The organism is Methanobrevibacter ruminantium, assembly GCF_016294135.1.
Lineage (GTDB): Archaea > Methanobacteriota > Methanobacteria > Methanobacteriales > Methanobacteriaceae > Methanobrevibacter > Methanobrevibacter ruminantium_A.
Genome location: NZ_JAEDCO010000013.1, coordinates 1 through 43,293, shown reverse-complemented (window position 1 = coordinate 43,293; position 43,293 = coordinate 1). Strand labels below are relative to the sequence as shown.

39 protein-coding genes and 6 tRNA genes are annotated in these 43,293 nt (G+C 32.3%); 7 read left to right on the top strand and 38 right to left on the bottom strand.

The window, feature by feature from the left end; genetic code table 11:
• The 5 genes from VW161_RS04660 to VW161_RS04640 form a co-directional block, all read right to left on the bottom strand.
• A partial coding sequence (locus VW161_RS04660; protein WP_325192750.1) for an ATP-binding protein occupies positions 1–961 on the bottom strand: 961 nt, incomplete at its 3' end.
• Between the two features lie 107 nt (positions 962–1,068).
• Positions 1,069–2,148: a glutamine-hydrolyzing carbamoyl-phosphate synthase small subunit gene (gene carA / locus VW161_RS04655; protein ID WP_304086206.1), complete on the bottom strand. Its 1,080-nt coding sequence runs from the start codon at positions 2,146–2,148 to the stop codon at positions 1,069–1,071.
• A gap of 473 nt (positions 2,149–2,621) precedes the next feature.
• Entirely contained in the window at positions 2,622–3,227 is a 606-nt protein-coding gene (locus tag VW161_RS04650; RefSeq protein WP_304086209.1) for a hypothetical protein, read from the bottom strand.
• A 34-nt stretch (positions 3,228–3,261) separates the two neighbouring features.
• Positions 3,262–3,666: a hypothetical protein gene (locus VW161_RS04645; RefSeq protein WP_304086211.1), complete on the bottom strand. Its 405-nt coding sequence runs from the start codon at positions 3,664–3,666 to the stop codon at positions 3,262–3,264.
• A 37-nt stretch (positions 3,667–3,703) separates the two neighbouring features.
• The gene (locus VW161_RS04640; RefSeq protein ID WP_304086213.1) at positions 3,704–3,937 is read right to left on the bottom strand and encodes a hypothetical protein; all 234 of its coding nucleotides are present in this window, start codon (positions 3,935–3,937) and stop codon (positions 3,704–3,706) included.
• A gap of 174 nt (positions 3,938–4,111) precedes the next feature.
• On the opposite strand from VW161_RS04640, the gene VW161_RS04635 reads away from it, so the two are divergent.
• From VW161_RS04635 to VW161_RS04620, 4 genes are all read left to right on the top strand, one after another.
• Positions 4,112–4,342, top strand: coding sequence for a zinc-ribbon domain-containing protein (locus tag VW161_RS04635; RefSeq protein ID WP_304086215.1), 231 nt, complete (start codon positions 4,112–4,114; stop codon positions 4,340–4,342).
• Between the two features lie 132 nt (positions 4,343–4,474).
• On the top strand, positions 4,475–4,822 hold the full coding sequence (locus VW161_RS04630) for a hypothetical protein (protein ID WP_304086218.1): 348 nt from the start codon (positions 4,475–4,477) through the stop codon (positions 4,820–4,822).
• 46 nt (positions 4,823–4,868) lie between these two features.
• On the top strand, positions 4,869–6,176 hold the full coding sequence (locus tag VW161_RS04625; protein ID WP_304086219.1) for an adhesin: 1,308 nt from the start codon (positions 4,869–4,871) through the stop codon (positions 6,174–6,176).
• Positions 6,177–6,249: 73 nt separating this feature from the next.
• Positions 6,250–7,185: a hypothetical protein gene (locus VW161_RS04620; RefSeq protein WP_304086222.1), complete on the top strand. Its 936-nt coding sequence runs from the start codon at positions 6,250–6,252 to the stop codon at positions 7,183–7,185.
• Between the two features lie 97 nt (positions 7,186–7,282).
• On the opposite strand, the gene rimI is transcribed toward VW161_RS04620, so the two are convergent.
• Positions 7,283–7,729 carry a ribosomal protein S18-alanine N-acetyltransferase gene (gene rimI, locus VW161_RS04615; RefSeq protein ID WP_304086225.1) on the bottom strand — a complete coding sequence of 149 codons (447 nt, stop codon included), beginning with the start codon at positions 7,727–7,729 and terminating at the stop codon, positions 7,283–7,285.
• Positions 7,730–7,944: 215 nt separating this feature from the next.
• Here rimI and VW161_RS04610 point away from each other — a divergent pair, with 215 nt between their 5' ends.
• Together VW161_RS04610 and VW161_RS04605 are read left to right on the top strand one after the other, a co-directional pair.
• Positions 7,945–8,355 (top strand): UPF0146 family protein, encoded by a 411-nt coding sequence (locus VW161_RS04610; RefSeq protein ID WP_304086227.1) that lies wholly within the window; start codon positions 7,945–7,947, stop codon positions 8,353–8,355.
• A 170-nt stretch (positions 8,356–8,525) separates the two neighbouring features.
• On the top strand, positions 8,526–11,204 hold the full coding sequence (locus VW161_RS04605; RefSeq protein ID WP_304086261.1) for a cation-translocating P-type ATPase: 2,679 nt from the start codon (positions 8,526–8,528) through the stop codon (positions 11,202–11,204).
• Between the two features lie 132 nt (positions 11,205–11,336).
• Here the strand turns inward: VW161_RS04605 and VW161_RS04600 are convergent, their stop codons facing one another.
• The 23 genes from VW161_RS04600 to tpiA form a co-directional block, all read right to left on the bottom strand.
• On the bottom strand, positions 11,337–11,462 hold the full coding sequence (locus tag VW161_RS04600; RefSeq protein ID WP_304093281.1) for a hypothetical protein: 126 nt from the start codon (positions 11,460–11,462) through the stop codon (positions 11,337–11,339).
• Between the two features lie 566 nt (positions 11,463–12,028).
• A tRNA-Ser gene (locus tag VW161_RS04595) sits at positions 12,029–12,112 on the bottom strand.
• Positions 12,113–12,232: 120 nt separating this feature from the next.
• The gene (gene rpsJ / locus VW161_RS04590) at positions 12,233–12,538 is read right to left on the bottom strand and encodes a 30S ribosomal protein S10 (protein ID WP_292776411.1); all 306 of its coding nucleotides are present in this window, start codon (positions 12,536–12,538) and stop codon (positions 12,233–12,235) included.
• Between the two features lie 224 nt (positions 12,539–12,762).
• Positions 12,763–14,004, bottom strand: a complete 1,242-nt coding sequence (gene tuf, locus VW161_RS04585) for a translation elongation factor EF-1 subunit alpha (RefSeq protein ID WP_304086233.1) — start codon at positions 14,002–14,004, stop codon at positions 12,763–12,765.
• Between the two features lie 456 nt (positions 14,005–14,460).
• Positions 14,461–16,656 carry an elongation factor EF-2 gene (locus VW161_RS04580; RefSeq protein ID WP_304086235.1) on the bottom strand — a complete coding sequence of 732 codons (2,196 nt, stop codon included), beginning with the start codon at positions 16,654–16,656 and terminating at the stop codon, positions 14,461–14,463.
• 224 nt (positions 16,657–16,880) lie between these two features.
• A complete protein-coding gene (locus VW161_RS04575; protein ID WP_295605545.1) occupies positions 16,881–17,441 on the bottom strand; it encodes a 30S ribosomal protein S7 in 561 nt (186 codons plus the stop codon).
• Positions 17,442–17,455: 14 nt separating this feature from the next.
• Positions 17,456–17,881, bottom strand: coding sequence for a 30S ribosomal protein S12 (locus VW161_RS04570; RefSeq protein WP_067147408.1), 426 nt, complete (start codon positions 17,879–17,881; stop codon positions 17,456–17,458).
• Between the two features lie 727 nt (positions 17,882–18,608).
• A complete protein-coding gene (locus VW161_RS04565) occupies positions 18,609–19,040 on the bottom strand; it encodes a NusA-like transcription termination signal-binding factor (protein ID WP_304093283.1) in 432 nt (143 codons plus the stop codon).
• A gap of 5 nt (positions 19,041–19,045) precedes the next feature.
• The gene (locus VW161_RS04560; protein ID WP_296856561.1) at positions 19,046–19,345 is read right to left on the bottom strand and encodes a 50S ribosomal protein L30e; all 300 of its coding nucleotides are present in this window, start codon (positions 19,343–19,345) and stop codon (positions 19,046–19,048) included.
• A gap of 426 nt (positions 19,346–19,771) precedes the next feature.
• On the bottom strand, positions 19,772–21,085 hold the full coding sequence (rpoA2, locus tag VW161_RS04555; RefSeq protein WP_304093285.1) for a DNA-directed RNA polymerase subunit A'': 1,314 nt from the start codon (positions 21,083–21,085) through the stop codon (positions 19,772–19,774).
• Between the two features lie 373 nt (positions 21,086–21,458).
• Positions 21,459–24,218, bottom strand: a complete 2,760-nt coding sequence (locus VW161_RS04550; protein WP_304086247.1) for a DNA-directed RNA polymerase subunit A' — start codon at positions 24,216–24,218, stop codon at positions 21,459–21,461.
• 47 nt (positions 24,219–24,265) lie between these two features.
• On the bottom strand, positions 24,266–26,077 hold the full coding sequence (gene rpoB, locus VW161_RS04545) for a DNA-directed RNA polymerase subunit B (RefSeq protein WP_304086249.1): 1,812 nt from the start codon (positions 26,075–26,077) through the stop codon (positions 24,266–24,268).
• Between the two features lie 13 nt (positions 26,078–26,090).
• On the bottom strand, positions 26,091–27,659 hold the full coding sequence (locus tag VW161_RS04540) for a DNA-directed RNA polymerase subunit B'' (protein ID WP_304086252.1): 1,569 nt from the start codon (positions 27,657–27,659) through the stop codon (positions 26,091–26,093).
• A 49-nt stretch (positions 27,660–27,708) separates the two neighbouring features.
• Entirely contained in the window at positions 27,709–27,957 is a 249-nt protein-coding gene (locus VW161_RS04535) for a DNA-directed RNA polymerase subunit H (protein ID WP_292776391.1), read from the bottom strand.
• 470 nt (positions 27,958–28,427) lie between these two features.
• Positions 28,428–28,501: transfer RNA gene (locus VW161_RS04530), tRNA-Lys, on the bottom strand.
• A gap of 52 nt (positions 28,502–28,553) precedes the next feature.
• Positions 28,554–28,625, bottom strand: a tRNA-Asp gene (locus tag VW161_RS04525).
• Positions 28,626–28,776: 151 nt separating this feature from the next.
• Positions 28,777–28,850, bottom strand: a tRNA-Tyr gene (locus VW161_RS04520).
• 4 nt (positions 28,851–28,854) lie between these two features.
• Positions 28,855–28,929: transfer RNA gene (locus VW161_RS04515), tRNA-Pro, on the bottom strand.
• Positions 28,930–29,047: 118 nt separating this feature from the next.
• Positions 29,048–29,121: transfer RNA gene (locus tag VW161_RS04510), tRNA-Thr, on the bottom strand.
• A 193-nt stretch (positions 29,122–29,314) separates the two neighbouring features.
• Positions 29,315–29,944 carry a thiamine phosphate synthase gene (thiE, locus tag VW161_RS04505; protein WP_304088558.1) on the bottom strand — a complete coding sequence of 210 codons (630 nt, stop codon included), beginning with the start codon at positions 29,942–29,944 and terminating at the stop codon, positions 29,315–29,317.
• Positions 29,945–29,987: 43 nt separating this feature from the next.
• Complete coding sequence (thiM, locus tag VW161_RS04500) at positions 29,988–30,887, bottom strand: hydroxyethylthiazole kinase (protein WP_304088560.1); 900 nt, start codon at positions 30,885–30,887, stop codon at positions 29,988–29,990.
• 293 nt (positions 30,888–31,180) lie between these two features.
• Positions 31,181–32,416 carry a phosphoglycerate kinase gene (locus tag VW161_RS04495; protein ID WP_304088592.1) on the bottom strand — a complete coding sequence of 412 codons (1,236 nt, stop codon included), beginning with the start codon at positions 32,414–32,416 and terminating at the stop codon, positions 31,181–31,183.
• A gap of 38 nt (positions 32,417–32,454) precedes the next feature.
• A complete protein-coding gene (gene tpiA / locus VW161_RS04490; protein ID WP_304092756.1) occupies positions 32,455–33,129 on the bottom strand; it encodes a triose-phosphate isomerase in 675 nt (224 codons plus the stop codon).
• 182 nt (positions 33,130–33,311) lie between these two features.
• Here tpiA and twy1 point away from each other — a divergent pair, with 182 nt between their 5' ends.
• Entirely contained in the window at positions 33,312–34,226 is a 915-nt protein-coding gene (gene twy1, locus VW161_RS04485; protein ID WP_304088565.1) for a 4-demethylwyosine synthase TYW1, read from the top strand.
• 68 nt (positions 34,227–34,294) lie between these two features.
• Here twy1 and sucC read toward each other — a convergent pair whose 3' ends face one another.
• From sucC to VW161_RS04440, 9 genes are all read right to left on the bottom strand, one after another.
• Positions 34,295–35,416, bottom strand: coding sequence for an ADP-forming succinate--CoA ligase subunit beta (gene sucC, locus VW161_RS04480; protein WP_304088568.1), 1,122 nt, complete (start codon positions 35,414–35,416; stop codon positions 34,295–34,297).
• Positions 35,417–35,683: 267 nt separating this feature from the next.
• Positions 35,684–36,229: a 2-oxoacid:ferredoxin oxidoreductase subunit gamma gene (locus VW161_RS04475; RefSeq protein ID WP_295607839.1), complete on the bottom strand. Its 546-nt coding sequence runs from the start codon at positions 36,227–36,229 to the stop codon at positions 35,684–35,686.
• Between the two features lies 1 nt (position 36,230).
• Positions 36,231–37,091, bottom strand: a complete 861-nt coding sequence (locus tag VW161_RS04470) for a 2-oxoacid:ferredoxin oxidoreductase subunit beta (protein WP_304092754.1) — start codon at positions 37,089–37,091, stop codon at positions 36,231–36,233.
• A gap of 8 nt (positions 37,092–37,099) precedes the next feature.
• Positions 37,100–38,230, bottom strand: coding sequence for a 2-oxoacid:acceptor oxidoreductase subunit alpha (locus VW161_RS04465; protein ID WP_325192749.1), 1,131 nt, complete (start codon positions 38,228–38,230; stop codon positions 37,100–37,102).
• A complete protein-coding gene (locus VW161_RS04460) occupies positions 38,231–38,437 on the bottom strand; it encodes a 4Fe-4S dicluster domain-containing protein (protein WP_304088579.1) in 207 nt (68 codons plus the stop codon).
• A 311-nt stretch (positions 38,438–38,748) separates the two neighbouring features.
• Positions 38,749–39,120, bottom strand: coding sequence for a dihydroneopterin aldolase family protein (locus VW161_RS04455; protein WP_304088582.1), 372 nt, complete (start codon positions 39,118–39,120; stop codon positions 38,749–38,751).
• 96 nt (positions 39,121–39,216) lie between these two features.
• On the bottom strand, positions 39,217–39,978 hold the full coding sequence (locus VW161_RS04450; RefSeq protein WP_304088586.1) for a class E sortase: 762 nt from the start codon (positions 39,976–39,978) through the stop codon (positions 39,217–39,219).
• Between the two features lie 191 nt (positions 39,979–40,169).
• Entirely contained in the window at positions 40,170–41,675 is a 1,506-nt protein-coding gene (locus VW161_RS04445) for a DUF515 domain-containing protein (RefSeq protein ID WP_304088589.1), read from the bottom strand.
• A gap of 309 nt (positions 41,676–41,984) precedes the next feature.
• Positions 41,985–42,929 carry an archaetidylserine synthase gene (locus VW161_RS04440; RefSeq protein ID WP_304092750.1) on the bottom strand — a complete coding sequence of 315 codons (945 nt, stop codon included), beginning with the start codon at positions 42,927–42,929 and terminating at the stop codon, positions 41,985–41,987.
• Between the last annotated feature and the right edge of the window lie 364 nt (positions 42,930–43,293).

Here is a 43,293-nt window from a genome sequence, read left to right as displayed (position 1 = left end):
AAGAGATTTTTGCAATAGGATAACCTGTTGCCTTAGATGCAAGTGCACTACTTCTACTTACACGAGGGTTTACTTCAATGATCTTATATTCATTGGTTTCAGGATTTAAAGCAAATTGGATGTTACATCCACCGTTAATTCCCAAGTTTCTAATGATCTTGATGGAAGCATCCCTTAAATTTTGACATACTTCATCATTAAGGTTTTGAATAGGAGCAACTACAATACTGTCTCCTGTATGGATACCCATTGGGTCCACATTTTCCATGTTACATACAATGATACAGGTATCGTTCTTATCTCTCATTACCTCAAATTCGATTTCTTTCCATCCGAGAACAGATTCATCGATTAAAACTTGGTTAATGTAACTCATGTCAAGACCATGAGTGGTAACTTCAATAAGCTCTTCCTTATTATGAGCCACTCCACCACCAGTACCACCTAAGGTGAATGCGGGACGTACAATTACAGGATAACCAATTTCCTCAACAGCCTCTAAAGCCTCTTCAACAGATTCAACAGCATGACATTTAGGAATAGGTTCATCCAACCTATCCATAAAGTTAGCGAACAAGTCTCTGTCTTCCACATCTGCAATTGTTTGAACATCAGAACCAATAACCTTAATGCCTTCCAAAAGACCTAATTCTCCAAGTTCAGTTGCAATGTTTAAACCGGTTTGCCCTCCCATAGTAGGCAAAATAGCATCAATATTCTCTTTTTCAATAATCTGAGCAACAAGTTCTGGAGTCAACGGTTCGGTATAAACGGTATCTGCCATATCCATATCGGTTTGGATGGTAGCAGGATTACTGTTTACAAGAACAGTTTCCAATCCCTCTTCTCTAAGTGATTTACAAGCTTGAGAACCAGAGTAGTCAAACTCCGCAGCCTGACCAATCTGAATAGGTCCAGAACCAATTATAAGCACTTTTTTAATATCCTCATCAACAGGCATATTATCCTCTCTCAATCCACATTAAAGTAATAATTTTATAATTTTTAAAATTTTAATAATTCAATAATCAATTAATATAATCAATTAAATACAATGAAATTCTAATCCTAATACTCCTTAATCATATTTCCAAATTCTTCAAACAAGACTTTTGTATCATTTGGACCTGGGCCAGATTCTGGGTGGTATTGGATAGTCCTTAAAGGCAATTCCTTATGCGAGAATCCTTCTGGAGTACCATCATTTAAGTTGATTTGGGTTAATTCCAAATCAGTTCCCTTCAATGAATCTGGAGTTATAGCGAATCCATGATTTTGAGAAGTAATGAAAACTTTTCCAGTTTGCAAGTCTTTTACTGGTTGATTTGCTCCCCTGTGACCAAATTTCATTTTATAGGTAGTAGCGCCAAATGTCTTTGCAATTACATGCTGACCCATACAAATACCAAATACAGGGAACTTGTTAATTAATTTTTCCACATTTGCAATTGTGTCAGTTAATCTTTCTGGGTTTCCAGGACCTGGAGATACCATAAGTCCATTTACACCATAATCCAAAATGGTTTGATAATCAGTATCGTAAGGGAATAAAGCAACACCAATATCATTTTCCAAGAAACAGTTAATAATGTTCTTTTTAACACCACAATCAAGAATAGCTACAGTTTTATCAAAGTCACCAAAAGTCTTTATTTCAGGAGTTGACACTAAAGGAACCAAGTCTAAATCAATGATGCTTTTATGCTCTTGAGCACGAGCTACAAGCTCATCATCATCAATCTCTTCAGTAGCGAGTGCTGCTTTAAGAGAACCTTTTTCACGAATCTTCAAAGTTAAGTCTCTTGTGTCGATATCTTCAATTCCAGGTACCTTGAACTCTTTCAAGAAGTCATCTAAAGTCTTCTTAGTACCAAAATTGGATAATTTCTTACAAGCTTCTCTCACTACAAAACCTTCAACCTGTACCTTATCGGATTGATACCATTCTTCACTGACTCCGTAGTTACCTTCCAAAGGATAAGTTGACATCAATATCTGTCCTTTGAATGACGGATCAGTAAGCGCTTCGGTATAACCAGACATACCGGTTGAGAAAGCAAGCTCACCTACAGTTACTGTTTCATAACCAAAGGCTTCACCTTTTAGAACAGTTCCATCTTCTAAAGCTAATTTTGCTTCATTTCCCATATTTTCACCATTTTATTCATTGTATTTAATCTAAAATAATCATCAAATTAAATAGCAATCTAAAGTATTTTCCATAAAAAATGATACTTTTTGCTAAATTAATTTACCTTAATTATTTATGTAATTTATTTAATTTAAACTATTCTATAAATCAGATTTTTATAAAAAAATATTATGAAAAATCCATAGAATTTTATTAAATTTTTACTAAACATTACATTATAATATAATATCTATTATACAAAATATTTTAAGTTATCTATTGAAAAAATAAATTTTAGAAAAATAGGTTAAAAACAGTTAAATTGTTAATAAAAAATAAGTGATTATTAATAAAAATTGAACAAGAATTAATGAAAAAATAAAAAATAAAAAACAAAAATTTGAGTTAAGCCTTGAGTAAATTCTAAATTAAGTTTTGATAAATTTTGAGTTAAACTTTGAATAAATTTTGAATTAAACTTTATTAGAAATCAGCGTTCCTCACTAGAACATCTATCAAATTTCACTTGCTTTGAAATCTCTCTTTTTCTTTTTTCTGAAATCTCAGCATTCATTTGATTCATGAAATCATCAAATTTCTGTGAATCATTGGAATCATTACCTTTTCCATCCAAATAATCCTCTTCATTGGATTTGAGAAAATCTGATTTGTTTAGATTGGACTTGATCATGGAATACCTTACAACCAATTCATCATAAAACCATCTGACTGCAAATCCATCAGAACTGCTTAATGAGACTAAATGTTTAGTATAGCCATTTTTAGAATAAACGATAACTATGGAGGAATATAATGAAGACAAGTCAGACTTATTAAGTTTCAAATCAATGATTTCACTATAAAAAATCTTTAGAGATCCCATGGATTTTCGTTGGAGCAATGATTTCTTTTTCAGTAAAATATAATTTTCCTCCAGTGCAGTCTCAGAGATGATGTTTGAACTCATGCAAGATCTTGAAAAAGCTTGAAAGTCCAAATCATTACCATCATCTTTAGAGCTTAATCTCTTTTGTGAAAAAGAAAAATTAAGAAGATATCTAAAATCTGGGGAGTAATTAGAATTGTTTTGTTCCATAATATCACTAAGAATTAAAATTACAAATTTGTCATTAAATTGAAGTATTAATTTTTCCCTCTAAAAAGTACAATAAAATTAAGTAAATCACCATTGATCCGAAATAGCAGATAACATCAATAAAGTCAAATATTGCTCCTGCTTTGATAAACAGTGCCACATATTCCCATACGAATGAAGCTAAGACAGTCACGATGATTATTAGCCAGACATTAGTCAATTTATAAGGATAAACAAGATTTAAAAAGCTTAATAACACAACAATAGCTAGAAAATCATTGAAATAAAACATGAAAAACCAATTGATATCATGCAAAAAATGATTGTTCAATAAGTAAAGGGACAAACCTGCAATCAGGATAATGAGATTATATATTCTAAATCTTTTATTATTCTTCTCAAATGAGAATCTTTTAAGTAAAATCTCTAAATCAAACATTCAAATCAATTAGTTAGGAAAGCAAATAGTTTTTTAATTAATCGAAAGTCATGATAAAAATAGCTACCAATAAAACAATAACCATTATAATAATCAATAAAGAAGTGTTACTAAATGAGATGGACTTATAAAACCCATTGACGCTTCCTTGATTATCATATCCATCATATTCCCTTTGATTATAATCCCTTTTATAATCCTCATTATCTGTTTCTATTATCTGCTTATCCTTTACTTCATAATCATCAATTTCAATAATGTCATCAGCCATACTATCACATGCCTTGTTTCTGATTAAAAATTTATAAATACTTTTATAAATAATTGTTTAAATAATTGTCTTAATAAATTATAGATATCTATAAAAATAATTAAAATAATAATTAAAAAATAATAATTAAATTATGATTTAATTTATATGTTTTAAAAATCTGAAGGTGAAAATATGAACCAATTCTGTCCGAAATGCGGAACAAAACTTTTTGACCCTAATGCTAAATTCTGTAGCCAATGTGGAGCTAATTTAACTGAAAAAAAGGAAATAGATCCTAAGAACCTGCCAGAAGAAAGAATCGATTTAAGGGAAGGCATGACAAATAGAAACACTGGAATGTGGAAATCAACCAAATGGGGAAGACGAAAGAAAAAACCAGTTAATTGGGACATGGAAAAATAATGAATTCATACATTAAATAAATAATGAATTTATACATTGGATAAAATTAAAAAAGATAATTAAAAAAGATAATTAAAAAAGATAATTAAAAAAGATAATTATAATATTGGTAATAATATTGGAGATTACAAAATGAAAACAAAAGATGAAATTGGAGAAAAGATTGAATTATTGAATGATAAGATTGCAGGGTTAAGAGCAGAGAAAGATGAACTCTCAAATGAGCTTAAAGTAATCCTTGCAGGATCAGAATTGCAATCCATTATGTTAACAAGCACTTTAGTCAATTCTGAAGCTCAAAATCGTGACCTTCTTGAAAGGTTCGAGAGAAGGGCTGAAGAATTAAACAAAAAGTATGAAGAAGCATCCGTTGAAGAAAATATAGAAATGAAAAATCAAGTCCATGCTATGATTTGGACAAATGACATTAGATTGGATACCATCAAATGGGTTCTTGAAGAAGACGATGACACAATTTAATTAAAAAATTTTTATTATAAGTTCATATTTCTTAAGAGATAATACTATGAAAAAGATTATTCCCTTATTGCTTTTATCATTAATCATTTTATGCCCGATAATTGCTGAAAGTGCAGATGCAACCAGTGTATTTCTAACTTCAGACAATTTGCATGAGCATGATGCCGATTTTGCAAGATTAAATGATATCAAAGAAAGAATTGAATCAAAAACCAATGGAGACATCGTTGTTGTGGTTGATGATTCAGCTTCAAATCCTGGAGAAGGGACAAGGGTAATGGCAGCCAGATGTGATGTGGCAGTTTCAATAGCTGGCGCTTGTGCAGGAAATTTAGTTGACCTTGCAGACTATTCCACTAAAGTCAGCAAAAAGATCATTTATGTAAATGCAGGTACACTTGACTTGAATACCATAAATTTCCTTAGAAGGTCTTATGATGACAATTGGTCACATTATACATTCGCATCAGTGCAAAGCCCTGGAAAGTTCTTGAATGATGCAGGAATAACCTTGATTCAACCTGCACAAGAATATCCTGATGATTGCTACAAAGGAATAATCGCATATGACAGCGATAATGTTAACGAATATATCGCAAATGAAATCATTAATTCAATTTATGCTGGAACAAACGAAAACAAGCAATTGGATACAGATTTAATAGTTTATCACAAGTTAGACCCTAAATACTTAGCAGAAGATTCCAAAAAAATTGTTGATGGCCATGGAAATGATATGCAGGAATCATACGGTTCCTACACCACTCAGCAATTACTGTATATGAGCGCTTCATACATTGGAGGATATGCTTTAGAAGTTCCTGGAGAATTTAGAGCACCTGACAACCCACAAAAATATTCAAGCTTTACAAAAGGGGAATATTCATTTAACGATTACTATAATATGGCAGATATTGTTGTAGACTATATGAATGAGCATGGAAAAGCACCAGATTCAATTAATTATGAAGGTGCAACCATCGGTTATTATGACTTGGTTTACAATTTTGCACTTCTTACAGAAGATGACACAAGTGCAAGCACTATGAATTTCCCATCTGAAATGGCATTCTACAAATATTACAGAGATTTACTATTTGAACTCTTGCCAATAGGAATGATAATCGTTGCAATAATTCTAATCCTATTGATAGTGAGGAGCATAATAAGAAGAATAAAAAGAAGGATAAGAAGAAGAAAGGAAAGAAAGTACAGGAAAAGAATGCAAAGAGAAAGATATGGCAGAAATCCTAGACAATTCCATAGGAATATAGATTCAAGATATTATTCAGATTACGATTATCCTTCCAATCAGCCAAAAAGATTGCATAGGCAAGAAAGAAGACGCAGATAAATTAAAATAGATAGAATTGGAAAAATTTAAAAAAAATTTAAAGATTAAAATTAATTATACAAGGAGTTTGAAAATGACAGAAGCTCAAAATGATGCAAAAAACGAGGAATATATTGATAGTTTAAAAGATGAAATAAGCTATTTAAGAGAGATTCTAGCCAGCAAACTCTTTGAAGAAGATAATTTGATAAATTTCACATGCAGAGAAATTGAAACAGATTATTCCTTAAAATTTGGAGTTTATAAATACAAGATTAAAGATTACAAGCTTAAAATCAAGAAAACAAAAAGAACTATAGAATTGATTAAGAAAATGGTTAATCAACAATCCACTAATCAATTCAACAAGGAATTAAGTGATTTAGAGGAAAATCAAATCAAGATCAATAAGACCAAAATCAATAAGCCAAAAATCAATATGAGTGAAATTGAAAGCCATATTGAAAATGAGTTTAAAGAGGAAGATTTGGAATTGCAGACAGAAACTGCAAAAGTGAATATCCTTATTGAAGAGCATAAAAACAATTTAAGCAAAAAACAGGATTTTAAGGAATTGCACACAATTTATAAGGATTGCATAAGAAAAATCCATCCTGATCTATTGCTTGAACCAACAGATTATGAGGAAAACTTGTTTTATAGTTCCAAAGAGGCCTATGAAGATAGGGATTTGGAAGAATTGAAGTCCACACAAAATCTAATAATCAGGCATGAAATTGAAAATGAACTAAAAACCCTAGAAGACTATGAAAAGCTTAGAAACAAGCTGGAAATCAATATCGAACTTGAAGATAAGGAAATTTCAGAAATAGTCAACTCCAAGCCATATACCCAACAGAAGTTCCTATTGGATACCAAAAAAGTGAATAACTATAGGGAAGGATTGGTTACTTCTTTATTGGAAGTTGAAAAGGAGTATATAAAAATCAATAAAGACTTAAGTGAACTTAAAAAAGAGAACAATCTTAGCTATAAATTAGATTTGACTAAAAATAATCCAAATAATTAATTTTTTTTAATTTATTAAATTAATTAATTGATTAATTTTATTAATTATTTTTTTTAAATTTTTTTAAATTTTTTTATTAATTTATTTAAATTTTTAATTAATTGCTTATTTTATTGGTGCTGAATAACATAACATAAGCATCAGATCCATCCTCATAGTAATTAGGCACTTTCCTATCAATTTCAAAACCGAATTTTTGATAGAAACTGACAGCAGCTTCATTATGGGACTTCACTTCCAAAGTTACCCTATGGATATCAATATTCCTGAATATGCTTATTGCCATCATAAGCAATCGAGTTGCTATATGCTGTCTGCGGAATTTGCTATCAACTGCAAGAGCAATTATATGACCTAAACCTTCTTCTTTTACCCAAAAAATGATATACCCTACAATCTCACCATCTTCAACAGCAACAAGAAATCCTGCGCCGATTTCATATAATTGCTGAAGAATAGCCAATTCATAAGGTGTGGAAAAGGACTCTACTTCAATTTGATACACTCTGGCCAAATCAGAAGGGACAAATTCACGAATAAACATAAAAAACACTTTAAAAATCAAATAAATATTATTTTCTAATCATTTTTCTAATTGAAAATTTATATTAATATTATTTAATTTACTCCATTAAAAATATTTCTAAAAATTAAATTAAAAGCATGAAAGTGAGATAAAATAAAACAGAAATAGAACATATTAAATTATTAAAAGACAAATACATTATTAAGAAATAAAAAACTTAAAAAGGAATAAAAATGTGGAACGATTTAGAGGAATTCATTCTTAAATTAGCTATTGAAAATAGTGAAAAAACCGGCAAAAAAACAAAAATAGTTGAAATTGGAGCGGGAAAATTCCAAACAATATCTAAAAATTTAAGTGAAAATGAAAATATTGACATTATAATGACAGATATTGATCCTGCAAATGAAAACATTATAAAAGATGATGTTTTCAATCCAAACATGAGTATCTATAAGGATGCAGACATATTGTTTTCAATAAGACCCCCTGCAGAATTGCAGGAAGAGATTATGAAAATAAGGGATAATGTTGACGCTACATTAATCATAAAACCATTGTTCAATGAAGATTTGAACATGAAAACCAAAAAAATGAAGTTAAAAAATTATAATCGTGCTTCATTTTACATATATGAAAGATAAATAAGGGATTTTGAAAGTTAAAACCTTAAAGATTTAAATAACATAAATTAAAGATATAAATTTACACATTATATATCATATATAAATATAGTATAAAAAATCATGAAAATCTCAAAATGGAGATTTCAAAAAACTATTTTTAGCAAATTATGAACTTGGGGATTATATTGATAGAAGAAATATTAAAGCAGTACTCCACTCAAAAAGAAGGATTGAACAGCGCTGAAGCTAATGCTCGATTAGAAAAATACGGCTTAAACAAGCTTCAGGAAAAGAAAAAAGATAGTCCTTTGAAATTATTTTTATCCCAATTCTTGGATGTTTTAATATTCATGCTTATAATTGCAGCCATTGCAAGCTATATGATTGGAAATCATTTGGATGCAATTGTTATACTTATAGTTGTAATAATTAACTCAATAATCGGTTTTACCCAAGAATATCGTGCGGAAAATGCTATGGAAAAGCTTAAAAGTTTAGTCCATACAGATGCACACGTTAAAAGAGATGGGCACATCAAAAGAATCCCTAGTGAAAATCTTGTTTTAGGGGATATTGTAATTCTTGAAGAGGGAGATAAAGTTCCTGCAGATTTGATTTTAATTGAATCTTATGATTTGAGAGTGGATGAATCCTCCTTAACTGGAGAGTCTGATTTTGTTAAAAAAGATACCAATTATGAAAGAGTATCCGATTTCTCAAATAAGATTAAAGATATTAAAAAATATTCAAAAGAGGAAGATATCCAATCTAAACTTGTATCCATGAATTCAAATGTAATCTTTGGAAAAGGAACAGGTGTTGTAATAGCTACTGGAATGGAAACAACCATCGGAAGAATAGCTACCATGATTCAAGAAGATGCAGAGGAAACACCTTTAACAATTCAAGTGGGCAGATTAGGTAAAAAAATTGGAATACTCTCCATAATCGTTTGTATACTCGTATTCATCATAGACTTTTATCAAGCCATGGACATTCTTGAAAGCTTTATGACCGCAGTTTCTCTTGCTGTTGCAGCTATTCCTGAAGGTCTTCCTGCAGTCTTGACTTTGACTTTGGCATTAGGAATGCAAAAGATGGCAAAATCCAATGCAATCGTTAAAAAATTGTCATCTGTAGAAACATTAGGATCATGCACTTACATCTGTACAGATAAAACTGGAACTTTAACAGAAAACAAAATGACTGTTAGAACCCCTTTCTTAACCAGTCAAGAGAATGGTGTATTAATTGCAGGATTATGTAACGGAGTTAGATACGAAGATGATGAATTGATTGGAAACCCCACTGATTTGGCATCATACCACTTCGCACTTGACAATGATTTTGAAAAGCTCAAAGCGAATAGGAATTTTGAAAAAGAATTGGAAATACCTTTTGACAGCAATAGAAAAAGAATGACCTTCATTTACAGTGAAGCTGATGAGGATGACAATAAAGATTATTACGTTTTAACAAAAGGAGCTCCTGAACTGATTTTAGACTTATCTGATAAGATCGATTTCAATGGCCATATAAACAATTTTGACAGTTCAACCAAAAAGGAAATAATGCGTGAAATTGACAGAATGACAAAAAGGTCATTAAGGGTCATAGCTCTTGCTTACAAAAAGCTTGACAATGAGGGATATGAAAAGATTTCAGATTTGGACAATGAGGAAATAGAAAAAGGAGATTCCAAAATACATAAAACATATTCCGAGAATAAGCATCATGGAGAAACTTTTGAAAAAGATTTGATATTTGCTGGTCTTTTAGGAATTATGGACCCTCCAAGACCAGAAGCTATTGACGCTATAGCAGATTGTCAAAAGGCAGGAATCAACGTAGTGATGATTACCGGAGACCATAAGGACACTGCAACTGCAATAGCTATGGAATTAGGCATTCTCCCTAGAGACTATTATATTCATGAAAAAAATTATAATAATGTAATTCTTACTGGACAGGAATTGGAAGATTTAAGTGATGAGGAATACAATGAAATTGCAAAGGACATCAAAGTTTATGCAAGAGTGTATCCTGAACAGAAAAGAAGAATCATTGAAGTTCTCCAAAACCATGGTGAAATCGTATCAATGACTGGTGATGGCGTAAATGATGCACCAGCACTTAAAAAGGCTTCCATTGGAGTAGCTATGGGTAGCGGTACAGATGTCACAAAAGAATCTGCAGATATGATCATACAGGATGATAACTTTGCTACAATAGTCTCTTCAATTAGGGAAGGAAGAACAATCTTTGATAACATCAAAAGATTCTTAAAATTCCAATTATCCACAAATGTTGGAGCGATATTGACAATCACTATTGGGTCATTATTGCCAATACCAACGCCATTTACTCCAATTCAACTTTTATGGATCAATATAATAATGGATGGCCCTCCAGCGCAATCATTAGGTTTGGAAGGTTCCGAAAAAGACATAATGAGAAGACCTCCTGAAAAAGGAGAATTGATCAACAGAAAAACAATGATCAAGATCACAATTTCTGGAATGGTTATGGCAATCGGAACATTAGGACTATTCATTTATGAATTAAATAATGGAGTAGGGGATGTGAAGACCAAGGCAATTACAATTGCATTTACAGTATTCGTATTGTATCAATTGTTTAATGCATTGAATTACAGGTCCAGTTCAAAAACAAGAAATACCGTACTTTGGTTATCTCTTATTGGATCATTCATATTGCAAGTCCTTGTTATATATGTTCCATTCCTTCAAACAATTTTCAAGACCTGTGCAATTGGATTATTTGAGTGGGTCTTAATCATCATTGTTTCAGCAATAATCTTAGTGACAGATAAAATTGCCAATAGAATTGTAGATGGAAACATTTAAACCGGTACATTAACTATGGTGCATGAATCATTGTACATGAATTAGGATACATGAACTGGATGTGAAAAATTTAAAAAAATTATAAATAGTATATTAACAAAAATATTATTAAATAAAATTATAATTATTAAATTAATTATTGATTTTTTTTAGGAGGAATATTATGAATTTAATAGCAGACATTATTAACGGACTTTCATCAATGTCCATTGTTATGATCATAGGTTTCATTTTTGTTGTTGCATTAATGACAGTCATAGCAAAAAAAGCTTAAGATAGATTTTTTATTAATTTTTAAAATTAATTTTAAATCATCCAAATATTTACCACCATAAATACTTTTTTTAACCATCACAAAAAATTTTATTATCAAAAAAAAATCATCATCAAATCCCTATTTTTTAATAAATTATTAAATTTTACTAACTGCATATAGATTACTATTTTTCAAAAATTATAATTAAAAGATTATTTTAATTAAATTAAAACTATGTGTTATTAAATTAAAAGTTTTATAAAAAGTACCAATTTAATGAAAGTTATGGTTGATTAAACTATGGTGAATTTTTTAATCAAAAAATTTAATTGAAAAATTGAATTTTTAATGAAAATTTAAAAAAAATGAAGATAAAATTAGAAAAAATTCAAGAATAAATAATTTAATAATTTTAACAAAATGAAAAAATTAAAATTTTTAAAATATGGAAATTTAAAAAATTTATAATTTGAAAAAATTAGAATTTAAAAAAATTAAAATTTCAAAAAGAATAGAATTTCAAAAAAATATTAGAAATTAAAAATAATAAAAAAAGTAATAATAGAAACGCCGAGACTGGGATTTGAACCCAGGCGGCTATTACACCACGGGATTTCAAGTCCCGCGCCTTACCAGGCTAGACTATCTCGGCATATGAATATGTAAAATAATATAAATATGATTAATAGTAATCTAATTAGAAAATTTAATATAAATTAAAAATAAAAGTATGAAAATTAATTCTGAAAATAATTTCAGAACAAAAACTTAATTATTTAAGTTCAATTTCAATACTTACGTTATCAGGAACGCTTACTTTCATAATTTGTCTCATAGCTCTTTCATCAGCGCCAATTCCAATTAAACGTTTGTGGATACGAAGTTCCCATTTTTCCCAAGTAGCTTTTCCTTCTCCATCTGGAGATTTTCTAGTTGGTACAACTAATTTTTTAGTAGGTAATGGAATAGGGCCAGAAATATCTACACCAGTTCTTTCAGAAATTTTCTTTAACTGGTCACAGACATAATTAATTTTTTCAGGATCAGTACCTGTAAGTTTAATTCTAGCTTGATTCATTTTAATCCTCCTTAAACAGGTTAATAATCTAGTTTAAACCTAAAATATGATTAAACTAGATTACTAGATTAAAACATACTATAGATTTAAAATAAATATTATTTAAAACCTAAAAATAAAGATTTGATTTATTAGAAAAATTAAAAACTTTCTCTAATAAATTTTCAAAATTAAAACTAAAAAAATAAAAAATGAATAATTTAATTAAAAATTAATCATTAATCTTATTTTTTGTCAGTTACTTTAAGACATAAACCAGCTGCTACGGTTTGACCCATATCTCTGATAGCGAATCTTCCCATAGGAGGAATGCTTGCAGCTTCTTCCATAACCATAGGTTTAGTTGGTTTAATTTGTACAATAGCTGCGTCACCAGTTTTAATGAAGTCAGGTTTGGTTGCTTCAGGTTGACCGGTAGCAGGGTCGAGTTTAGAAGTTAAGTCTAAGAAAGTACATGCAGTTTGTGAGGTGTGACAGTGGAATACAGGGGTGTATCCTACGGTGATTACACCAGGGTGTTGTAATACTACAACTTGTGCAGTAAATTCTTTAGCTACGGTAGGAGCGTCAGTAGTGTGTCCAGCTACGTCTCCTCTTCTGATATCGTTTTTACCTACACCTCTTACGTTGAATCCGATGTTGTCACCAGGTTCAGCTTCAGGGAAAGTTTCGTGGTGCATTTCGATAGATTTTACTTCACCAGATACTCCAGCAGGTTCAAAGATAACGTTGTCTCCTTGTTTCATGATACCAGTTTCTACTCTTCCTACAGGTACAGTACCTACACCAGTAATAGAGTATACGTCTTGAATAGGAACTCTTAATGGTAAGTCTACAGGTTTTTCAGGTGGTACTAATTTGTCTAATTCATCCATTAAAGGACTACCTTTGTACCAGGACATGTTACCGGAGAGTTCTTTGATGTTGTCTCCTTCAAATGCAGACATAGGAATGAAAGGAGTGGTTGCTGGGTCTCTACCGATGGATCTGAGTAAGTCAGATACTTCAGCTTTTACTTCGTTGAATCTGTCTTCACTGTAATCTACCATATCCATTTTGTTTACAGCGATGATTAATTGTTTAATACCTAAAGTCATGGATAAGAACATGTGTTCTTTGGTTTGTGGCATTACACCGTCGTTAGCAGCTACTACTAATACAGCCGCGTCAGCTTGGGATGCACCAGTAATCATGTTTTTAACGAAGTCTCTGTGTCCAGGACAGTCTACTACAGTGTAGTCGTATTTGTTGGTGGAGAATTTTTGGTGAGCTAAGTCAATGGTTACTCCTCTTTCTCTTTCTTCACCTAATTTGTCCATAACAAATCTGAATTTATCTTCACCTTCATCTAATTGTTGTTCAGCGATTGCACCAGCTTTTAATAATAAGTGTCCTACTAAAGTGGATTTACCGTGGTCAACGTGTCCAATAAATGCTAAATTTAAATGTTCTTTTGCTTTTGCCATTATAAAAACCTCTTTTTATAAATTGTATATAAGTTAAGTATATAATTAAGTAAAATTATTTGTTAAGTTATTTATATTGTTGAATATTTTTGAAATACTTATAAATTAATAATCAATAAATGTTATCAAAGATATATCAACGGATTTATTCTATAACTTACATGTAAAAATTACATGGTAACAATTACATGCAATATAAAATAAATCACATGTAATATAAGAATACTCAACTATATGTATATTATTATATTTTTTATAATATATAAACTATATGATTATACCACTATTTTTTTAATAATTGAAAAAACTAAAAAAACAGCGAATTAAGTGAAACTTAATGAAATTTAATTAAAAAGATAATTAATTAAAATAAAAAATTTAAATTAGGAAAAATTCCTAATTTAATAAAAACAAATCAGATAATTTAAGATAAAGATTATCTTAATTGCTTTGGGCTTAACCTAAGTAGTGGTCAGGACCAAATGGTTGTGGGGATAATCCTTTTCTTTCTCTGATTTGTCTGATAATTTGACTTTGCAATTCTCTTGGTAATCTTTCGAAACCGGAGTTTTCAGTAGACCATAAACATCTACCTTGAGTTGCAGATCTGATTTCACCAGCGAAACCAAACATTTCAGCTACAGGTACTTTAGCTTCAACGTTTACCATGTCACCTTCAGTTGGCATATCTACAATTTGACCTCTTCTGTTTAAGATTTCTTTAGTAACAGATCCCATATAGTCAGTAGGAGTGTTAATGAAAACTTTTTGAACAGGTTCAAGTAAGGTAGGGTCAGCCATCATCATACCACCTTTAATAGCGTTACGGATAGCTGGTAAAATTTGAGCAGGTCCTCTGTGAACTGCGTCTTCGTGAAGTTTTGCATCTACAAGAGTGAATTTCATACCCATTGCAATTTCATTTGCAACTGGACCTTCTTCAAGTGCAGATTCGAAACCTTCAATTACAAGCTCTTTGATCTCATCTAAGTATTGAATTCCACGAGTCATGTTGATGAATAAGGATTTGTTGTAAACATCCCATACTCTTCTAGCTTCTTCTTTATCAAGACCATGTTCAATGAATTTTTGAGCTTCTTCCTTATCTTTGATTTTACCTTCTTTGATGTCACCATTTTGCAATGCTTGGAAGATTGAATCTTCTAAAGGTGCAACTTCAAGGTATAATCTGTTATGCTTGTTAGGAGATTTACCTTCTACAGGGTTAGCAGTTTTTCCTGCAACGGTTTCTCTGTATACAACAATAGGTTCGGAAGTGTTGATATCTACACCTTTGTTGTTGATTCTTACACCAATAACTTCTAAGTGAAGTTCTCCCATACCGGAAACTAAGTGTTCACCAGTTTCTTCGTTAATGTTAACATGAATGGTAGGGTCTTCTTTTGCAGTTTGTCTTAATACTTCAATAAGTTTTGGTAAGTCTTTAGTGTTTTTAGCTTCTACAGCTACAGTAACTACAGGTTCAGAGATGTGTTCAATTCCTTCGAATTCTACAATCCTGTTTTCAGGAGAACAAATGGTTTCCCCTGCAGTAGCTCCTTTTGCACCAGTGATGTAAACAATGTTACCAGCAGGAACCTTTTCAGTAGGAACTCTTTCAGGACCGAAGAAAACACCAACTTGTTGTACTCTGGATCTAGCTTGACCTCCTACCAAGAACACTTCACTACCTTGTTCTACAGTACCACCGTATACTCTACCGGTAGCTACTTCACCAGCGTGCTTATCTACAGATACGTTAGTAACCATTACCGCTAAAGGTCCATCAGGGCTGGTGTTAACCATGGTTTGACCAGCTTCACTTTCAATGTCTCCATCCCAAATGTTAGGACATCTGTATTTTTGGGAAACTTCAGGAGAAGGTAAGTGTTCTACTACCATACCTAATAATACATCAGCTAAAGGTACTTTTTTAGCTAATTCTTTTTGGTTTTCATCATTACAGTAATCAATGATGTCTTTAAAGTTGATTCCGGTTTCTTGCATCATTGGAATGTTAATAGCCCAGTTGTGGTATGCTGAACCGAATGCTACACTACCGTCATCCACTTTTACAAGCCATTCCTCTTTTTTATCTTTAGGAGCCATTTTGCTGATTAATTTGTTAGCTTCATTGATGATTCCAATGAATTTGTTTGCTAATTCTTCTGGTCCTAATTTTACTTCGTTGATTAATCTGTCAACTTTGTTAATGAATAATACTGGTTTAACTTTTTCTCTTAAAGCTTGTCTGAGTACAGTTTCAGTTTGAGGCATGATACCTTCTACTGCACATACAACTACTACTGCACCGTCTACAGCCCTCATTGCACGGGTTACGTCTCCACCGAAGTCAACGTGACCCGGAGTGTCAATTAAGTTAATTAAATATTCATCATCATGATATTCGTGTACCATAGATACGTTTGCTGCGTCAATGGTAATACCACGAGCTTGTTCTTGTTCGTCAAAATCTAAGAATCTTTGATCTCCAGCAAGATCTTCAGAAATCATTCCTGCACCTGCTAAGAGATTGTCGGATAAAGTAGTTTTACCGTGATCAATGTGTGCACAAATACCAATGTTTCTGATATTTGTAGGTTGATACATCAATTCTTTGATTTTTGCAATCATTTTGTCTCGTCTACTCAAAATCATCACCTATAAACATTAGTTTATTATTTTAGTCTATATCTAAGTCAATATTATGTCTTTTAAATAAAAAAATTAAAAAATTAAAGAATATAAAAATTAAACAGAATTCAAATTAGAATGCTTTCAAATTAGAATGCTTTTCTAAAAATTTAATTAAAAATTTAAAAAAGAAATTAAAAAGAAAATTCTGATTAATTCTATAATTATTAAAAACACTAAAATTAGTGTGCTGCTTTTGCAACTCTTTCTTTTTCTTCTTTTTTCTGTAAAGCGAAACTTCTGGTATCTTCTTCAGATGCAAAGATTAATTCGTTTGCTAAACATTCAGCTACAGATTTTCTGTTTTTGAATGCAGATTGTAAAGTTCCTCTAGTTAAGAATCCTAAAGAAAGGTCTACTCTTCTTTGTGGAGAAATGTCTACAGCTACTTGGTATCCAATACCACCATATTTAATACGGGTAGTTTCTTCACGTGGAGAAGTGTTTTCTACAGCAGTAACTAAAACTTGAACAGGGTTCTTTTTAGTTCTTTTGTGAATAATTTCTAAAGCTTCTTTTACAATATTGTAAGCTTTGTTCTTTTTACCAGAGTTTCTTTGGGTTCTCATGATTTTGTTCATTAATCTTTCTACAATAGAAACTTTGGATTTTGCGAATTGTCTTTTTACGTGTCTACCTAAAGTATGAGGAACGATAGTTTCATCTAAGCAGATGTATCTCTTTAAACCTAAATCTTGTACCTCTACTTCGTCAAGATCCCATTTATCAAATAATTTAGCCATGAAAATTACCTCAATTATCTTACTGGTTTATCAATTTTTCCGCTTACCATTTCGGATAAAGCAACATTGTTAACTTTACTTACTTTCCAACGAACTCCTGGAATGTCACCCATGGATCTTCCAGATGGTCCACCGATACCTTCAATCATAACTTCATCGTGCTCATCGATAAAACCGATTGCTCCGTCACCTGGTGCAAATGCAGTTAATTGTTTACCGTTTTTAATTAATTGAACACGAACACATTTACGAATAGCAGAGTTAGGTTGCTTTGCTTCAATTCCTACTTTTTCAATAACAATTCCTCTAGCCTGAGGTGCCCCTTCGAGAGGGTCTGCTTTTACATCTAAACGTAATGCTCTTCTTTTGTAATCTACGTCTTTCCATTTAAAATTTTGTCTATTCTTTTTAAGCTTTTTAGCAGCAAAAAGTCCTGGCATATTTATTCTTCCTCTTAAGTTTATAAGACAAGTGTCTTTTTTGAATAAATTACAAGATTAAAATAATTAATTCGATTTAGATAGAAGTCCACCGCTGCGATTTACTATTATACTCAAATCTATACTCAAACATCCAAACTAAGGTGATTAAGCTTAATTTAAACTCAAAATACTAAAATTATACGATAAAATAACCATATAATAGCAATCAAAACTCCTATACAAAATAGAATATAAGTATAGAATCTAATTAAATACATTAATTAAATGATTTTCTGTATTGATTTAATTAATGTTTGAATCATTGAAATTCGATTATTGAAATTCAATGATATGAAAATAATATAGGTAAACTATAATAAATAAAGAAAACTATAGCCAAAATGCACACATAGCTATTAGTTTTAGAAATAAAGAAATTATAGCTAATAAATTACATTAATTAACATTAAAAATTTAGATAAAATTTTTTACACACAAATGTTAATTTAACATAATGTTACCTATTATAATAATATATTATAATAACTTTACTAATAAATGTTTGGTTTTTTGATGTGTGATGGTGATGAAATTACAAAATAAAATTAGAAATAATTGAAAAAATTAAAAAAATGAAATATTAAAAAATGAAAAATTAAAAATAAAAAGTTAACATGACCTAAATTGTTAGATCATGTGTGATTAATCATAAACAATAATGCAAAACAAAAATATTAGAAAAGAATTATTTTAAAATAATATTATTTATTTCATGTTGTCTTTTTGCTAATAATTTTGCTCTTTCAATGTTAATACCGTTTTTACCAATAGCTATTCTTTTATTGGAAGAGTCTGTATTGACGATAGCTATTTTTTCATCGTTGTTTTTCTCAACGATTTTAATGGATTTCAATTCAGCAGGAGATAAAACGTTTTTAATGAATTGAGCAGGATCTTCATTGTGCTCAATGATTTCAACTCCTCTTCCAACTGCTTTTTTAACTTTGGTTACAGTGCTTCCGCCTTTACCAATAGCTAACCCCATATCACCGTTTTTAACAACGAAGGTAACTTTGGCATTATCATCATCGAGGATGCAATCTTTAACCATTGCACCAGTCATGCTCTCAAAGAGAGCTATAAAACGGATCTCATGTGCATTAAATTTAATAGACACAAAATCTACCCCATTTTTTCTAAGATAGTAGAATCTCCTGGATCGTTTATGATTAAAGTAGCAACAGTAAATGGTTTACCGCATACAGAACCTAAGTCTACACTTGTACCCTCATATACAATGAAAGGAATTTCAGAGAGATTTGCGTAATATTCTACATCTTCTAAAATTTCTTTAGGACTGTTAGCTGCAACAACTGCAAGTCTACCTTTACCTAATTTTAAAGATTGAATAGATTTTTCTGAGCCGAGTGTAACATCTCCGGTATCTACTGCAACTCTTATTCCTCTTTCTATATCCATCATCTGCCTCCTAAATTTTAATTTAAAAAAATCATCTATCTCAAGATAAGAAAAATTCATAAATAATCATATCTTACTCAAGATAAAATTTTCATAGAGTAATAAAATATGTGCTATTAAATAAATAAAATTAAATAACAAATATGAAATTAAACTATTACATTTAATTATAATACATCTATTATTTATAATTTATTGATATTTTAATAGAATATTTTACAATAAAATCATTCTTAAAATTATAATTTTGGATTAATTGTTTAAAATTAATTGTTGTTTAAATTAATTCTTTAAGAATAACTATGAATATGAAAATTATAGTAAATAAATAAAAATTAAGAAAATATTAAAAATATAAAAAATTTAATAAATTCTTAATAAATTTTCCGAATATTTATATTAAATAAATATCCGAAAATAATCTGAACTTTAATATGCATCTGGTTTCATTGTGACACGTACTGATCCAGTACCTAAAGGAATTGGCTGACCAATAATGATATTTTCAATAATACCAGTTAAATCATCCATTTCTCCTCTAATACTTGCGTGAAGTAAATGCTTACCAGTTTCTTCAAATGCTGCACGAGCAAGAACACTTGATTTTTCACCACTGATACCATGTCTTCCAATGGATTTTACAACTCCTTCAGAAGTCATCATATCAGCAACTAACATAATGTGTCTGATATCTACAGTCAAACCTTGGTCTGATAAGGTACGGTTTAACTCATAGACAATAGCGTTACGAGCAGCTTCAATACCTAATACAGTTTCAATTTCATGAATGTCGTTAGTGGTTGATCTAGCCTTATCAATACCCTCTTCGTTGAAGATAGCTTTAAGGTTAGAACCTTCAGTATGGATAATCCATTCATCATCACCTTTACGGATAATGACTTTACCAATGCTTTTGGTTCCACTAATTTGCAAGTCACGAACTTTATCAGCTAAAAGCCTAATTTCTCTGATAGTAGGATTTCTAGGTTTGAAAGTTAATTTATAATCATCTTCAATTTCAACTTTCTTGAATATTTTTTCAACTTGTGCAATGATGCTGTCATAATCTAATCTCCTATCTTGGATTTTTCTCTCATCGAGAGTGACTATGACTTGCATTCCACCATAATCCAAGTTGAAATCAGATAATATGTCATTAATGGTACTTTTACCAATCTTATTCGCTAACTTTCTTACGAATTCCTCATCATTCTTGTACTCTTCCTCGAAGTAAATGTCCATGGTAGGTGTGGAAATCTTTTTCCTTGCATCTACAATTTCAATTAACCTTGGAAGACCGAGAGTTACGTTTAACTCAGCTACCCCTGCGTAGTGGAAAGTACGCATGGTCATCTGAGTACCAGGTTCACCTACAGATTGAGCTGCAACAGTACCTACTGCTTCTCCAGCTTCAATATAAGATCTTTCGTAAGCTTCGTCTACTTTAAGAACTAACTCATTTAATTCATCATCAGTTAACTCTCTTTTAATGTAAACTCTCACTAAGTCTTTAATGTAACTTGGAGGGAACTTGATCTCATTTTTAATGATTACATCTAAAACTTTGGAAATAGCTTCAGGCACATAATCATATTCTTCAATGCTAAGTTCTTCTTCAAGAGTTTTGATTAAATAGATAGTTCCATCTTTTGGATATTCAATTTCATTGCCTGCAAGCTCATTTTCAACAAGGACTAATGTATTTAACTCATTGTAAGTTAATTTCTCTTTAATGAAAGTCATTGCAGATTCAATAATAGCAGTTTCAGAAACTTCTATTTCATTGTTTTCATATATCTCTTCTACAAGAACTATTTTAGTGATTAAGTCATTTAATTTATCATCTTCTAATTCACCATCACTGTAAAGTTGTGATAAGCTGATTACATAAATTTCGGATGAATTAACTTTATTCTTTTTAAAAGCCTTTTCAACAGTTTTGATGGAGTCAATTAAATCTTCTAATTCCTCAAGACTTAAATCTCCATCATCATAAGACTGTTGGAGATTTTTGATATATTCTTTAGAAAAACCAATTTTGCTCTTTTCAAATAATTCTTGAACATTAATTGCTTCAGATATCTCTTTAGTATCAGTCATAAAATTGCCCCCTCAATTAGTTATCCTTAATCCTCATTTCGTCAATAAGTTTATCTAAGTTTGCTACATGACCGAAGTCACTTTTTGCTGGGTCAATACCTTCTTCACCAAATACACTTTGAATGACTTGACCTTTGTTGTCAGTGACTAATCCGTCGGATCTTACATTTAAGTCTTCAAGTGCATTTACAAGTCTTCTTTGCATATAACCGGATTGTGCTGTACGGATAGCAGTATCTACTAAACCTTCTCTTCCACCCATAGCGTGGAAGAAGAATTCTACAGGGTCTAATCCTTCCTTATAACTGGAATGTACAAATCCTTTTGCTCTTGCCCCTAACTCATGTTTTCTGAAGTGAGGCAATGGTCTAGCTAAGTATCCTCTTGTAATACGTCCACCACGAACAGATTGCTGTCCTACACAAGCGGTAATCTGAGCGAGGTTCAACATGGATGCCCTTGCACCGGTACGAGCCATAACTACAGAGTGGTTTTCAACAGCCATCACGTAGTCATAGGAGTCATCTTGAGATTGTTTTCCCATAGTGAGGTAACCTTCTGCGATTTCCCCTGCTGTGTCCCTAGCTTCCCCAAGAACTTGCACAATACGCATTTCCAAGGTTTCTTCTGCACTTCTACCAGGTAAAGATTGGAGAAGTCCTTCTTCATAAGTTGCAATTAATTTGTCTACTTCTTGTTCAGCCTTATCTAAGTGAGCGCCAATAACCTCAATTGCCTCTTCAGGAATTTCCTCATCGTTAGTGCCAGTGGTAATACCTGTTTTCATGATACCGCAGATAGCAAGGTCAGTGGATCTGTCCAAGAATTCTTTTGCACGGGATGGTCCGTATTCCTTAACGATTGTATCCAAGATTTTACCGGAGAAGGAACCGTATGCTGCTTCGTCAATAGCACCATGGGTTAATTGGCCGTCTTTGATTACTACGAATGCATCATATTGGCAATCTTCCTTAAGACAAGTTTCACATTTTCTACAAATCTCTGCTTTATAGTTCATGTTAAGGTCATCTGGAAGCAATAAGCTGAATAACTCTTTACCAGTCCAATCACGGTTTTTACGTTTTAAATGCTTTTTATCAACATATTCATTGTTGAGAAGATGTGATTTTCTAATCATTTGGAAAGCATCATCTTCAGGAACAGTGAAACCATCACGAGTTAAAAGGTAAGCTCCACTAATGTGGTCGTGAATAGCACCGATAATTGGTCCACCAAACCTTGGAGATAAGATGTGTTCCTGTACTCTCATCAAGGATTTAGCTTCAGCACGGGATTCATCAGTTTGGAAAACGTGCATGTTCATTTCGTCTCCGTCAAAGTCCGCATTGTATGGAGGACATACACAAAGGTTTAATCTGAAAGTCTTGTAAGGCAATACTCTTACTTCGTGAGCCATCATACTCATTCTGTGAAGAGAAGGTTGACGGTTGAATAAAACAATATCTCCATCTTTTAGATGTCTCATTACAACATCACCATATTTAAGGTTCTCAACGACTAATTCCCTGTTGTCATCCAAGACTCTAACTTTCATTTCCTTACCCTTGATGGTCTTTTTGACATAGTTAGCTCCAGGGTGAACATTTGGACCATTTAAGATAGCTTCTTTTAATTCTTCAATGTTCCACTCGTTTACATAAGTGGGCACAGTTACCTCTTTTGCAATCATTTCAGGAACGCCAACTTCATTAATACTGATATTTGGATCAGGAGAGATTACAGTACGTGCTGAGAAGTTTACACGTTTACCGGAAAGGTTACTTCTGAATCTTCCTTCCTTACCTTTCAATCTTTGAGCTAAAGTCTTAAGAGGTCTTCCACTTCTGTGTCTTGCAGGAGGAACACCACTTGCTTCATTGTCAAAGTAAGTGGTTACGTGGTATTGGAGTAATTTCCAAAGGTCCTCTACAATAAGTTGTGGAGCACCAGCATCCATGTTTTCAATCAATCTTTGGTTGATTCTTAAAATATCCACTAACTTGTGAGTTAAGTCATCCTCAGATCTTTCACCAGTATCAAGAGTGATTGAAGGTCTTACGGTTACTGGAGGTACAGGGAGTACTGTGAGCACCATCCATTCAGGACGTGCAACTTCAGGATTTACACCTAAAACGTATGCATCTTCATCTGGAATGCGTTGAAGCTTTTCACGTACTTCAGATGCAGTTAAATCATAATCTTCAGTTCTAGGAGTTCCATCCTCTTCAGTTATGAGTTCTCCGTTTTCATCGTATTGTTTGCGAACTTCAATAATGTCAATAGGTTTGACAATCTTGATGTCTTCCTGTTCAGCACCACAATGAGGGCATACCTCTTTGGTTTTTTTATCTTTACAGATTTTATAAACATCTTTTACGAGTTCTTCTACGCTTTCACCTGCTTCTTGGAGTTCTTCCATCTTTTCAGTGAACTCTCCGATTTCATCATCATCCAAGAGCACACGTCCACATTCACTACAGGTGGAACGTAAGATTTTATGAATGTCATCACCGAAACCTACATGGATTACAGGTCTTGCAAGCTCAATCATACCGAAGTGACCTTGACATTCCCCACCTTTTTCACCACAGGTACGGCATTTTAAACTAGGATCAATAACACCTAAACGAGAATCCATTAATCCAGATTCAATTGGATAACCATCCTCATCGTAAGTGTCTGGTCTTTCTATCTTAACAACAGACATTTCCCTAATCTGTTCTGGTGACATTAATCCAAAATTAATTCTATCAATTTTTTTAATAATTCCTTTCAAAATATTGGCTCCTTAAAAAATTTATTTTTATTTCAACACCTTATTTCTTAAGCTTTGTCCCCAAGAACTAATTTAGGGAAAATACATAAACTTTTAAGTTCATCTAATAATAATTTGAATGCATATGAGATTTCAACAGGATAAGTTTCGCTGTCGCCACAAATTGGGCAATACATCTTACGTTTATTCTTATCGTATACTGCTAACATTCCACATTCATTACATACAACTGCTTCGTATTTGTCAGATTCATCTAATAATCTTTCTTTCAATGCAAGAGCAGCACCATGAGCAATAAGACAGTCTCTTTCCATTTCTCCGAACCTGAGACCACCTTCACGTGCTCTACCTTCAGTTGGTTGTCTTGTAAGCACTTGTACTGGACCAGTGGAACGTGCGTAAACCTTATCAGTTGTCATGTGGTGTAATTTTTGGTAATATGCAACACCTACAAAGATTTCAGCTTCAATACGTTCACCGGTTACACCATTGTACAATGATTCACATCCTGCTGATTCAAAACCGTTCTCTTTAAGAGCACGTTTGATTTCACCTTCAACAGTATCATTGAATGGAGTACCGTCCATACGGTGTCCTTCCATACATCCTGCTTTACCAGCTACCATTTCCAATACTTGTCCAACAGACATCCTTGAAGGGATAGCGTGTGGGTTTACAATAATATCAGGCACCACCCCATCTTCAGTAAATGGAATGTCATCTTGAGATAAGATAAGACCTACAACCCCTTTCTGACCGTGTCTTGATGCGAATTTGTCACCAAATTCAGGTTGTCTTGTATCTCTTACTCTTATTTTGGTTAATTTGCTTCCTTCGACAGTTTCGGTTAAGAGCACTGCATCAACAATACCTTTTTCACCATGTCTTACAGTTACGGAAGTTTCTCTTCTTTTTTCTGCAACAGTACCGAACTCATCGATTTCACCTAAGAATCTTGGAGGGGAAGTCTTACCAATCAATACATCACCAGATTCAACATGGGATTCTGGGTTAACGATACCGTCTTCATCTAAGTTTCTGTAGGATTCTTCACTACGGTATCCTTTAACTCCTTTTTCTGGAACTTCAAATTTATCTTCTTGTCCACCAGGATATCTTCTTTCAGATGCTTCGTAAGATCTGAAGAAACTGGATCTTCCCATACCTCTTTCAAGAGAGGATTTGTTGAGAATCATTGCGTCTTCCATGTTATATCCTTCGTAAGACATAAGAGCTACAACCAAGTTCTGACCAGATGGTCTTGAATCATAATTGATAGCATCAATAATTCTTGTTTTTACGATAGGAGTTTGAGGGTGGTGCAATAAGTGTGCACGAGTATCAGTACGTAAAGCGTAATTTGATACGTATAAACCTAATGCCTGTTTTGTCATCCCTGCTTCCATGGTGTTCCTTGGAGAGGAGTTGTGGTCTGAAAATGGAATAATTCCTGCACAAATACCTAACATAGTGGATGGGTCAATTTCCAAGTGAGTGTGATCTTCATTTAATTGACTTAAGTTCATTGCAATATAGGAATTCTCTTCTTCTTCAGCATCCAAGTATTCTAAAATACCTTTTGCAAATAATTCATCCCATTTCAATTCACCATTTGCAATAGCTTCCATATGTTCATCTCTAAGTGCTGGTTCACCATCATAAACAAGGATTAAAGGTCTTCTTGCCCTACCAGGGTCTGTGAAAATATAGATTTCATGGTTATCATCATAATAGGTAATGTTCATCTCATTATTGATTTGACCATTTCTCCTTTTATCACGCATTTCCTTAGTGAATTCTTCAGGATTATCGCAATAACCAGTAAGTTTACCATTAATATAAATTTTAGCTCTTACCATAAAATTCCTCCGATTAATCTATCATCTCTACATCCATGTCTCTAATGATGTTTACAAGTTTTTGGTCCTCTTCTTCTTCGAAACCTTCAGAGATCTTACACATTAGAGCTAAATTCTTTACTAATCCACAGTTTGGTCCTTCTGGTGTTTCGTTTGGACAAATCTTACCAAATTGAGTAGGGTGCAAGTCCCTAGCTTCAAAGTGAGGTTGACTTCTAGTAAGAGGAGATACAACCCTTCTTAAGTGAGAAAGTGTTGCCATGTAACTTACTCTGTCTAAAAGCTGGCTTACCCCAGCTCTTCCACCTACCCAATTACCGGTAGCGATTGCATGCTTGATATTTTCAGTTAAAACATCAGAACGAACAGCTTGCTTAATTGAAAGTTCTTTTCCTCTGGATAAGCTTCTTTCAAGTTGGTAACTCATATCTCTTGTTAATGAAGAGAAAGCTACTCTAAATAAGTCTTCCATTAAGTCACCGGAAACTCTTAATCTCTTATTGGTGTAATGGTCCTTATCGTGAGGTTCTCTTTGACCTTCAATTACTTGAAGCAACATTTCAGTCATTTCAGCTAAGTAAATAGCTTTATCATAACGTTTATCAGATTCAATACCCATATGTGGCAATAAGTATCTGTCAATGACATCTTCAGCACGTTTTATTCTGTACTCTTCAGTCATTCCTTTAGCTACTCTATTACCAATGTACTTAATAGCAGCCATTCTTAAGTATTCTTCTCTTTCTTCATTGGTCATTTCTGCCATTAATTCAGAATCCAATTTCAAGTCTTTTTCAGACACTTGAATATCATCTGCAATATACATTTGGAAGTTGAAATCATCAGAAATCTTTGTAATGATATCTTGATCAGTTGATAATCCTAATGCTCTAAGCAAGATTACTAATGGAATTTCTCCCGGAACGTATGGGAAAGAGATTCTTAAGAACACACCACTTTTACGTGGTTTTTTGTATTCTAAAGTAATTCTTGCTCTGAAACCACTTTTAATTGAGGTTACAATAGCTTTTGCATGTCTATTTTCAGGCTCATCAATTCTTTCTAGGATAATTTTGTTAGGAGCAATTTCTTCCATGGTTACAACAGCTCTTTCAGAACCGTTTACAATGAAATAACCTCCAGGATCTTTAGGGTCTTCCCCTTTTTCCAATAATTCCTTATCAGTAAGTCCATGCAAATGACAAATGCTAGATTTGAGCATGAGAGGCAATTCACCAATGTATACTTCTTCCAATTCTTCCTCTTCATCGCTGTTGTTGTCATGCAATGCCATTTCCAAGTACATGTGAGCAGAATAGTTTAAATTTCTAAGTCTTGCTTCTGTAGGATAAATCATACTTTTAGAACCGTCTGCTTCTTTGGTGAAAGGTTTTTCAATTTTGATTTTACCTGTTCTAAGAGTATAGTTTCCTTTTTCGTTTTCAATAGTGATTGGTTCAGTGATATCAATAATCTTTTGAATACGATTTTCAACAAAATCGTTGTAAGATTTAATATGATGGTCTACAATATCATATTTATCAAAAAATGAATCTACTAAACCCCATGTCTTATTTTTCATTTAATATCTCCAAAATAATACAATAAATTAAAAATCTAGATTAAAAAAATTATTTTTGATTATTTTCTCCACTTACAAGCCTGTATGTAACAAATATGCCTGCAGTTTCACTTTTACGAGTTATTTTTAAAACTTGACCTTCTTCAGCACCAATAGCTTTAGAAACAGGATCATTTACTTTGATTTTCGGAAGTTGACTAATGTCATAATCAACATCTGCAAAAATCTCTTCAATTTCATCATCAGACAAAATTTCGTGCTTAGGAACAGCACTATGGTTTAATATATTAAATGCCAAAATATTCCTCCGATAAAACTTTTTAAACAATTTGTAATGAAATAACTTTTTTCTAAATGAAATTTCTAATATTAATCATGATTTAAACTTTAAATAACTTTAAATAAAATTTAATTTTTCATTAATTTTTTACAATCCCTTACTTCTTCACCATCATAGAATAGATCTAATTCATATCAAAATTCGATAATGCGAATCCTTCATAAACACAAATAATAAATCAAACATGATAAAATATTGATTAAAATTAAAAAAAATAGATAAAACACTTGAATTTATGAAATTAAAACATTACCCCCAATTAAAAATATAAATAAATCACCCAATTCTAGTAGAATAAATTCTAAGTCAAATACAATATAAATTTAAATATGATTTAAATAAGACATTAATAATTAAAAAATCTTCGAAAAAAATGTTAATTTAAAAATTTAAATTTAGTAAAGTTAATAAATAAAAAAAAATCAGAGCGGGCCCGACGGGAATTGAACCCGCGGCCGCTTGGTTAAAAGCCAAGCGCTCTGCCAGACTGAGCTACGGGCCCTGATTAAACAAATGAAATACAATGTGGCTATCTTACTTAACTTATAGTTAAGCGCCCTGGCCGGGATTTGAACCCGAGTCGCGGGCTCGACAGGCCCACATGATAGCCCCTACACCACCAGGGCAAACTATGTGAGTATAAATTATACTCATAAAATAGTATATTTATTATTATATATAAATGTTTCTACTCATCATACTTTGAAATTAATTGAAATTCAAAAAGATTAAATTTCAAATAAAAATCATATGATTAAAATAGATATAATAATAAAATCCCGACTGCCGGACTTGAACCAGCAACATTTGGATCTACAGTCCAACGCTCTGCCAAATTGAGCTAAGGCGGGTAAATGGGTCCGCCCGGATTTGAACCGGAGTCTCAGGCTCCCAAAGCCCAAAGGATCGACCAAGCTACCCTACGGACCCACACACATAATAATGTATGCAGATAACATACTAATTATAAGTATATACGAAGTAGTATATAAAGGTTTTGGTTTTTCACCACATAGATGAAAAAATTTTGTCAACAATATAAAATTGAAGCCCCGGACGGGAATTGAACCCGCGACCACGAGATTACAAGTCTCGCGCTCTACCAGACTGAGCCACCGAGGCAATGAAAAATCAAAAATAAAATCAAAATTCTAAGGGAATGTTCGATTAGAAAATATTCAACAATAGTAATTAGTAAAATATCATTTAAATAGTTTACTATTGAATGTATTCTCTTTAAATTAAATAACAAATAACTAAAAAAGAAAAGAAAAAAGGAAAAATAAAATAAAAATAAAAGAAAAAGAAAGGAAAACTAAGAGAAATAAATTTCCTTTAATTTTCTAGAAGCATCTCTTGGATCATCCGCACTCATTATTGCACTTACAACTGAAAATCCATCAATGCCACTGTCCTTTAATGTACTCGCATTTTCTACAGTGATTCCACCAATTGCCACTATAGGAATGTCAATAGAATCCACTATTTCCTTTAATTCATCTTTTGAGACTGAATCTGCATCATCTTTAGTGGCTGTAGGAAATACCGCACCAGAGCCTATATAATCTGCACTATCCTTCTCAGCTTTTTTAGCCTCTTCAACAGTTGAAGCTGAAATACCTAATATCTTATCTTCGCCTATTATTTCACGAGCGATATCTGCAGGCATATCATCTTGGCCAATATGAACACCTTCACTATCAACTGCAAGAGCTATGTCAATTCTATCATTAATCAACAATGGAACACCATATCTGCTGGTGATTTCCTTAACCCTTAAAGCCAAATCATAGAACTCCTTAGTTGAAGCAGTCTTTTCACGAAGCTGAACAATGGTGGTCCCACCTTTAATTGCTTCTTCAATAATGTTTAAGAATTCCTCATCAGTTTTATCCCTACGGTCTGTAACCAAATAAACTGAATAGTCAATATCCTCTTTTTTCATTTAACCAACTTTCCTATCTAATTAGATGTGATACAGATGTTATTTAGATGTTGATTTCAAATAAATTAGCTCTTTCCGCTAATTCTTCAGCAGTTAATTTATATAAATTGTCAATTAATATTGTTCTGAAGCTGCCAGTACCCAAATCATTTTTCATTACATAATCAGCAGCATTTTCACCTGCAATTGCCATCAAAGCACATGCTGTAATTCCGCCAATCAATGGATCATTAGCTCCTACATATGAACCCATAATGGTAGTTAACATACAACCGCTACCAGTAATAAGAGGCATCATCTCATCACCATTCTCAAGACCAAAGGTCACCTCACCATCTGAAATAATGTCAATAGGGCCACTTGCAATAACAACAGTATTCAATTCCTTAGCCAATTCTTTTACAACCAATCCATTGACAGCCAAATTATCCTTAGAAATAACATCACTTGCTGCTACATCCACACCTTTAGCTACAGAATCATTGCTTTCATCAAGATTGATCAATTTGGTAATCGCTTTGATTTCAGACATGTTTCCTCTAATTAATGCAAGAGGGTAATTTTCAACAATTTCCTTTGTCATGTCATTTCTTAGGGCACTTACACCAGCACCTACAGGATCAAATATGATAGGCTTATTGATTTCCTTAGCCTGGTTTGCGCTGTTTCTCATCAATTCATTTTGAGCTTTGCTTAATGTACCGATATTTATTACAAGAGCACTTGCAATATTTACTATTTCTCCACCTTCTTCAGCACCATTGGACATGATTGGTGATGCCCCAATAGCTAAAGCTGCATTCGCACAATCAGTAACTGTTACAAAATTGGTTATGCAAAAAGTCAAAGGAGAAATTTCCTTTACATTTTCCAAAGCGTTTTGAAATCCGTTTAATGCGTTTTTTACGTTTTCACTGTCAGCAATTATAATTTCATCTGTCATTTTATAACCTTTAAAATCTTAAATTTTTTCAACATTCTTATCTTTTATCTTTATTTTTATATAAAGTTTTGTATAATTTATCATGATTATTCATTATAAATTAACACGAAATTATAAAAAGTATTTAAAATAACTCGAAAATATGATAAAAATCATTAAAAATTTTTATGAAAAACTATTGAATGAATAAAAAATAAGAATAAAATTAAAAAAAGAAAAGAAGTAGGATAAATAATTTTTTAGAATCTAAAAATTATTTATTATTAAAAAATACTATTATTAATATTATTATTTTAAGAATTACCATCAAATAATTCCTTAGACTCTTCAAGAGCTACAACTGCAGGTAATGGATTACCAGCCAACATATCAATGGAAGCTCCGCCACCACTACTGATATGGTCCATCTTATCCCCATATCCTAAATTAACGGTAGCTGCTGCAATATGTCCTCCACCAATAACTGAAAATCCTTTAGATGAAGCTATTGCATTGATGATGTCTTCAGTACCGATTGCGAATTTAGGGTCTTCAAACACACCAGCAGGCCCATTTGCAAAAATGGTTTTTGCCTCTCTTAAAATCTTGGAATATTTGATCAATGATTCTCTGCCAATATCAAAAATGGAAGCATCAGGAATGTTTTCAATAGTCACATCTGCCCTATCCCCTTGAACACTGACAGCAACATCAGTAGGGTAAACGATCTTATCTCCAAACCTTTCAATGAGGCCTCTGCATTTATCAACCATATCAAGATATCCTCTTGATTCAATGAAGTTCTTGTTGGTGGATTTGATATCATAACCTGCTGCCCAAATGAATATATTAGCAACAAGTCCTGAAACAAGGACATAATCCGCTGTGCCGTTTTCCAAAACGTTTTCAGTAACTGTAATTGAATCATCTGCCTTCATTCCACCTAAAGCAAAAACACAAGGATGTTGAACATTCTCTAAAGCATTGCCAATAACTGTCAATTCTTTTTCCATGACTCTTCCGGCAGCTGATGGAACAGTTCTTGTAAATCCGACCAAAGAGGTTTGAGACCTGTGTGCTGCAGCAAATGCATCATTTACAAAAAAATCAACTAAAGGAGTCAATGTTTTTACAAGAACAGAAGTAGCTTCTTCCTCAGCGGAACGTTTCAATTGCTCTTCTGAAAAGAACCTGACATTTTCCAAAAGCAAGATTTGCCCAGGCTCTAAAGCTATGATTGATTCCCTTGCCTTAGATGAGAAGATGGAATCAACATATTTCACTTCCAAACCGACCGCTCTAGATAAAACGACAGCATGTTGCTCCAATGTGGTAAAATCATCTTTACCTGGACGACTTTGGTGAGCAAGAATAACAGTTTTAGCACCTTTCATAGATAATTCCTTAATTGTCTCAGCATGCAATTTCATACGGGTGTCATCTAAAATGATTCCAGAATTAGGATCTACAGGAGAGTTGATGTCAATCCTAACTAAAACTGTTTTGCCATTTACATCAAAATCATCAATAGTATTAAAGTTAGCCATAATTTCACTCAATAACAATCATTTCAATAATTTAGAGAAAATTAAATCTTACTTACTAAATCCAATAATGCATCTTTAGGGCTTTCTGCCTTAATGATTCCAGAAGCTAAAAGAACTCCTTCAGCACCTAACTCAATAGCTGCAGCCATATCATCACCAGTGGAAATTCCTGCACCGCATAAAACCTTAACACCCTTGTTAATGGCTTTCACCTTGGATACACTTCCCTTTACAACTTCAGGATCAGCTTTGGAAACAGGTATTCCAGTACCGATAAGTTCAGGCGGTTCCACTGCAACATAATCTGGGGAAAATGTAGCTGCTGCAACACTTGTTTCAATATTGTTGGTACAGACACATGAAATGAGCTCTGCCTCTTTTGTCTTTTTAACAACTTCTGCAATGTCTGCAAGAGTCATTCTACATTCAGAGTGATTCAATAAAGTCCCGTCGATACCGCTTGCTACAAAACTTTCAAACAAGTTACTTCCAGTATGTCCTCCAGGGGATACTGCATCAATATGTTGAGAAAGTATAGGAATATTGGTTTCCTCTTTAATTCTATAAATATCAATGGCTTGCGGTACAGCAACCATTGTAATTCCAGATTCTTCACCAGCACTTTCTAAAGCATTAGCCAAATCCAATGCCTTTTCACCACTGGATTCCAAATAAGTTTTAAAATTTAATATAACAACAGGTGTTTTAAGACTCAAATCAAATCCTCCTTAAAAACTATATAAATAACATCTAGCATTTATGCATCTAACATTTTATGCATTTTAGTATGATAAATAATAAATAGAATAATTAAAAAAATTATTACTATATTAATAAAATATATATTCTTAATTATATTTAAATTATTTTAATCAACAAAAAAATCAAAAGGATTATTATGGCATTCACTAAAGAAGAACAAGCAAAATTGGAATACAGCGGTTATAGATTTGTAGGGGAGCACGGCCATGCTGCTGCAAAAATCTGTCATTGGACTAGAAAAAGCATGGTTAATGAAGGAGTGTGCTATAAAGAGCAATTCTACGGAGTGCAATCCCACAGATGCCTTCAAATGTCCCCAGCTGTACCATTTTGTAACCAAAAATGCTCTTTTTGCTGGAGAGACTTAAGTCAGACCAGAATAGAATGGGAAGGGGAATATGATGATCCTAAAACAATTATTGAAGGCGCCATAAAAGCTCAAAACAATCTATTATGTGGTTTTGGTGGAAATAAAAAGGCAGACAAGAAAAAGCTTGAAGAAAGCAAGAAGCCGACAAACGCTGCAATTTCCCTTGCTGGTGAGCCAACTTTATATCCTGAAATCGATGAACTTTTAGCTGAATTCCACAGACAGGATTTCACAACATTTTTAGTGAGCAATGGAATGTACTGGGAAAAACTTGGAAACCTTGAAAACGAACCAACTCAACTGTATGTTTCCTTAGACGCACCTAACGAGAAAGTGTATAAAGAACTATGTAACCCTCAAATAAATGATGCTTGGAGCAATTTAAACAAAACACTTGAACTGATGAATAGTTTTAACAGCAGAACAGCAATTAGAATCACTTCAGTTAAGGGCAAAAACATGATTAACACTGATGAATATGCTAAACTGATCAATAAGGCTAATCCAAAATATGTTGAAGTGAAAGCATACATGTTTGTAGGGTCTTCCAGAAAAAGATTAAGTCTTGACAATATGCCATCAAATCAGGAAGTTCGTGACTTTGCTCAGGAAATAGCTGATAAGACAGGTAGAGAATTAACTAAAGAGTCTGAAGTCAGTAGAGTTGTTTTATTGGAATAAAAATAGAATTAATAAATTATAAAAATAAATAGAAAAAAATAGAAAAAAGAAAAGATTAAATGAAAAGTTTATTTAGCTTCTTGTGCTTTAATCTCTTCACACATTGCAACTGCTTTTTTAGCAGCTTCTTCTAATGAGATTTCATAAGGAATGCCTGCTTCTTCAAGTAATCTTTGACCTTCCTCTTCATTTGTACCAGTAAGTCTTGTTACAATGTTTACATCCCCTTTATTATCTTCTAAAGCTGCAATTACGCCTCTTGCAACATCATCCGCTCTGGTAATACCACCTAAAACATTAAGGAATACAACTTTTACAGGAGGGTAATTTAAAACTAAGTTTAAAGCTTTTTTAATGGATTCATCAGATGCTCCACCACCGATATCCAAGAAAGTTGCAGGTTTTCCACCGAATAATGTAACCATATCCATACCTGTTAAGGTCAATCCTGCTCCATTTCCGATAACTGCAATGTCACCATCAAGCTTTACAAATGCAAAGTCTTTTTTCTTGAATCTGTTTTGTCTTACTTGATCTTGATGACGGAATAAAGCATCATTTTCAATTTCCAATTTTGCATCAGCTGCAATCAATCCATCATCAGTTAATATGAGAGGGTTTATTTCTGCAATTTCTGCATCGTACTTATCATAAACATTATAGAGCTTCCAAATGATAGCACCAATTTGAGACATCAATTCAGAGCTAACTCCCATTTTACGAGCTATTTCACGAGCTTCATAAGGCAAGAACTCTTTTAATGGGTCTACATTATACCTAATGATTTTTTCAGGGGATGTCTTAGCCAATTCTTCAATTTCAACCCCACCTTCAGCACTTGCCATAATGATTGGAGTTTTATTTGCCCTGTCATTTGAAACACTTAAGAAAAATTCCCTTTGGATATTTGCTTTTTCTTCAATGAGCAAGTGTTTTACTTTTTCACCTTTAATCTCTAACTTTAATAACTCATTAGCTATTTCAAATGCTTCACCAGGGTTATATGCAAACTTAATACCTCCTGCTTTACCTCTTCCACCAACTAAAACTTGAGATTTGAGTACAATAGGTCTGCCAAATTCAGTAGCAACTTCCATTGCCTCTTCAGGAGAGTATACAACATGCCCTTCTAAAATTTTAATTCCTTCACTTTCAAAAACTTTTTTTGCACTATGTTCAAAAAACTTCATTTTTCTCACTCTTATTTAATAAGCATGAAAATTAGTATGAATTTTAAAAATACTTATGAATATTAAATAAATTAAAAAGATAAATGTCCTATGAAAAATTTTTGTAAATATATTTAATATATTGCAATAGAACTGATGTATTATCTTAAACATAATATAATATGTTATTTCTTATTATTAAAATTATTTATAAAAAATAGTTAAAATTGAATTAAAAAATTAAAAAATTATTTGAAATATTAAAAAAAGAAAAAATGATAAAAATATTTAAAGCAAAGCGTATCCTGCTTCAAATGCTTGAATATTCTTATCCTCAGTACCTTTAGGTACACTGTCTAAAATAGCTTGTTTTGCTGCATCAACTGAAACGACTTCAGTGACCTTTACAATTGCACCAATCATTACAATGTTTGCAACTATTCTGAGTCCAACATCTTCAGTTGCAGTTTTAGTTGCAGGTGCTCTGTAAAGCTTTATTTTGTGTTCCTTTACAAAATCAACTATCTCTTCTTCAACAATCATATCTGGATCGATAATCAAGACACCTTCATCCTTCAAATCACCCATATATTTAATCAAAGCCTCATGAGACATAGCAACCAAAATGTCTGGACTGGTTACTTTAGGATAGTCGATTTCATCATCATCAATAACAACTTCAGTTCTTGAAGCTCCTCCACGAGCTTCAGGACCATAAGATTGGGTTTGAACCGCATTTTTATTATCAAAGAGGGAAGCAGCCTTACCAATGATAACTCCAGCCATAATTACTCCTTGACCACCAAAACCAGCTATACGAACTTCAGTTCTCATCTTAATCCAACTCCTCAAATGCAGATTTAATAGCGAGTGGCTTATCTGAATTCTCTTCAGCCAATGCCTTGATGTTAGCAGTTAATTCTGCATGTGGCTTATTAGCAAATTCACCAACAATGATCTTTCCTTCCAATTCAGCTTCATCCATCTTTTCTGCTCTTCTTTTATTGATGCTGTTTTCCTTGATCCATTCAAACATTTGCAATGGAGTTTTCATTTTGTTTTTACGTCCAAAGTAAGTTGGACATTGGGAAACAACTTCAATAAATGAGAAACCCTCATTTTCCAAACCTTTTTGAATAGCTTTGGATAATTGAAGCGGATGGGTAGTGGTCCATCTAGCAACATAAGATGCACCAGCGGCACTTACAAGCTCAGCTAAATTAAACGGCATGTCTCTTGAACCGTAAGGTGCGGTTGTACCAAAGCTTCCTTTTGGGGAAGTTGGACTGATTTGACCACCAGTCATACCATAAATATTATTGTTGATACAGATTACAGTAAGATTAATGTTTCTTCTTGCAGCATGAATCAAATGATTTCCACCAATGGACGCTGCATCCCCATCACCAGTAAATACAACAACATCCAAGTCAGGGTTTCCTACCTTCAATCCAGTTGCAAAGCTTAAAGCTCTTCCGTGAGTTGTGTGGAGTGAATCACATTTTGCATAACCCGGGATCCTTGAAGAGCAACCGATACCTGAAACCATAGCAACATTTTCAAAATCGATATCTGTTCCTTCTAAACCCTTAAAGAAGGTACTCATAACGGTACCATTTCCACAACCTGGACAGAATATGTGTGGCAATCTTTCTTCTCTAAGATATTTTTTATATGGGCTTTCCCTTTCTACCATTTTACCACCTATCCATTAATCTCCTTAATCTTATCGTAAATTTCATCAGGCTTATGAAGGATTCCTCCAATCTTGCCAATCAAGTGAACATTAGCTTCACCTTGTGCTGCCCTTTCAACTTCATGAACAATTTGCCCTAAATTCATTTCAGGAACAATTATGTCACTTGCAGTTTTAGCGATTTCAGCAATTTCCTCTTCTGGGAAAGGCCATGGAGTGTCAATTTTAAGAGATCCTACTTTTATGCCTTCTTCTCTTGCCTTTTTCATAGCCGCTCCAACAGAACGGTATGGAGAACCACATGATACAATAACGATATCTGCATCATCACAATTTTCCTTTTTAACTGAACAGATATCCTTTCGGTGCATTAAAACCTTATTGCATAATCTTTCAACCAATTTGGTATGGGTGTCTGGGTCGTTAGTGTCCGGATAACCTCTTTCATCGTGAGTGAGACCAGTTACGTGAATATTGAATCCATCACCAAAAGCAGGCATAAGAGTAGTTCCATCACAAGGAGCATCAAATGGCAAGTATTGGCCATCTACTTTTTCAGGTCTTTTACGAGCTACAATTTTGATATCATCAGGAATAATCAATTTTTCTCTCATATGCCCTACAACTTCATCAGCAAGAACAGTTACTGGAACTCTGTACTCTTCAGCTAAATTAAAAGCCTTGATAGTAAAATCAAAGAATTCCTGAACAGATGAAGGTGCTAAAGCAATAGGTTCATAATCCCCATGAGAACCCCAACGAACTTGCATCATATCAGCTTGAGCAGACATGGTAGGTTGACCAGTGGATGGGGAACCTCTTTGTACATTGATAATTACAATAGGAGTTTCTGTAATGAATCCGTAACCGATATTTTCCTGCATTAATGAAATACCAGGACCAGAAGTAGCGGTCATTGCTTTCATACCACTCCATGAAGCTCCAATGATAGCACCAGCAGATGCAATTTCATCTTCCATTTGAACAAAGGATCCGCCGTATTTTGGAAGCAAGATAGACATTTGTTCTGCGATTTCAGTAGATGGAGTAATTGGATAACCTGCAAAGAATCTGCAGTTTGCAGCAATTGCACCTAATGCACAAGCTTCATTTCCTTGAACAAAACGCTCTTCCGCCATTTATTCCACCTCTTTTCCAACATAAATAGCTTGATCAGGACATGATAATTCACATAAGCCACATCTAGTGCAACCTTCCTCATGTTCTGGGAAAGGAAGGTAAACATTTTTTGTGTTTACTTTATCAGATTTTGAATAAACATTTTTAGGACAAGTAGCTATACAAATATCGCATCCTTTACAAAGCTTAGAATCTATAATAATCATTAAATCATCTCACATACTTTGTATAGTTTGAAAAAATATTAGTTCAAATATTAAAATTATACCTTATCAGTTGATTATCTTAAGATATAAATCATAATATTATTATATATGAGTTTATTTATTTAAATAATTTAGTATAAGTAAACAAAATAATTAGATTTTTTTAATCATGTGAAAAATCATTAGAAAATAGAAAATAAATTAAAATTAAAAAAATAAAAGTAAAAAAAAGTAAAAAAATCATAAAAAAGAATTGTAGAAAAAGAGAGAATAGAAGAGTTGTTGAAGGAATTAAAAAGAGAATTGAAGGATTATTCAATAATCTCTTCAACGTACATTAAAGGATAGTTAAGCTCTTCTATGAATTTGATTCTAATAACTGCCAAAACATCATCCACTTTTGAATAGATCTTTACATCCAGCATATCCCCACTTAATGAAGTGTATTCAAATTCAGTCATGGCATTATCCAATCTGTCTAAATCAATTGAAACTTCAACCTTTTCAATGCAAGGCTGTAAAGCGAAAGATTCCTCCATAGCTTTTTCTAAACTTGCAATATTGGTTTTATTGAAAGGAGTGCCTACAAATTGATGGAATAATGCTCCCATACTAATGGCTCCTTCAAATATTGCTCTTTCCCTATTTGAAATATTAGAAAAATATTCTTCTTTAGCGCCCATAAAATACCTCTAAATAAATCAATTAATTCAATCCTTTAATTACATAAATTAATTCTAATAATTTAAATTTAATATTTAATAATGAATTCAATCCTACTAATTTACTCCAATCAAACTATTTAACCATCCTAATTGATCCGCCCAGACCTGTGAGGATATTGGGAAAATACAGAAATACGCAAGAACAATTGTAATGGCTATGACAACTGCCAAAATGATTTTCCTTTCTTCAGCAGGAGTGAAATATGTTACAATCAAACCAAGAATCAAGAATCCTGCAGTAATTAACCAAGCCCAGTGCGCTTGAGGATTTTGTTCCAACACTGTTTCATTGATTGGGCTTATTGAGTCTAATTCAGCAGTTACAACAAGCCTTTGAGCAGATGAACCTATTGGGTGACATGTTACCAAGTACAAATCCTGACTATTAACATCATTTGCATGACTTTCATTTAAATCTAGGAAATTAGTCGGTGCAATTATTTCAGATTCCTTGACAGTGTAATTCACTTCACCGATTCCAGGCCATTCTACAGTGACAACATCTCCTTTCTTAAGAGTATCTAAACGTAAAAACGGAGACCCTTGCAAGGTTCTGTGTCCATATAAAACAGTATCTCCTTTAGTTGGAATATTGGAAGTCTCATCAATATAAACCCCTTGGGATATTGAAACATTGTTGATCTTCTCAAAAACTCCTATAGCAGGGATTACTACAACTGAAGCATTGACATCCTTAGATTCTGCAACTTGTTTATATGAAAAGTAATTAACCTCAGTTAAAGCATATAATCCTATAATCAAAAAAGCAATAATGACAATAATTGTTGTAGGCTTTATATATTTTTTTATATCCATAAAAATCATCAACAAATTAACTAATTTTAATTAAATGACTTAATTAAATAACTAAATAAAAAACTTAAATATTGATTCTATAGTTTTATCTATTTTTCATATTTAATAAATTTATAATATTCAATTTGAATGGATTTGTAAAGATTGATTGGTTGGTAAAATAGTTTAGTCATATAGATTGGTTAAATAGATTATAAGAAATCTAAAGATTGGTCTTGATATAAATTCTCATAATATGTCTCGTTTAACTCATCCACCACCCAATTAGGTGCAAAATCTGTAGGAATAGCTAAAATCAAATTATCCATATTGTTTATAACAAAATTTACATCAGATTGGGGCACTTCCAAGAGAATAATATATTCAGAATCCAAGTCTCCTAAATTGGACATTCTCTCAAAATTTGATAATCTGACCCCATAATTCATCAAATAAGAGTCTAAGATATTATTATCACTTTTTGAGTTTAATACGGATGATTTAAGAAGTTCCTCAACATCACTTGAATAGGAAACTGTGTTTTCAAATGGCTTTGTTTCATTTCCCTTAATGACTGTTTTTGATTTTGAAACAGTGCTATCAACCAAACCACTATCTTTAGAGCGCAAGATTGCCAAAACAGTTGCACCACTTACAATCGGATCCTTTTCTGTCTCTTCCAAAGTGCCATCAAGTGTTTCATTTGATGAAATTGAACTTAAATCGTTGCTTATCTCTTCATCTTCACTAAGGTCTTCATTGCCATAGGAATAGTCTGAATCATTATCGCTTAATGAATAAACATCAACTACTGAACCGACAGAAATCAGCCCTGCAGTAGCTTGAAGCCTTGAAAGGGAAATCGGCACAATAACAGTATTGACTTTTTCAAACTGAACATTTGATAAGACCTTAGCATCATTGTCCTTAACAAAATCATTAGCATCTTTAACAGACATTATGATATTCTTATTTTCACCATAAGACATCATTATCCTGCCAAAATCGTCCTTGCAAGATACAATTTTAGAGCTATGATAGATTCTCCAATCCTTAGTAGCATATCGCAAAACATCAATTGACTTGATTTCCTCAATATCATAAGCCTGATTGATTCTATTTTCCAAAGTGTAAGCATTATCATTAACCTCCAAAGGCCCTTTATACAATGCATTCAACTCATTCAGTTTTGAATTTTTTTCTAAATTCAATTCATTCTGAAACGGCTGATAAACAAAAAAATAGAATATTGATGAAAGCAATACCAGAATTATTAGAAAAATAGTTATCTTAGCAAATGATGACTTTGAGGAATCCTTTTGATTCAATAGATTAGCCTTAAATCGTAACAACTCATTTTTAATTGTTTTCTTATCCGGACCTTCATTTTTTCCTTTGTTTAACCCATTTAAACCATCTGGAAATCCACCATCTTCCTCATCAGAATCATTAAAACATTCAGGATTAGAGTAGATATATTTAGCATATTTCTCATCAACTCCATATAAATCACCAGCAGCATTAGATTGGTTCTTAGATTTAAACTCGTCATTATAAAATCCAGAATTGGAAGGAGAATTTGAATTGTTTTTTAAGGGTGAACTTTCAGGGATTATGGAATCAAAACTTGGAAAATGTGAGGAATCCTCTCTTTTGTTTTTCGTTTGCAAATCTGATTTATCTTTTTCTCCTTTTTCTCCGAAATTTTCTAATTTCAATTTAAACTTATCATTCTTAAACAAATTAAATCGATTTTTTCGATTAGTCATAGTTATCAAACCTGGAATGGAATGAGATAAAATAAGTAGAAAAAATAGGTTTGAAAAAAGAAATTACATAAGTTTTAAACTCAATTTGTAAAAATAGCTTGAAAAAAATAAAAATAATAAAAAAGAAGAATTGAAATAATAAATCAGAAAAAAAAATATTAAAAAAAATTAAAAAGTGAAAAATGAAATTTTAAAAAATCATTAAATTAAATCATTAAATTAAATCATTAAATAAAACAATTATAAGATTTAATGAATTTACTCCTCTTCCACTTCACCAGTGCGAATGCTTAATAATTTTTCTTCCTTTTCTTCCTTTTCATCTTCTGCCGCTTTGCTTTCGCCAATAATTTCTCCAGAAGAAACTTGGTTAATAGATTCTTTCATTGATTTGACAGCATCTTTTGCAGAACTTAAGGAAACACTAAGTCTATTAGAGGTTATTTCTCTAACTTGTCCAATGTTTCTGTTAACATTTTCTGGAGTTAAAGCCTCTTCAGTATCAATGAAGAACTCTAAGAATGTCATAAACATGTAGACCAATGCTAATACAAACAATGCTAAAGCCGGAATATTTACAGCCTCTATGGATACATTAATAGGTAAAAGCAATAGGAGTATCATTAATGCTCCAAATCCAATCACATAATAATTGTCAACTTTAGGATATCTGATTGTACTGATCATTAAATAAGCTGCAAATAACATCAATATAGCAGCAACTCCAACATTAAATAAACCGCTGAGGTAATAAGTAGCTATGATAATAGCGGTACCTGGTATTGGGAATCCCACGAATCCATGGTAATTAATTTTATCTGAAATTACATTGTAACGGGTAAGTCTTAACATACCGCAAACAAGTGTTAAAACAGCTACAATTGCCATTAAGTATCCTGCCCAGTCAGATATTCCTAATCCCATATAATATAAAAGGACTGAAGGTGCAACACCAAAAGATACTATGTCTGCTAAAGAATCAATATTTTTTCCAAAACCAAATTTATCATCACGATCAAGTTTTCTTGAAACCCATCCATCTACAGAGTCAAAAACAACTGCAACAAGTATGCACAATGATGCATATGATAAATGATTATCAATAACCATTAAAATAGCTAAAAATCCAAATACCAAATTCAATATTGAAATGACATCTGGAACAGCTAAAAAATATCCCATTCCTACACTTTTTAATCTCATAATTTGACTCCAAATAATATTTTAAATAAACTCCCTTATTAATTTTTTCAAAAAACGATTAATTGTTTTCTAAATCAACATAAAATAACAATACATTAGTAAAAAGTAATTTAATTAAAAAATTTGACTAATTTTGAAAAAATAAACTCAAATTAGTATTTTTAATTAAAACAAATATTTCTAAATAAAGTAAATTTTTTATATGAATTCAATTTTTTATTGTAAAATGAATTTTCTAATGATAATGAGTTCTGTTTAAATGAATCAATATTACAATTCCATATAAATTTTTCATTAGAAAATAAACAATATTAACAAATTGCAATAATATATTAATAATATTTTAAATCCATTATTTAAATAT

Excerpts from the sequence above, each read along its gene's own strand:
- carA (WP_304086206.1), bottom strand. The coding sequence starts at position 2,148 with ATGGGAAATGAAGCAAAATTAGCTTTAGAAGATGGAACTGTTCTAAAA.
- VW161_RS04650 (WP_304086209.1), bottom strand. The coding sequence starts at position 3,227 with ATGGAACAAAACAATTCTAATTACTCCCCAGATTTTAGATATCTTCTT.
- VW161_RS04645 (WP_304086211.1), bottom strand. The coding sequence starts at position 3,666 with ATGTTTGATTTAGAGATTTTACTTAAAAGATTCTCATTTGAGAAGAAT.
- VW161_RS04640 (WP_304086213.1), bottom strand. The coding sequence starts at position 3,937 with ATGGCTGATGACATTATTGAAATTGATGATTATGAAGTAAAGGATAAG.
- VW161_RS04635 (WP_304086215.1), top strand. The coding sequence starts at position 4,112 with ATGAACCAATTCTGTCCGAAATGCGGAACAAAACTTTTTGACCCTAAT.
- VW161_RS04630 (WP_304086218.1), top strand. The coding sequence starts at position 4,475 with ATGAAAACAAAAGATGAAATTGGAGAAAAGATTGAATTATTGAATGAT.
- VW161_RS04625 (WP_304086219.1), top strand. The coding sequence starts at position 4,869 with ATGAAAAAGATTATTCCCTTATTGCTTTTATCATTAATCATTTTATGC.
- VW161_RS04620 (WP_304086222.1), top strand. The coding sequence starts at position 6,250 with ATGACAGAAGCTCAAAATGATGCAAAAAACGAGGAATATATTGATAGT.
- rimI (WP_304086225.1), bottom strand. The coding sequence starts at position 7,729 with ATGTTTATTCGTGAATTTGTCCCTTCTGATTTGGCCAGAGTGTATCAA.
- VW161_RS04610 (WP_304086227.1), top strand. The coding sequence starts at position 7,945 with ATGTGGAACGATTTAGAGGAATTCATTCTTAAATTAGCTATTGAAAAT.
- VW161_RS04600 (WP_304093281.1), bottom strand. The coding sequence starts at position 11,462 with ATGACTGTCATTAATGCAACAACAAAAATGAAACCTATGATCATAACA.
- rpsJ (WP_292776411.1), bottom strand. The coding sequence starts at position 12,538 with ATGAATCAAGCTAGAATTAAACTTACAGGTACTGATCCTGAAAAAATT.
- tuf (WP_304086233.1), bottom strand. The coding sequence starts at position 14,004 with ATGGCAAAAGCAAAAGAACATTTAAATTTAGCATTTATTGGACACGTT.
- VW161_RS04575 (WP_295605545.1), bottom strand. The coding sequence starts at position 17,441 with ATGGCTAAATTATTTGATAAATGGGATCTTGACGAAGTAGAGGTACAA.
- VW161_RS04570 (WP_067147408.1), bottom strand. The coding sequence starts at position 17,881 with ATGCCAGGACTTTTTGCTGCTAAAAAGCTTAAAAAGAATAGACAAAAT.
- VW161_RS04560 (WP_296856561.1), bottom strand. The coding sequence starts at position 19,345 with ATGATGGATATAGAAAGAGGAATAAGAGTTGCAGTAGATACCGGAGAT.
- rpoA2 (WP_304093285.1), bottom strand. The coding sequence starts at position 21,085 with ATGACTTTCATTAAAGAGAAATTAACTTACAATGAGTTAAATACATTA.
- rpoB (WP_304086249.1), bottom strand. The coding sequence starts at position 26,077 with ATGGTAAGAGCTAAAATTTATATTAATGGTAAACTTACTGGTTATTGC.
- VW161_RS04540 (WP_304086252.1), bottom strand. The coding sequence starts at position 27,659 with ATGAAAAATAAGACATGGGGTTTAGTAGATTCATTTTTTGATAAATAT.
- thiE (WP_304088558.1), bottom strand. The coding sequence starts at position 29,944 with ATGAAAAAAGAGGATATTGACTATTCAGTTTATTTGGTTACAGACCGT.
- thiM (WP_304088560.1), bottom strand. The coding sequence starts at position 30,887 with ATGACAGATGAAATTATAATTGCTGACAGTGAAAACGTAAAAAACGCA.
- twy1 (WP_304088565.1), top strand. The coding sequence starts at position 33,312 with ATGGCATTCACTAAAGAAGAACAAGCAAAATTGGAATACAGCGGTTAT.
- sucC (WP_304088568.1), bottom strand. The coding sequence starts at position 35,416 with ATGAAGTTTTTTGAACATAGTGCAAAAAAAGTTTTTGAAAGTGAAGGA.
- VW161_RS04475 (WP_295607839.1), bottom strand. The coding sequence starts at position 36,229 with ATGAGAACTGAAGTTCGTATAGCTGGTTTTGGTGGTCAAGGAGTAATT.
- VW161_RS04470 (WP_304092754.1), bottom strand. The coding sequence starts at position 37,091 with ATGGTAGAAAGGGAAAGCCCATATAAAAAATATCTTAGAGAAGAAAGA.
- VW161_RS04465 (WP_325192749.1), bottom strand. The coding sequence starts at position 38,230 with ATGGCGGAAGAGCGTTTTGTTCAAGGAAATGAAGCTTGTGCATTAGGT.
- VW161_RS04460 (WP_304088579.1), bottom strand. The coding sequence starts at position 38,437 with ATGATTATTATAGATTCTAAGCTTTGTAAAGGATGCGATATTTGTATA.
- VW161_RS04455 (WP_304088582.1), bottom strand. The coding sequence starts at position 39,120 with ATGGGCGCTAAAGAAGAATATTTTTCTAATATTTCAAATAGGGAAAGA.
- VW161_RS04450 (WP_304088586.1), bottom strand. The coding sequence starts at position 39,978 with ATGGATATAAAAAAATATATAAAGCCTACAACAATTATTGTCATTATT.
- VW161_RS04440 (WP_304092750.1), bottom strand. The coding sequence starts at position 42,929 with ATGAGATTAAAAAGTGTAGGAATGGGATATTTTTTAGCTGTTCCAGAT.